The sequence below is a fragment of the Streptantibioticus rubrisoli genome, from assembly GCF_024436055.1.
Taxonomy (GTDB): domain Bacteria; phylum Actinomycetota; class Actinomycetes; order Streptomycetales; family Streptomycetaceae; genus Streptantibioticus_A; species Streptantibioticus_A rubrisoli.
Window position 1 is genome coordinate 1 of record NZ_JANFNH010000049.1, and the last position, 56,315, is coordinate 56,315.

At 71.1% G+C, this 56,315-nt stretch carries 62 protein-coding genes and 1 pseudogene; 42 read left to right on the forward strand and 21 right to left on the reverse strand.

Annotated elements, in window-relative coordinates; genetic code table 11:
• Positions 1–582, forward strand: a 582-nt coding sequence (locus tag NON19_RS28125; protein WP_255931930.1) for a RapZ C-terminal domain-containing protein, incomplete at its 5' end; no start/stop codon positions are given.
• A 123-nt stretch (positions 583–705) separates the two neighbouring features.
• Here the strand turns inward: NON19_RS28125 and NON19_RS28130 are convergent.
• Entirely contained in the window at positions 706–1,059 is a 354-nt protein-coding gene (locus NON19_RS28130) for a hypothetical protein (RefSeq protein ID WP_255931931.1), read from the reverse strand.
• Between the two features lie 163 nt (positions 1,060–1,222).
• Positions 1,223–1,345 carry a hypothetical protein gene (locus NON19_RS28135; RefSeq protein WP_255931932.1) on the reverse strand — a complete coding sequence of 41 codons (123 nt, stop codon included), beginning with the start codon at positions 1,343–1,345 and terminating at the stop codon, positions 1,223–1,225.
• 135 nt (positions 1,346–1,480) lie between these two features.
• Between NON19_RS28135 and NON19_RS28140 the strand changes: the two genes are divergently transcribed.
• Together NON19_RS28140 and NON19_RS28145 are read left to right on the forward strand one after the other, a co-directional pair.
• Entirely contained in the window at positions 1,481–1,951 is a 471-nt protein-coding gene (locus NON19_RS28140; RefSeq protein ID WP_255931933.1) for a DUF6247 family protein, read from the forward strand.
• Positions 1,948–2,304, forward strand: coding sequence for a hypothetical protein (locus NON19_RS28145; RefSeq protein WP_255931934.1), 357 nt, complete (start codon positions 1,948–1,950; stop codon positions 2,302–2,304). Before NON19_RS28140 ends, NON19_RS28145 begins: the two co-directional genes overlap by 4 nt.
• A 177-nt stretch (positions 2,305–2,481) precedes the next feature.
• Here NON19_RS28145 and NON19_RS28150 read toward each other — a convergent pair whose 3' ends face one another.
• From NON19_RS28150 to NON19_RS28170, 5 genes are all read right to left on the reverse strand, one after another.
• Positions 2,482–2,856, reverse strand: coding sequence for a VOC family protein (locus tag NON19_RS28150; protein ID WP_255931935.1), 375 nt, complete (start codon positions 2,854–2,856; stop codon positions 2,482–2,484).
• Positions 2,857–2,871: 15 nt separating this feature from the next.
• Entirely contained in the window at positions 2,872–3,744 is an 873-nt protein-coding gene (locus NON19_RS28155) for a hypothetical protein (protein ID WP_255931936.1), read from the reverse strand.
• The gene (locus NON19_RS28160; RefSeq protein WP_255931937.1) at positions 3,741–5,228 is read right to left on the reverse strand and encodes an MBL fold metallo-hydrolase; all 1,488 of its coding nucleotides are present in this window, start codon (positions 5,226–5,228) and stop codon (positions 3,741–3,743) included. The genes NON19_RS28155 and NON19_RS28160 overlap by 4 nt, the downstream gene beginning before the upstream one ends.
• Before the next feature lie 74 nt (positions 5,229–5,302).
• Complete coding sequence (locus tag NON19_RS28165; RefSeq protein ID WP_255931938.1) at positions 5,303–5,443, reverse strand: hypothetical protein; 141 nt, start codon at positions 5,441–5,443, stop codon at positions 5,303–5,305.
• Between the two features lie 120 nt (positions 5,444–5,563).
• The gene (locus NON19_RS28170) at positions 5,564–6,013 is read right to left on the reverse strand and encodes a hypothetical protein (protein WP_255931939.1); all 450 of its coding nucleotides are present in this window, start codon (positions 6,011–6,013) and stop codon (positions 5,564–5,566) included.
• Between the two features lie 145 nt (positions 6,014–6,158).
• Here NON19_RS28170 and NON19_RS28175 point away from each other — a divergent pair, with 145 nt between their 5' ends.
• Entirely contained in the window at positions 6,159–7,532 is a 1,374-nt protein-coding gene (locus NON19_RS28175; RefSeq protein WP_504979621.1) for an NsdA family TPR-like regulatory protein, read from the forward strand.
• Positions 7,529–8,098 (forward strand): GNAT family N-acetyltransferase, encoded by a 570-nt coding sequence (locus NON19_RS28180; protein ID WP_255931941.1) that lies wholly within the window; start codon positions 7,529–7,531, stop codon positions 8,096–8,098. The genes NON19_RS28175 and NON19_RS28180 overlap by 4 nt, the downstream gene beginning before the upstream one ends.
• Before the next feature lie 101 nt (positions 8,099–8,199).
• Here NON19_RS28180 and NON19_RS28185 read toward each other — a convergent pair whose 3' ends face one another.
• Positions 8,200–8,901 carry a restriction endonuclease gene (locus NON19_RS28185; protein WP_255931942.1) on the reverse strand — a complete coding sequence of 234 codons (702 nt, stop codon included), beginning with the start codon at positions 8,899–8,901 and terminating at the stop codon, positions 8,200–8,202.
• A 323-nt stretch (positions 8,902–9,224) separates the two neighbouring features.
• Positions 9,225–10,193, reverse strand: a complete 969-nt coding sequence (locus tag NON19_RS28190) for a hypothetical protein (RefSeq protein WP_255931943.1) — start codon at positions 10,191–10,193, stop codon at positions 9,225–9,227.
• Positions 10,194–10,405: 212 nt separating this feature from the next.
• Between NON19_RS28190 and NON19_RS28195 the strand changes: the two genes are divergently transcribed.
• From NON19_RS28195 to NON19_RS28245, 11 genes are all read left to right on the forward strand, one after another.
• A complete protein-coding gene (locus NON19_RS28195) occupies positions 10,406–10,642 on the forward strand; it encodes a hypothetical protein (protein WP_255931944.1) in 237 nt (78 codons plus the stop codon).
• Between the two features lie 476 nt (positions 10,643–11,118).
• Positions 11,119–11,364, forward strand: a complete 246-nt coding sequence (locus tag NON19_RS28200; RefSeq protein ID WP_255931945.1) for a hypothetical protein — start codon at positions 11,119–11,121, stop codon at positions 11,362–11,364.
• A gap of 359 nt (positions 11,365–11,723) precedes the next feature.
• On the forward strand, positions 11,724–13,892 hold the full coding sequence (locus tag NON19_RS28205) for a zinc finger domain-containing protein (RefSeq protein WP_255931946.1): 2,169 nt from the start codon (positions 11,724–11,726) through the stop codon (positions 13,890–13,892).
• A gap of 192 nt (positions 13,893–14,084) precedes the next feature.
• Positions 14,085–15,293, forward strand: a complete 1,209-nt coding sequence (locus NON19_RS28210; RefSeq protein WP_255931947.1) for a hypothetical protein — start codon at positions 14,085–14,087, stop codon at positions 15,291–15,293.
• 80 nt (positions 15,294–15,373) lie between these two features.
• Positions 15,374–15,733, forward strand: a complete 360-nt coding sequence (locus NON19_RS28215; RefSeq protein WP_255931948.1) for a hypothetical protein — start codon at positions 15,374–15,376, stop codon at positions 15,731–15,733.
• Entirely contained in the window at positions 15,726–16,463 is a 738-nt protein-coding gene (locus NON19_RS28220; protein WP_255931949.1) for a DUF8842 C-terminal domain-containing protein, read from the forward strand. The genes NON19_RS28215 and NON19_RS28220 overlap by 8 nt, the downstream gene beginning before the upstream one ends.
• 1,202 nt (positions 16,464–17,665) lie before the next feature.
• A complete protein-coding gene (locus NON19_RS28225; RefSeq protein ID WP_255931950.1) occupies positions 17,666–18,856 on the forward strand; it encodes a DUF6884 domain-containing protein in 1,191 nt (396 codons plus the stop codon).
• 95 nt (positions 18,857–18,951) lie between these two features.
• A complete protein-coding gene (locus NON19_RS28230) occupies positions 18,952–20,082 on the forward strand; it encodes a hypothetical protein (protein WP_255931951.1) in 1,131 nt (376 codons plus the stop codon).
• Between the two features lie 3 nt (positions 20,083–20,085).
• The gene (locus NON19_RS28235; RefSeq protein WP_255931952.1) at positions 20,086–20,469 is read left to right on the forward strand and encodes a hypothetical protein; all 384 of its coding nucleotides are present in this window, start codon (positions 20,086–20,088) and stop codon (positions 20,467–20,469) included.
• On the forward strand, positions 20,466–21,392 hold the full coding sequence (locus NON19_RS28240; protein WP_255931953.1) for a hypothetical protein: 927 nt from the start codon (positions 20,466–20,468) through the stop codon (positions 21,390–21,392). The genes NON19_RS28235 and NON19_RS28240 overlap by 4 nt, the downstream gene beginning before the upstream one ends.
• A gap of 71 nt (positions 21,393–21,463) precedes the next feature.
• Positions 21,464–22,207, forward strand: coding sequence for a nuclease-related domain-containing protein (locus NON19_RS28245; protein WP_255931954.1), 744 nt, complete (start codon positions 21,464–21,466; stop codon positions 22,205–22,207).
• A 74-nt stretch (positions 22,208–22,281) separates the two neighbouring features.
• Here NON19_RS28245 and NON19_RS28250 read toward each other — a convergent pair whose 3' ends face one another.
• Positions 22,282–23,001, reverse strand: coding sequence for a hypothetical protein (locus NON19_RS28250; protein ID WP_255931955.1), 720 nt, complete (start codon positions 22,999–23,001; stop codon positions 22,282–22,284).
• 235 nt (positions 23,002–23,236) lie between these two features.
• Here NON19_RS28250 and NON19_RS28255 point away from each other — a divergent pair, with 235 nt between their 5' ends.
• From NON19_RS28255 to NON19_RS28290, 8 genes are all read left to right on the forward strand, one after another.
• Positions 23,237–23,860, forward strand: a complete 624-nt coding sequence (locus NON19_RS28255; RefSeq protein ID WP_255931956.1) for a hypothetical protein — start codon at positions 23,237–23,239, stop codon at positions 23,858–23,860.
• On the forward strand, positions 23,857–24,171 hold the full coding sequence (locus NON19_RS28260; RefSeq protein ID WP_255931957.1) for a hypothetical protein: 315 nt from the start codon (positions 23,857–23,859) through the stop codon (positions 24,169–24,171). The genes NON19_RS28255 and NON19_RS28260 overlap by 4 nt, the downstream gene beginning before the upstream one ends.
• Positions 24,171–24,743, forward strand: coding sequence for a hypothetical protein (locus tag NON19_RS28265; protein ID WP_255931958.1), 573 nt, complete (start codon positions 24,171–24,173; stop codon positions 24,741–24,743). Before NON19_RS28260 ends, NON19_RS28265 begins: the two co-directional genes overlap by 1 nt.
• On the forward strand, positions 24,740–25,357 hold the full coding sequence (locus NON19_RS28270) for an HNH endonuclease (protein ID WP_255931959.1): 618 nt from the start codon (positions 24,740–24,742) through the stop codon (positions 25,355–25,357). The genes NON19_RS28265 and NON19_RS28270 overlap by 4 nt, the downstream gene beginning before the upstream one ends.
• Positions 25,358–26,276: 919 nt before the next feature.
• Positions 26,277–31,139: a MobF family relaxase gene (gene mobF / locus NON19_RS28275; RefSeq protein WP_255931960.1), complete on the forward strand. Its 4,863-nt coding sequence runs from the start codon at positions 26,277–26,279 to the stop codon at positions 31,137–31,139.
• Between the two features lie 68 nt (positions 31,140–31,207).
• Positions 31,208–31,666 carry a hypothetical protein gene (locus tag NON19_RS28280; protein ID WP_255931961.1) on the forward strand — a complete coding sequence of 153 codons (459 nt, stop codon included), beginning with the start codon at positions 31,208–31,210 and terminating at the stop codon, positions 31,664–31,666.
• A 129-nt stretch (positions 31,667–31,795) separates the two neighbouring features.
• Positions 31,796–32,473 (forward strand): plasmid partition protein, encoded by a 678-nt coding sequence (locus tag NON19_RS28285; protein WP_255931962.1) that lies wholly within the window; start codon positions 31,796–31,798, stop codon positions 32,471–32,473.
• Positions 32,470–33,573, forward strand: a complete 1,104-nt coding sequence (locus NON19_RS28290) for a hypothetical protein (protein ID WP_255931963.1) — start codon at positions 32,470–32,472, stop codon at positions 33,571–33,573. Before NON19_RS28285 ends, NON19_RS28290 begins: the two co-directional genes overlap by 4 nt.
• A 70-nt stretch (positions 33,574–33,643) precedes the next feature.
• On the opposite strand, the gene NON19_RS28295 is transcribed toward NON19_RS28290, so the two are convergent.
• From NON19_RS28295 to NON19_RS28310, 4 genes are all read right to left on the reverse strand, one after another.
• Positions 33,644–34,291: a hypothetical protein gene (locus tag NON19_RS28295; protein ID WP_255931964.1), complete on the reverse strand. Its 648-nt coding sequence runs from the start codon at positions 34,289–34,291 to the stop codon at positions 33,644–33,646.
• Positions 34,292–36,661 carry a type IV secretory system conjugative DNA transfer family protein gene (locus NON19_RS28300; RefSeq protein ID WP_255931965.1) on the reverse strand — a complete coding sequence of 790 codons (2,370 nt, stop codon included), beginning with the start codon at positions 36,659–36,661 and terminating at the stop codon, positions 34,292–34,294. It lies immediately after the preceding gene.
• Positions 36,662–37,015: 354 nt separating this feature from the next.
• Positions 37,016–38,626, reverse strand: coding sequence for a DUF2637 domain-containing protein (locus NON19_RS28305; RefSeq protein ID WP_255931966.1), 1,611 nt, complete (start codon positions 38,624–38,626; stop codon positions 37,016–37,018).
• Positions 38,623–38,805: a hypothetical protein gene (locus tag NON19_RS28310; RefSeq protein WP_255931967.1), complete on the reverse strand. Its 183-nt coding sequence runs from the start codon at positions 38,803–38,805 to the stop codon at positions 38,623–38,625. The genes NON19_RS28305 and NON19_RS28310 overlap by 4 nt, the downstream gene beginning before the upstream one ends.
• A 321-nt stretch (positions 38,806–39,126) precedes the next feature.
• Here NON19_RS28310 and NON19_RS28315 point away from each other — a divergent pair, with 321 nt between their 5' ends.
• From NON19_RS28315 to NON19_RS28375, 13 genes are all read left to right on the forward strand, one after another.
• On the forward strand, positions 39,127–39,447 hold the full coding sequence (locus tag NON19_RS28315) for a hypothetical protein (protein WP_255931968.1): 321 nt from the start codon (positions 39,127–39,129) through the stop codon (positions 39,445–39,447).
• Between the two features lie 215 nt (positions 39,448–39,662).
• A complete protein-coding gene (locus NON19_RS28320) occupies positions 39,663–39,950 on the forward strand; it encodes a hypothetical protein (RefSeq protein ID WP_255931969.1) in 288 nt (95 codons plus the stop codon).
• A complete protein-coding gene (locus tag NON19_RS28325; RefSeq protein WP_255931970.1) occupies positions 39,947–40,228 on the forward strand; it encodes a hypothetical protein in 282 nt (93 codons plus the stop codon). Before NON19_RS28320 ends, NON19_RS28325 begins: the two co-directional genes overlap by 4 nt.
• A complete protein-coding gene (locus tag NON19_RS28330; protein WP_255931971.1) occupies positions 40,228–40,536 on the forward strand; it encodes a hypothetical protein in 309 nt (102 codons plus the stop codon). Before NON19_RS28325 ends, NON19_RS28330 begins: the two co-directional genes overlap by 1 nt.
• Positions 40,533–41,363 carry a DUF4326 domain-containing protein gene (locus tag NON19_RS33535; protein ID WP_308213752.1) on the forward strand — a complete coding sequence of 277 codons (831 nt, stop codon included), beginning with the start codon at positions 40,533–40,535 and terminating at the stop codon, positions 41,361–41,363. The genes NON19_RS28330 and NON19_RS33535 overlap by 4 nt, the downstream gene beginning before the upstream one ends.
• Positions 41,360–41,914, forward strand: a complete 555-nt coding sequence (locus NON19_RS28340; RefSeq protein ID WP_255931972.1) for a DUF1643 domain-containing protein — start codon at positions 41,360–41,362, stop codon at positions 41,912–41,914. Before NON19_RS33535 ends, NON19_RS28340 begins: the two co-directional genes overlap by 4 nt.
• Positions 41,911–42,993 (forward strand): DnaB-like helicase N-terminal domain-containing protein, encoded by a 1,083-nt coding sequence (locus NON19_RS28345; RefSeq protein WP_255931973.1) that lies wholly within the window; start codon positions 41,911–41,913, stop codon positions 42,991–42,993. Before NON19_RS28340 ends, NON19_RS28345 begins: the two co-directional genes overlap by 4 nt.
• Positions 42,990–43,754, forward strand: a complete 765-nt coding sequence (locus NON19_RS28350) for a hypothetical protein (protein ID WP_255931974.1) — start codon at positions 42,990–42,992, stop codon at positions 43,752–43,754. The genes NON19_RS28345 and NON19_RS28350 overlap by 4 nt, the downstream gene beginning before the upstream one ends.
• A gap of 26 nt (positions 43,755–43,780) precedes the next feature.
• Positions 43,781–44,077: a hypothetical protein gene (locus NON19_RS28355; protein ID WP_255931975.1), complete on the forward strand. Its 297-nt coding sequence runs from the start codon at positions 43,781–43,783 to the stop codon at positions 44,075–44,077.
• Complete coding sequence (locus NON19_RS28360) at positions 44,074–44,457, forward strand: hypothetical protein (protein WP_255931976.1); 384 nt, start codon at positions 44,074–44,076, stop codon at positions 44,455–44,457. Before NON19_RS28355 ends, NON19_RS28360 begins: the two co-directional genes overlap by 4 nt.
• Positions 44,454–45,008 carry a hypothetical protein gene (locus tag NON19_RS28365; protein ID WP_255931977.1) on the forward strand — a complete coding sequence of 185 codons (555 nt, stop codon included), beginning with the start codon at positions 44,454–44,456 and terminating at the stop codon, positions 45,006–45,008. The genes NON19_RS28360 and NON19_RS28365 overlap by 4 nt, the downstream gene beginning before the upstream one ends.
• A gap of 179 nt (positions 45,009–45,187) precedes the next feature.
• The gene (locus NON19_RS28370) at positions 45,188–46,543 is read left to right on the forward strand and encodes a hypothetical protein (protein WP_255931991.1); all 1,356 of its coding nucleotides are present in this window, start codon (positions 45,188–45,190) and stop codon (positions 46,541–46,543) included.
• A 10-nt stretch (positions 46,544–46,553) separates the two neighbouring features.
• Complete coding sequence (locus NON19_RS28375) at positions 46,554–46,838, forward strand: hypothetical protein (RefSeq protein ID WP_255931978.1); 285 nt, start codon at positions 46,554–46,556, stop codon at positions 46,836–46,838.
• Positions 46,839–47,158: 320 nt separating this feature from the next.
• On the opposite strand, the gene NON19_RS28380 is transcribed toward NON19_RS28375, so the two are convergent.
• The 5 genes from NON19_RS28380 to NON19_RS28400 form a co-directional block, all read right to left on the reverse strand.
• A complete protein-coding gene (locus NON19_RS28380; RefSeq protein WP_255931979.1) occupies positions 47,159–47,296 on the reverse strand; it encodes a hypothetical protein in 138 nt (45 codons plus the stop codon).
• A 93-nt stretch (positions 47,297–47,389) separates the two neighbouring features.
• Positions 47,390–47,662: a hypothetical protein gene (locus NON19_RS28385; protein WP_255931980.1), complete on the reverse strand. Its 273-nt coding sequence runs from the start codon at positions 47,660–47,662 to the stop codon at positions 47,390–47,392.
• Complete coding sequence (locus NON19_RS33540) at positions 47,662–49,275, reverse strand: 3'-5' exonuclease (protein ID WP_308213753.1); 1,614 nt, start codon at positions 49,273–49,275, stop codon at positions 47,662–47,664. The genes NON19_RS28385 and NON19_RS33540 overlap by 1 nt, the downstream gene beginning before the upstream one ends.
• Before the next feature lie 181 nt (positions 49,276–49,456).
• A complete protein-coding gene (locus NON19_RS28395) occupies positions 49,457–50,089 on the reverse strand; it encodes a hypothetical protein (protein ID WP_255931981.1) in 633 nt (210 codons plus the stop codon).
• A 121-nt stretch (positions 50,090–50,210) separates the two neighbouring features.
• Positions 50,211–51,134, reverse strand: coding sequence for a hypothetical protein (locus NON19_RS28400; RefSeq protein ID WP_255931982.1), 924 nt, complete (start codon positions 51,132–51,134; stop codon positions 50,211–50,213).
• Between the two features lie 139 nt (positions 51,135–51,273).
• Here NON19_RS28400 and NON19_RS28405 point away from each other — a divergent pair, with 139 nt between their 5' ends.
• Entirely contained in the window at positions 51,274–51,933 is a 660-nt protein-coding gene (locus NON19_RS28405; RefSeq protein WP_255931983.1) for a hypothetical protein, read from the forward strand.
• Positions 51,934–52,068: 135 nt separating this feature from the next.
• Complete coding sequence (locus NON19_RS28410) at positions 52,069–52,341, forward strand: hypothetical protein (protein WP_255931984.1); 273 nt, start codon at positions 52,069–52,071, stop codon at positions 52,339–52,341.
• Between the two features lie 273 nt (positions 52,342–52,614).
• On the opposite strand, the gene NON19_RS28415 is transcribed toward NON19_RS28410, so the two are convergent.
• Positions 52,615–52,893 (reverse strand): hypothetical protein, encoded by a 279-nt coding sequence (locus tag NON19_RS28415; RefSeq protein ID WP_255931985.1) that lies wholly within the window; start codon positions 52,891–52,893, stop codon positions 52,615–52,617.
• A gap of 225 nt (positions 52,894–53,118) precedes the next feature.
• Between NON19_RS28415 and NON19_RS28420 the strand changes: the two genes are divergently transcribed.
• Entirely contained in the window at positions 53,119–54,213 is a 1,095-nt protein-coding gene (locus NON19_RS28420) for a site-specific integrase (protein WP_255931986.1), read from the forward strand.
• A gap of 108 nt (positions 54,214–54,321) precedes the next feature.
• Here the strand turns inward: NON19_RS28420 and NON19_RS28425 are convergent, their stop codons facing one another.
• Positions 54,322–54,828 (reverse strand): hypothetical protein, encoded by a 507-nt coding sequence (locus NON19_RS28425; RefSeq protein ID WP_255931987.1) that lies wholly within the window; start codon positions 54,826–54,828, stop codon positions 54,322–54,324.
• Between the two features lie 230 nt (positions 54,829–55,058).
• On the opposite strand from NON19_RS28425, the gene NON19_RS28430 reads away from it, so the two are divergent.
• Complete coding sequence (locus NON19_RS28430; protein ID WP_255931988.1) at positions 55,059–55,862, forward strand: hypothetical protein; 804 nt, start codon at positions 55,059–55,061, stop codon at positions 55,860–55,862.
• Positions 55,859–56,315 (forward strand): annotated as a pseudogene (locus tag NON19_RS28435) (zinc ribbon domain-containing protein); the annotation flags it as partial. The gene NON19_RS28430 and the pseudogene NON19_RS28435, both read left to right, overlap by 4 nt.

The window sequence follows — 56,315 nt, forward strand, 5'->3', positions numbered from 1 at the left end:
GACCGCGGCCCCCGCGAGCAGTGGCCGACGTGGCAGATCACCGTGCGCGGCAAGGACGGCCAGGTTCGCGAGCACTGCACCGGCTGGGACCCACGCAAGGACCGCATCGTCGACCAGGCCCCCGCCGACGTGACGATCGTGTCCGTCGGCCGCCTGCACGACGACGGCGAGGGCGAGTACGCCGACGTCCTGCAGCGCGCCACCATCGCGCTCGACCTGCGCCACCACTTCCGCGACCCGCACGTCCGCGCCGACCTGCGCCAGCTCACCGCCCACGACCGGGTCGTGCGCGATACCGTCATGGACACCCCGGGCGTCCGCCAGGTCCTCGCCGCGACCGCGCTGCAGGTCCAGGGCTACCTCGCCGGGCCCACGGCCGCGCCGCTCACCGTGGTCACCCAGTGCGCCGGCGGGCGCCACCGAGCCGCGGCAACGGCTATGGCCCTGTGCGCCGTCCTCACCGGGGACGTCGAGCAGGCCGCCACGTACGGGCTGGCCGACGCTGCCAAGGAGTTCACCGACCGGCGCCTGAGCGTCGACCTGGTCCACCGCGACCTCGACAAGGACGTCGTCGACCGCTGACCGTCCGGCAGCACCACAACGGGCGCCCGCAGCCATTCGAGCTGGCTGCGGGCGCCCTTTCGACTGTACCGGCCCCGATCCGTACGGCGGGTGGGGTGCCGCACGGTCAGAATCGCGAGGACATCAGCCCAGCACCCGCCAGGGCTCCCGGCCGTCCTTGTCGGGACCGGCCTGTGCCCACATCTCACGGTTGAACTGCTCGTACGCCGCCTGCAGGTATTCGGGCGACAGGTGGGAGCCATTGGCCAGGGTCTCGAAGGTCTCCCCTTCGGCGAGCGCCTTTTCGACTGCTTCGTGCAAGCTGATCTGAGTCCGGCGGCTGGCTTCGGCCAGGTCGGCGACGAGGTCCGCCCAGCGGCCCTCGCGCAGGCTCTTCGCAGCGTTGTCGGCTATCAGGTCAGCGGCCATGGCCAGACCCGCATCCATCGTCTGCAGGTCCTCGGACAGTTCCTTGGTCTTCTTGCCGGGAATCCTCATGGCGGCACAGTAGAACCCTCTGGCCCTCGCCCGCCGGGGGTCCGCCAGCACTGTCATGCGGACACTGGCCCGGGGCAGGGCGAAGTCCGCGCGCGAGCGGCAGCAGCTGGTGGCGAGGCCGAGCGGCTGCGCTGACCAGGACGGAGGCAGGCGGCGCGGTCTGTCAGGCGGACTGAGTCTCCGGGGCGAATCGCTTCTGCCAGGCCCCGCACTTCTTGCAGGCGCCCCAGCGGTCCTTCTCCTCGATGCGGGCGCCGCAGTTCGGGCACGCGTCCTTCACCGGCATCGTCGGCCCTCCCGTCCTCGTACGGCCGATGGCAGCAGGCTCCCAGCCCGTGGACTCGATCTCAAGCGTCCGCCGGACAGGCGGGCGCCCGTGCTCCCCGCGCATCCGGCAGACTTGTCAACTAAGCTTCAAGTCATGAGCGTGTTGGAGACGAACCTGTCGGAGCTGCTGAACAAGCCCAAGGCGACGCTGGCCGCGCTGCGCGGCAGTCGGCGGATACTGCTGCGGCGACGGGACGACGAGGACCTGGTGCTGACCACGGCCGCCCGCGCCGAGCAGGACCAGGAGGTCATGGGCGCGACCAGCCGCCTGTTCGTGGAGATGATGCGCACCCCCCAGGGCCGCACCCTGGTGCTGGACGTGCTGCCCGCGACCTTCCCGTGGGTGCGCTACCTGCCCGCCCACGACGTGCGGGAATTCTCCGTGGAACTGGTCGACGCACTGAGCGCCGCCGTCGAGATGGACAACACCGCCGCCGTCGCCCAGCTGATCACCGAGTGGCGGCACACCGCCGAGGTCCACGCCGACCCCGAGCTGTACGCCGCGCTGACCACCGACTCCGGCGAGGACTTCGGCCCCGTGCCCGAGCCGGGAACCGCCGCGTGAGCCCCAAGCGCGGAGACCGCGCGGCCCCGCCGCCGGGCTCCGGCGAGTGGGACGTCCGCTTCGCCAACGGCGACGCCGCCAAGGGCTGGGACGAGCTGTGCGCCCAGGCACCGACGAACACCCGCTCAGCCTGGCAGCTGATGCGCACCGACCCGGCCCCCGCCACCCGGACCGAACGCCACCACCGCCTCAAGGGCGAACTCGCCCACGGCACCCACCGCGGCCAGACCCTCGACCGCTGGCAGATCGAGGTCACCGCTGGCGGACGCATCTGGTACCTGGTCGACCCCGACCGCCGCACCATCTGGATCGACCGGGCATCCACCCGCCACCCCAGGCAGACCGACCGCTAGCGAGGACGCTCGCAGCAGGAAGCCTCCGGCTTCCCCTTCGAGATCGACCCCGCCGGGCTCGTCCGCCAGTAAACGCACCGAGCAGCACACGGCGCCCCCGACAAGGCAGATGTCGGGGGCGCCGTGCTGTCCGCACCTACGCCCCGGGCCGGGGCCGACCCGGGCGCCCCGCACGCCTTACGCGGGTGTTGATCCGGGTCCGTCGATGCCGATGATGGTTCCGAAGGGGTCCGTCAACTGGCAGATTTTTCGGCCCGGTTCGGCTTCGATGGGGCCGCGGTGGTGGGTGCACCCGGCGTCCAACAGACGTTGGCGGACCGCGTCGACGTCGTCAACGGCCCAGTACACGACGGGGCTACCCCCGCGAGGGTTGCGTGCGTCGTCGGCCGGGTGGAAGCCGAGTTCGACCCCGTCGACGTCCAGCCAGGCGTACACCCGGCCGTTCTCCACTTCCAGGTGGATCTCTTCCGCCTCCAAGACATCCGCCCACCAGCGAGCGGACTTCTCGGGATCGTCGGCGAAGACCATGACGGTGCGGATGCCCTGGAACACGTACGTACTTCTCCTTCATGTGGTGGCGCCGTGAAGGGAGTGCAGGCCGGTGGCCTGTGCGAACGCTTCCAGCGCGCGCACGAGGCTTGCGTCGGTCCACGTGGCGCCGAGCTGGTTGCAGTGCTGACGATAGACCTGGCGGATCCAGCCCGGGGGCATGTCCGGGTGATCCCTCGCCAGGTAGGCGAGGGTGATCAAGTCGGGTAGCCCGGTGAGGTCGGGCCGTAGTGTCTCGGCGTCGATGAGGACCAGGTGTCCGTTGTCCCTGCGGCAGTGATCGGGTTTCAGGTCGAGGTGGCCCAGCGGGACGTGCCCGGTGCCGTGCGCGTCGGCGGTCAGCTGGAGCAGCAGCCGCCAGGCCGGCGGGTCGCGGATCCACGCTGGTGTGGAGGCTTCAAGGAGTTGGTCGAGTCGCCATTGGCTCATGGCGTCGGCGGTGTGGGCTGGCCAGCGGGTGGGGGCGGTGTGGACGGCCGCCACTGTGGCGACCAGGTCCTCCCACGCTTTCGGCCCGTCCAGTGGGGCGGGCTGGTCGAGGTAGTCGACAACCAGCGTGAGCGCGGTGTCGCTGCAACCGTGTAGGGCTGGCAGCGCTGCTTCGTGCTGCAGCAGCTGGTAGGCGAGGACCTCACCGAGGTACGCGGCTTCGGCCGCGTGCCGCTTGAGCAGTTGCTGGGGCGGGTCGCCGAGGGTGAACGTCGCGGTGCGGTAGCGGGCGGTCAGGCAGCGGACCGGGCCGGGAGCGGCCGGGTGGTGGCGGGGCAGCAGGGCGCGGGCCTGGGCCTCGGCGTGGGCGATGCTGGTGGTCAGCGGAGTGTCCAGCCAGCCGTCAGGCCGCAGACGGGCAGCGCCGTCCAACGGCCCGACGGGAGCGGTGCGGTGGCTCACGATGCTGCCGGGGTGATGCCGAGGCGGGCCAGGCTGTAGGCGTAGCAGCGGGCCGCCAGGTCCGGCCGCTGGTGCTCGCCGTAGACCGCGAACAGCGCGAAGACCGGTGAATCCAGCGGTTCGCCGATGTGCCATCCCTGGTAGGAGCCGCCGATCACGTCCCAGATCTGGGCGCGGCCGTCGAACAGGGCCACGAAGTCCTGGAAGTAGACCTCGATCCCGAACGGGTAGACGGCCATGGTCTCTTCACGGCTGACGGTCGGTACCGGCTCCCAGCGCGGTCCGGTGATGTCCCACGCGTAGCTGTCGACGCCGCCGGGCTGGCCGGGCGGATCGAGCAGCCGGAGCACCAGGCGGTGAGCGCCGAGCGGACCAGCTAGGTAGTCGTGGATGCTCCCGGCCAGCGTGCCGGTGCGGGTGGCGATCAACTCACGGGCCAGGCGCGGCAGTTCCCGGGCCACGGTCTCGCGGGCGGTGTCCCACTCGTCTTCCGGCAACGGTGAGGTGATCGGCGTCGGGGTGACCTGGCGCGGCTGGTCGAGGAAGGCCGCCAGCGCGGCGCAAGCGCGCTTTTCTTCAGCGGTGTCGATGGTCACCCACGGGGCCCGGCTGGAGGTGATCGCCGTCCGGTCGCCGGGCAGGGTGAGCTGGTCGCCGGGGCGTGGGCCGTGGACGCGGAACAGGTGCTGGAGCGTGTTGGCGGCCTGGGCGAGCGCGGCATGGTCGGCGTAGAGGAACGGGCCGTGTGGGCTGCGCGGCGCGGTGAACCCGTTGCCGCACAGCGCCACGTCGGCAACACCGTCCAACGGGCGTAGGTAGTCGATCAGTAGACCGTTCAGCACTTGGACGCCGGTCTTGCGATGGCGCGGGCCGTCCAGGCCCGGCAGCAGGTTGGTGTCCGCGCCGAGCGCACCGTAGGGGACGCTTTGGCTGTTGTTGGACACCACCGCGAGCCGCGGCGGTACTACGGCTCCGTCCGTCAGCTGCTCGACGTACAGGTCGGAGACGTCGGCGTCCACGCCGACGAACACGTCTGCGTCGCTGGTGCCCGCCAGCCGTACCAGCGGCTGTACGACCCGTTTCTCCCAGAACAGAGTGCGGGCGCCGGCCGGGTAGAGGGTGATCTCGATGTCGCCAACCCGGATCGGCTGGGTGTGGTCGACACGGTGCACGCCGAAGCCCAGTAAGGCGATGGCGTCGGTCACGGCGGCTGGAGTGGTCATCCCCGTGTAGACGGGCGTCGAGCGGTCGAGCAGGTGCAGTGAGGGCAGGTGGAAGTGGTCAAGGTGTTCATGGGTGAGCACGATGGCGTCCGGCGCGGGCATTGCCGCTACGTCCACCTGGCGGGGCGGCCAGATCTCGAATCGCAGATCTCCCGCGCCGAAGGCGGTGTCGAGGATGGGATCCAGCAGCACGACGGTGTGCCCATCGCTGATGTGCCACGTTTGGTGTCCCAGGAACGTCAGGTGCAGGTCAGCGGACATGGCCTCTCCGAATGGGGCGTGAGTGGATGTCAGGAGCGGGGAGGGGCTTGCGAGCGCCCCTCCCCGCGTTGCGCCTACCGGTGGTAGTACGTCGGCGCGTGGCTGGTCGCGCCGGTCGCCGCGAACGCGGCCACGCGACGTTGCAGCGTCCGGACAGCCGCCGCGGACACCACCGCCTTCGTGGCCGTGATCTCCCGCTTACTGGACTTCGTCATGCTGCTCACCTCCTCTCGGGGTTGGCTGGCAGGGGTGCGGCGCCACGCCTCGGGGGATGGGCGAAGGGCGCCGCGGCCCGGCCGGTCCGTGCCCCTTGCTATGCGGACCGGCCGGGAGCTTCACGCACCGCCGACGACGGAGCGGATGACCGCGTGGAGCAGTACGGCGTGAGCCAGGCGCCCGTCAGGGTGGGGCGGGCTGAGCCAGTGCGGCCCCGGACCAGTGGTCCGTGCGGCGTGCACGACTGTGACCCACCCGCCAGTGCTGCGGCAGACCACGCCGGGGAAGTCCCAGTGGGTCGTGGCGCCGGGCCGCACCAACCAGTAGTGCCACCCGGCGTAGGGATCGAGGATCACCGGCCCGGCCTCGCCATGCGTCGCATCGCGCATGCGTTCATAGACCGTGGGGCCGATCGTCGGGTCGAGCCGCACCGCGTCCCAATCCCGGCCCGCCCGCCGCAAGCTGGCCTTGCCCGGCAGAGCGCTCACCCAACCGCCGGACGGTACCGAGTGCAGCGGTGAGGCGGACTCCACAGCATCGCGGGACTGGCGCGGTACGGACGCGGTCATTCGACGAACTCCGGGTGGTGAGGTACCGCCGGCTCACTCCGCGCCGACGGCCATGGGCGGGTAGCCCGACCCATTGGGGGCGCTCGCTCCTGGGCCGAGCTTCGTTGTGTCCAGACAACCGCCGCGCCCGCACCGCGCGGCGGACATGTCCCCGGACGTATCGCCGGACTTTTCCGCGTCCGACCGGACTTTCGGAACACTGGGCACCGCTACCGTCGGTTCAGCAGCTGCACCGGGGGTTCAGGTGACCGACGACGTGACACCGTTTCAACGGGCATGTGTCGCCCGCGGTTGGGACCAGCCCGCCGCATTCCTGCAGGCGTTCGATGCCACGGCCCGGCTGCTCGGCGAGCCGGTCACCGTCACCGAGCGCCAGCAACGGCGATGGAGACAGCCGGACCCGCCCCAGCCTCGGGCTCGTGCCTGGGCTGTGCTGCAGGCGATGTTCGGAACGGACCCCTCCGCCTTGGGGTTTCGACCCCGGACGACCGGTGAGACGATCACGCCGACGCGGAAGGAGGCGCGGGTGGAACGGCGGGCATTTGTGGCCGACGCGGTGAGCTTGGCCGCTTGCGCGGCGCTCCCGCGAGGAGGCCATGAGGTCGGCTCCGCCCACGTCCTGGAGCTGCGCGAGGGACTGCGGTCTCTGTATGCCCTCGACGACGCGTACGGCGGTGCCGATGTCCTTTCGCTGGCCGTGCGCCATCTACACCGCGTCCGTCGGGTACTGAACACCGCGGCCGTGGCCGAGCCGATCGCCCGCCAGCTGCAGCTGCTCGTCGGCGAGACCGCGGAACAAGTGGCGTGGCTCGCCTACGATGCCGACGACCAGGACGCCGCCCGCCGCTACTGGGGCGAGGCGCTGACCACCGCCACGGTGATGGGCGACACCGGACTGGAGGTCCTGGTCCTGGCAGCGTTGAGCATGCAGGCCATCCACGAGGACCGCCCCCGCGACGGCTACGACCTCGCCCGCACCGCCCGCAGCAAGGCCGAAGGACTCGGCTCCCCCACCCTGCTCTCGCTCATCACCACACGGGAAGCACGTGCACTGGCCCGGATGCGCGACGCCACCGCAGCCAGCCGCCAACTCGCCACCGCCATGCGCATGCTGGAGCGCACCGACCGCGGCCGACCCGCACCACCGTGGGCCGCGTTCCACGGCCCGGCCGAACTCGACTTCGCCCAAGGGCTGCTGTACGCCGACACCGGCCGGCCCCGCGCCGCCGTCCCCTTCCTGCGCGCCGCCGTGACGCGGCAGGCCGCCGCATACGGCCGCAACCGCGCGCTGTACCGGCTCACCCTCGCTCGCGCCCTGGTGAACGCCGGAGAAGCCGACGAAGCCGCCGGCGAGGCGACCGCCGCGCTCGACGACCTCGCCGAGGTCGACTCCGGTCGCGTCATCCGCCGCCTCGCCCAGGTCCGCGGCCAGCTGCAGCGCACCGACGCCCGCAGCGCCCGCGAGGCGGTCGAGGCCATCACCCCGTACCTGACCACGACATCCGGAGGCCACCGATGACCGCACGCCCCGCCCTGCAGGTCCTCGACGGCCCCGCCGCCCTCGACCAGCTCGACGCGTTCCTGCCTGCCTACGTCGAGGTGTACGTCGAGCCCCCGTACAGCGAAGGCCCTAAGGACGTGAAGGAGTTCACCGAGCGGTTCGCCCGCCAGGCCGCGACCCGCCCGCACTTCCGCCTGGTCCTCGCACGCGACGACGAGGGCCAGGTCATCGGCTTCACCTACGGCTACTGCCTGCCCGCCGACACCCGTTGGTGGTCTGGCCTGCAGCAGCCACCGGCCGACCCCGGTTTCACCCGCGAGACCGGCGAGCGCACCTTCGCGGTCATCGAGCTGGCCGTCCGCCGGCCGTGGCGCCGTTCCGGCGTCGCCACCGCTCTGCACACCGCGCTGCTGGCCGGCATGCCCGCCGAGCGGGTCACCCTCACCGTGCGCCCCGAGCCGGAAGCAGCCCCAGCACGGCAGGCGTACAACCGCTGGGGATACCGCTCCCTGGGTCCCAGCCGCCCGTGGGACGACGCCCCGCTGTACACGGCGATGATCCGCACCTTCGACGGTCAACCGTGAGCACCGCCCGCTGACCAGCGCGGGTCAGCTGCCGTACCGCTGCCTGGCACGACGAAGGGGACCGCCGAGGCGGCCCCCTTTTCCTGTTCCTTCCCGAACCGCTACGACAGCGGCGTGGTTTTGCGTGGTGCGGGCAGCCGCGGCAGCAACTCCCACAGCGGGCGGGACCCCGTCGCCCATGTGCCCAGCAGCCGCCGGTCCACCAGGTGGAGTTTTTGGGACTTCGCCAGCGGGGCGCACGGCTGGGTGAAGCGGCCGTTGGTCACCAGGACCACCACGTCGGCGCCGTGCAACTGCCGAGCGGTGCCGTTGAGTACGTGGAGGTCTGGGGTTCCCACCGGTGATCCAGCGTCCCCGTTGCGGCGGTGCTTGCACTGGATCACCCAGCGTCGACCGAGCGGATCGGTGGCTTTGACGTCCGCGCCGTTGTCCCCGGCCCCGCCGACCTGGACCGCGTCCGCACAGCCGTCCCGCTGCATCAGGTCGCGTATCGCGTGCTCGAACTCGCGGTGATGGAGTGCGTCGAGCTGCGCCAGCCCGTAGCGCAGGCCGTTGATGCGCACCCGCTCCCACTGCGCCCGCTGCTGCACCCGGTACAGCCAGACCCCGCCAGCACCGGCGGCGATGACCGCCAGGACGACGAGGATCCACCAGTTCGCCAGCAGCCACTCGATCACGGCGAGCGCGATACCGAGCGCCACCAGGCCCACGACCCACTCGCCGCCACCACCACGGCGCCGGGTGCGCCGTCGGGCCGGAGCCCGCCGGGCGGGACGGCGCCGGGCCGGTGGCCGGCGGCTCACCGCCCACCCCCCGGATGCGCCGGAGCCGTCACCTGCGTGCGCACTGCGGGCGCGTCCGGTGTCTTGACCGTCACGTGCACGTGCCCGGCTGTCAGCGCCCAAGCGGCTAAGACCACCCCGGCCAGGATGGATAACTCCCGCTTCGCCCCCGGTGCCGAGCGTGAATGCGCCCGCACCTGGGTTCCGTCCTTGCGCGTGTAGCTGTCTATGAACGGCACCGCTGCCCCTCCCCAAAGCTGTTCGACGTACCCCCGTGCCAACCAACCAGTGCAGCAGATGCCACTGACAACCAGTCAGAAAATCGAAGAGGTGTTCTGCCAGCGTTAGGCGGCGAGCGCGGCCCGTAGCCCTTCGTGAGCGGGGATAGGCACTCCAATCGCGTCGAGCCCGGCCCGCAAGACCATGGGCAGACCGCCACCGTTGGGCAGTTGGCGGCAGACCAGCGCCCACACCGAGCTGAACAGGGCCACCAGCTGAGCCAACATCGCGTGCTGGCCGGGATCCACGCCCATCCCGTCTGGGACGATGGCCGCAGCGACCGAGCGGAACTCCTCGCGGGCTCGGGTCATCTCCTCGGTGGTCGCCGCCGCCTCGCCATTGAGCAACTGCTGCACGGCCAGGTCGACCAGCCCATGGCCCGATGTGCCGGTCAGCTCCATCAGCCCGCGGCCGAACAGCCACCCGAGTCCGGCCATCACGGCCATCTCGTCCGGTGACTCGGAGGTCAGCCCCAAGGCGATTCCCCACATATGGGCCGTTTCATCGTCGGGTGGCTCCGCGAAGGCGGACCACATGCGGATCAGCATCTCGTTCAGCGGATTGTCCGGGACCTCACACCCGGCAGCCCGCAGCCGAGTCCGCATCCGCTGCGTTACGCGCCGACCAGAGTTCCGCTGTCCTTCGACGATCCGCGCCATCGCCTCGGCCTGCTCGTAGGCCGGATCCAGCCGCAGATCCTCCGGTACCGGGCTCGCGGCCATCTCCTGCTCCAGCTCCGCGTGCACGGTCTCCAACAACGTGCGCGTGCTGTGCCGCACGGAGCGGGCCAACACTGAGGGCTTCACCGGTGCCCCGTCCATCCACGCCAGCACGGCCAAGTCTGCCCAGCCCCGGCCACGCCGCGCCCGCCGACCCAGGGCGGTCGCCAACTCCACACTGCCCTCTGGCAGCGAGCACGTGCTGCCGTACTTGCCCTGCCACGTCCGCGTCGCCCTCGGCAGCAGGCCCCACCGCCGCCACCGCTCCAGCTGGGCGGCGCTCACCGTCACCCCGGCCGCGCTGACCGCGGCCATTAACTCCTGATCCGCCTTACTCGGCGTGCTCCTCGGCATAACAAACGACGGTACGACCGGCCACTGACACTCGGGGCGCCCACAACGCGGGGGTGCAACTTCCGCCGTGCACCCCCGCGTTGTGGGCCCCTCATCCGCGAATCCCCACTCCCTACCGTCGAGAGCACGGTCAACTGACCGCCTTCCACGATCGAGTGAAACGGAGACTTCGCATGCCTCACGTCCGTGGCCACTACCGCGCCGGCACCTACGTCCGCCCCCACTACCGAGGCGGCTCCTACGCCGGTTCGGGAGGCGGCGCCACAGCCGCAGCCGCAGGAGGAGGCGGATTCGCGGCCTTCTTGCTGATCCTGGCGCTGCTCGGCTCCCATCCCCAGCAAAAGGCCGCACCAACTCACCACCCCACACCCGCGATCAGCCACGTACACGCCATATCCGCGACCCCGTGAACCGCACCACGACGGGTGCGGCAACCGCCCGCGCTCCACCCGCAGGCCCCACGTGGTGCCTCCCAACGGACGGGAGGCACCACGCCGTCGTTGCTGGTCCTCCGTGGTTGCGCTCGCTTCGCGCGTCGGCGCCGCCGTTGTCTGCAGACCGTAGGCAGCACTTCCGGCGCGGAGTCTCGGGTGGTGACGACCGTGACGATCAAGCAAACAGGGAGTGGCTGAGGCCCGTTGGGGTGCAGGTGGCATACGCGCGCCTGCTCGGGCGGCTGACCGCATCGTCGTGGCTGACTGGCCGTGGCTGAGGCCGAAAACAGGGTAATTATGGATCTTGTCGCATCATTTGGACCGCAGTGACGTTCCCTCAAACCACATTCGCCTCAAAGAAGTACGGCGACACGCCGACATTCCGTAGTGATTACGTCGGCATCTATGGAAAGATCGACAGCATGGCAGGACGAGCTGGAGCATCAGGACCCGTGCGTGGACGAGCGCAAGGTGGCCGTCGTGTCTCCTACGACCCGTCATCTGGCGAGAATTGGCGGACCGGCATCGTGGTGGTGCCCGACGTGGCCGTTAAGGCCATCCGGGCAGCAGAGCGCACCGGGCTGTCATTCGCGGGACTCGTCAACGAGTTGGTACGGCGGATGGAAGTCGACGAGAACGGCCGCCCAGTATGGGCGGACGAACACGACGACCAAGAAGCCCTACCGATGACCGGATAGTCCCCCAACGTCCGGACGCGCCAAAAAGCCCCGGCTACCCACCGGGGCGGCGCCCATCCGAACAAGGACTCAGCTCACCACCAAATACCAGCGGCTGAATCCCGAAACACAGCAACACCCACCACGGCTGACCGGCCAGTCAGCCACCCGCACAAATCGCGGGACCCGGGTTACCAGCCCGGAGTCCTGCAGAGCCAGGAGGTGCAGCACTCCCCAAGACCACACAGACCGTTTGGTGATTTGTGACCCCATAAGGAACGTCAGGCCCTCCACGAGGAGGGTCCGGCCGCCCTGTTGGTTTATGTGACCCCATAAGGAGTGCCCCCATCGTAGCGGACAGCTGCGATGTCGGTCAGCCCATGCCTGCCGCCGGTGTGTCATCGGACGCGGGCGTGCACAGCCCGTCATCTGCCCGAATCCCCCACCCCCGTACCGGTGTTCTCCCTGTTTTCGATGCCGCGCGCGTCGACCTGCAGGAGCTGTTTCTGCGGCTGTCCCCGCGCCTTTCCCTCCGGGTCGACACCCGTTCTACCGATGGCAAATGGCTGCACAAGTACGTGGAGCGGTCCCTGCCGCGGACCGCTCCCACGCGCCCGTACGCCGTCTACCTGTCGTCTTGCTGGGGCCGCTACCGCTGGCTGTGCTTCGACTTGGACGACAAGCGCGGCGACGTGGGCCCTGATCTGGCGACCTTGCTGCGCTGGCTGGAGGAGGCCGGTATCACCTATGTGGTGGCCGCCTCCGGGTCCGCCGGCGGACGGCACGTGTGGGTCGCCGCGGAGACGCTGCTGGACTCCGTCCTGGTCGCCTCGATCGCTGTGGCCGCCGCCAAGCGCCTGCCGACCCTCGACTACGGCCTGCTCAAGAACCGCAAGGGCGCGGCCCGCCCCATCGGTGCCCCGCACCGCAACGGTGGCCGCAGCCAGCTGATGTTCCCGCAGGACTCGCGCACGGCTGCTGCCTTGCTCACTCCCGCCACGTGCGGCAACAGCTCCGAGGCGTTCACTCGCCTGCTGCTCATCATCGACGCCGTCCCGGCCCGGGTGGAGATCCGCCCACGCATCATCGGCAAGGACCAATTCACCGAGATCATCGATGACGAGCTGGGGCCGCGTCTGGCCGGGACTCCCAACACCGTGCTGGACCGCGAGACGCTGGCCCAGCTCACCCGTCGACCGCCCGAGGACCGCGTCAGTGAGGTCTGCGGCTCGGTGCTGACCAAGCTGGCGCTGCGCCGTTGGACGTTTCCGATGGTCGAACGCCTGCTCCGGGAGCGGGCGTACCGCGAGGGCGGGCTGCTGCACCTGTGCACGAGCCCCGGGAACGGCACGCTGCGTGTGGTCCTGGACGCTGACGACGTCACGGAGAAGCTGGAGCGCCAGTGGGCGCGCTGTGTGGCGTACGCGGCCACCCTGCCGCTCACCGAGGAATCCCTGGCCTGGACCGAGACCATCGGCGACGTCGTCGCCCTGGTCGAGCAGGTACAGGCCGCCGCCGACGCGTGCCCCAAGCGCTGGGCGAAGAAGTCGGGCCCCGCCGACCGCGCCGCGCTGGATCTGCGCTGCCTGCTCGCGCTGCGCTCCGGCACCACGGTGCTCGACCTCGACGTCCGCCGCGCCGCCCTCGCCGTCGGCAGCAGCAGCTCCGCCATGCACCGCGCCCAGCACCGTCTCAGCCTCGACGGCTGGCTCGCCGCCCGCACCTCCGACGGCCCGGCCGCCACCCACGAACTGCTCCCCGTCACCGCTTCGCACCCTGGATTCAACCTCGCTGCCCAAGGTGGGACACAAGGAAACCCGCCCCCCGCAGGGGAAAGCCGAGGGACCTGGATCTCCCGGCTTCAACGGCGTCTTGCTGCAGGTCAGTCCGACGTTTTCGCCTACGGGCGACCTAACCAGAGCCATGCCGGGGGGCTCGGCCACCACGCGGGCAGGGTCTACCAGTTGCTGGTCGAGCACGCTGAACGCCCGCTGAGCCTCTCCGAGATGTGCGAAAAGTCCGGGTACGCTCCGCGTACCGTCACCAAGCACCTCGCCCGCATGCGGGACCTGATGGTCGCCACCCGGGCAGTGATGACCGTCCACCACGAGTGCCCCACCTGCCAGGTCGCGCCCGGCGAGCGCTGCCGTACGGGCACGGGCAGCGTCCTGCGCCGCCGAGGAGCCGACCAGCACGCTGCCCGCGGCACCCTCGCCGCCGAACGCTCCAGCACCCCGCACTACCGCCCCAGGCCCGGCTCGCTGGTCGCCGCGGCGAAGGCCCTGGGCACCCACGGGCGCTTGGCCACCCGCGCTCGCTGGTACGCCGTCGAGATCGAGCTGTACCGCTGGTGGCGGCAGGAGGAGGCGTGGATGCGCGCCCCCAAGGCCGGCATCCGCACCGGGGTCCAGACCCACGACGAGCAAGCCGCCCTGGTGCTCACCACGCTCCCTCGCCAGCCCCGCCGCCGCTACCCCCGCGGAGCCGACGGCCGAGGCGACCACGCCGCCGCCAGGGCCCGCATCGAGCGCCGTATCGCCACCGCCTGACGTCACGGCAGGCAGGCCGTGACCTCTTCCGGCTGCTGCCGCGCTCTTTCCGATCTTCGGGTGACCCCCCACCGCAGGGCTTGTTATTGGCCCTGGTTGGGTTCCAGCCAATCTCTGTCAACTGGTTGACGCTGACTTGAGACACCGTCAACCTGTTGACGTCAGACCGCACTCAGCGACGAGGAGAACTGGATGAGCAGCAACGAGGCCGTGTCCGTCCCGCAGATCGAGGTGGCCACCTACCGGGCGCCGAGGGTCACCGTCACACCCGTCACGGAGGTGATCCCGTCGGAGCCCGTCGCCGGTGCCCACGCGCCCGGCGCCTACCAGAACGTCCTGCTCAACACCCGCACCGGCGAGCTGTCCTTCCACGAGAGCACCGAGCACCGGGAGCCCTGGAACCCCCAGTGGAAGGCCATCAACGACGTCCCCCGGGAGACCTGGAAGCGCTGGCACCCGGGCAAGCTGTTCCTGCCCGGGGCGGGTCCGCACATGTGGTTCGAGCCGGTCCCCGAACTGCTGAACTGGACCGTCGACTCCGGCTTCACCGGGCACCCCTACCTCGACGTCGAGGCCGCCAACGCCCTGCTGGAGCTGGTCGCGCCGTACGCCCAAGAGCTGCTGGACGGCTTCTTCGAGGCCGGGGGCGAGCTGGACTGGTCCGCCGCCTCCGCCCGCGCCGGCCGCCAGCTGTGCCGCCTGACCTCCCGTCACCGTGAGGCCGCCCTGCCCGAGGTCGACGCTGACCTGGTCGACTTCGCCGAGGTCGTCGCGCACTTCCCCCAGGTCTACCGGCCCGAGATGCTGCGGCTGTCCCTGGACAAGCTGGCGCACGAGTGCGAGGTGCAGACCCGGTACATCGGCGCGAACGAGCACTGGCACGAGGAGGTGAAGAAGGTGTTCGGCACCCCGCACCGCGACGGCACCGGCGTGCACCTGCAGGTGACCGGCGTGCGTTCCTGGTACCGGACCGTGCTGCTGGACGGAGACCCCCGGGAGCCGCGCGACTTCGCCGACTGGGACGCCGCGCACGGCAGCCTCAACGGCAGCGGCATCACCTCGGAGTCCACCGACGCGGACCTGGACGCCTGGATCGAGCGCGAGGAACTGCGCGCCGCGCAGGCGGGGCTGCGCCTGTTCGGCACCCGCGAGGCCGCCTACAGCCACCGGGCCCGGCTGCGCGAGCAGGACTGGGACCGCCTCGCCGTGGTCGGCGCCGAGTGCACCCGGCTGGAGAAGTACCGCACCGAGCGCCTGCAACTGGTCAACCGGGCGATCTCGTGGGGCTACAGCGACTCCGACATCGCCGGGCGGGCCCGCGTGTCACGGCAGGCCGTGCACAAGCTCAGCAAGAAGACCGAGGACGGCTCCGGGCAGGCCGACGACCCCGAGCTGGCATGAGGCACCACCTGCCCACCGCCGCGGCCGGAGCCATTCGAGCTGGCTCCGGCCGCCGCCAACTCCCCTTCCGAAAGGACCCGATGAGCACCACCGACCCCTTCGCCCTGCTGCGCGCGACCGCCGCCGTCCAGCGCCTGGACGAGGAGCTGACCGTCCGCCCCGGCGACCGCCGACGCGAGCGCGCGTACCTGGTGCACCGCGCCGCCCTCGCCGACCGCGCCGTGCCCGCCCTCGCCGAGGTCGAGGACCCGGCGACCAGCGAGCAGGACGCCGAGGACACCGCCCGCCGCCTGCTGGAGCACGACCGCGCCCACGCCACCGGCCGCGGCCCCGTGCCGGCCGCCGACACCCGATGGGACACCGACGCCCGCGGCTACGCCCGCCAGGAGCACGCCGCCGCCGTCCTCGACGAGCACGACCAGGAGCACGCCCGTGGTTGAGCTGCAGATGAGCGAGGAGGTCCGCGCGCTGCTCGGTCCCGAGGGCCTCGCCCGCGCCGCCGAGGTGTCCCTGGCCGACGGCCGGTGCGTCGCCTGCAGCCGGCCGCTGGACGGCACGGTGCACATGGTGGTGCGCACGAACGGGTCCTTCACCCACGTCGTCTACGTCCACGCCGGATGCGGCCCCTCCGAGGTCATCCAGATGGGCCCCGACTTCGCCCCGGCCACGCCCGCCGACGGCTACGACATGACGATGACCGCCGCCGTCCTCGACCACGGCGGCGCCGACCTGCCGGTCCTGGTCGCCGAGACCGTCGGCAAGGCGTACATCGTCAACGACGGCCCCGGCGAGCTGACCAACGTGGTCGCCAGCCACCTACTGGGCCAGGGCTTCCACCTGGTCAACCGGCTACGCCAGGCCCCGCCGCAGGTCGCCGAGTGGGTCGGCGTGCTGCTGCTCGGTCACGGCCCGGCCGGCGAGGACGGGCTGCTGGTCCTCGACCCCGACGGCGGGCAGTTCTACACCGGGGCCGTAGACCTCCCCGACGGCTGGCTCACCCAGGCCGCCCGCTACGGCTGGGCCGTGCTCTACGTCGGCAACGCCGGTGGACTCCACCCCCGCGCCCACGACGCCAAGGCCACCGCCAGGGCACTGCGCACCGCCGCCCAGGCCGGGCAGCTGGTCGGCGCCCGCATCGCCGTCGGCACCCCCGGGCCCGCCCAGGCATAGCCGCTTCCCGCCCCGCCGCCAGTGCGCCGAGACCACCCCGGTCCCGGCGCACTGTGCTGCTGTCCGCCGGGGTTTTGGGACTTTTGAGACCGCCCGACTCGCCCGCGCGCGAAGCAGCCCCGCGGCACCGGGTCCGCCCCCCCGGTCCGGTGCCCCACGAGGCACGCTCCCCTTCCGCGCCAACTTGCTCGCCGCCGCGCGGCAGGACCGCCAGTCACCCAAATTTGGGTGACTGGCAGCAGCCGCCGCGGGCCACCGCCAACGAACGCCGGGCGCCTCAGCCGCGGTCGGATTTATGAAACCGGCCCAGGTCAGCACCCCCGCACCGGCCCGGCGACGGCCGCCCGGCACGGGCCCGGGTCACAGAGAACGCCTCCGGCAGGCCCTCGCTCCGAGGGGGCGGAGAGAACGCCGTCGGCCGCGGCCCGGTGGGGAGCTGGGGTCAAGGTTGGGTCGCGGCGCGCTCCCTCGACGACCGGGCCCCGGAGGGTGCCACAGGAACCCCGTCCACTGCGAGGACGCCGCCGGCGCCGCAAGCGGTCGCGCGAGCGCGATCCCCTCCGCTCCCGGGAACCCTGCGGCAGCGCTGCGCGCGCCCGACCGACGAGGGAGCACCCCGCTCCGGCCCGAGGCATGGCGCGGGCCCCGGGGAGGGCCGCCCAGGGTCCGTAATCCTCCGTGGCCCGCAGCGTGCGCGGCTGCAGGTGCTTCGGGCTGGAAAAGACGGCCAGCGGCGGAGGGAGGGGGGTCGGTGGCGGACCGATCGCCGCCTGCCCGGCCGGAGCGGGGCCGCCCGCCGTACTCCCGCCGTCGCGCATGACGGGCGCGCGAGGAGACCGCACCGCCCGGCCGTGGCCGACGGGGAGCAGCTGCTGCCGCGCAGTGGTGACCGGCCGGTGAGGTCGCTCCGCGTCGGCCCGGGTCTCGCTGTGGCCGAGGAGCGTGTCGTCAGTGGTCGGCCCGGCCCGTCGAGGACCCACCGCCCAAGGCCCGTGCCACCAAGAGCCCCGCCCGCAGCGCCCGGGGCGAGGACGTGACACCCCAAGCGGTCGCCACGACCGGCGATCGTACGGCCGCGATCATGCCGACACCCCTAAAACATTGCGTTTCATTGCATCACTCTGTAATGAAATGCATTGACGAAATGCAATGCAATGCATTAGACTGGAATCCTGAACAACTCACCACGAAGGGGGCACAGGATGGGACTGCGGGACGAGAGCCAGCACCTCCGGCGCAGCGACGGCACCACCGCCCGCCGGCCGCTCCAGGACACCGGCTGGGGACCGGAGCGCGCCGCCCGCTACGCCGCTCGATGCGAGCGCTACGTCGACATCGAGCGGCTGCAGCTGCGTGCGCACGGCCGCGCCGCGGTCCGCCTGGACTTCCCCTACGCCACCGGCCGCGGTCCGCAGCGCGCCGAGGCCGCCCACACCGTCGGCGTCCGCTTCGGCGTTGAGGTCCGCAGGCTCGACCGAGCCGGGCGAGCGCTGCGGGTCACCGGCCCCGCCGAGGAAGTGGCCCGCTACGCCGCCGCACTCCCCCGCGTCCTGGACCACGCCGAGCAGCTGGCCAGCTGGGCCGCCCGCATGTACGGCGAGTGCGCCCGCCGGCCCCAGCACGCCGACTACTTCGAGGCCCTGGGCACAGCTGGGCGCCGGGCCGCCGCCGCTTACTTCCGTGCCGTCGCCTTCCGCCGGATTGTCGAGGTCCTGGCCGGGCCGCAGGACGTCGTCGTGCCCGAGGTCGACCCCGCTCTGCCCCTGTGGGAGCAGGCCGAGACCCTCGCCGGAGTTCTCGGCGAGTACGGGTGGGTCGAGATCCGCGACGCCTACGACCCAGCCGCCGCCCTGCAGCTGCTCGACGCCGCCGAGCGGATCGAGGCCCCGGCCGCGCGCTGGCCGGTCGCCGCCGCGCACGGCGAGCAGCTGGCCCTGTTCGACGGCACCTCCCCCGCCGCGGCCGGGCCGGTCGTCGTCATCCCCTGCTCCGGCCCGAAGTTGGACCACGCGGCCCCGGCCGGGAAGCTGTACGTCGGCAGGCTGCACACGCACGCCCGCCGGACCGCCGACGCCCTCACCGCCCGCGGCGGCACCGTCCTGGTGCTCAGTGCGCTGCACGGTTTCCTGCCGTTGGACCAGGTCATCGAGCCGTACGACCACACATGGGAAGACGTCGGCAGCGTCACCGTGGAGGAACTGCGCGCCCAGGCCGCCGAGCTGGGGCTGACCGACGCCGAGGTCGTGCTGCTCACCCCTGAGAAGTACACCCAGCGCGCCGCCGCGGTCTGGCCGCACGCCCGCACCCCGCTGGCCCACCTGGGCATCGGTCGGCAGCGCGGCAGGCTGACCGCCATGCGGGAGAGCGCCGACCAGTACACCACCGCCGCGTGAGCCGTCGTCCGGCACACGCACCCGTCCCCGGATACGGCACGCTGTCGACCGCAGCGTGCCGTACCGACCGCACCGCCCCGTAGGAGTTCTTCCAGATGAGCGAGCAGCCGACCGAGCAGACCGTCGAGGCAGAGAAGGCGCCCCAGTGCCGGTTCCCGGGGTGCACCGAGCGGCCGGTCCCCAAGGACCCCACGGTGACCGGCCCCGCGCCGAAGTACTGCGCCAACCCAGACCACACCCCGATGAGCGCGTACCGGGCCAAGCAGCAGAAGAAGACCGGCGACACCGCGCCCGCACCCGTGAAGGAGCAGGCCAGCGACCAGATCGTGAGCGACGCAGCCCGGACCGCCGGAATCGTCCAGGGCACGGTGCTGGAGAAGGTCGAACAGCTGCAGCTGGAGCTGGCGCGGTACCTGGAGCTGCTGAAGACCGTCACGGACCCGGATGCCGCCGAGGCCCAGGTCGCCGCAGCCGAGGCCCGCGCGGACGCCCGGGTCGCCGAGTTCCGCGAGGCAGCGACCGCCGAGCGCGGCCGGCGGGAGACAGCCGAGCGGCTGGCCGCGGCTGCCGAGGAGGCGAAGGAAGCCGCCGAAGAGGCCGCGGACCAGGCCATCACAGAACTGGAGGAGGCCAAGGCCAAGTTCGAGGCGGAGACCGAGCGCATCCACACGGAAGCCGACGAACAGATCACTGCGGCCCAGGCCGAGGCCCGGCAAACCCGCACGGACGCCGAGGCAGCCATCGAGCAGGCCCAGGCCGAAGCCGAGCAGAAGGCCACCGCCGCCCAGGCCGAGGCGGACAAGCGCGTCCGGGAGGCCCAGGAGGCAGCCGGGAAGGCCGAGGTGGAAGCCCGGCGCAAGGTCGAGGCGATGGAGAAGACCGTCACCCAGGCCGAGGCCGCCGCCGAGCAGGCAAAGACGGAGGCCGCCCAGGCGCAGGCCGCAGCCGACAAGCGGGCCCAGAACGCCGAGGAGGCAGCCAACAAGGCCAAGGTCGAGGCTGCGGCCCAGGTCGACGCCGCCGACAAGCTGGTCGGCGAGCTGCGCGACGCCCTGGAGCGGATCCGCGAGGACGCCAAGGGCTACCGCGAGCGTGCCACCGAGCTGGAGACCCGGCTCGACCAGGTGCGTACCGAGCTGGACACCGCCCTCACCGAGAAGCGGGCCGCCCAAGACGAGGCCCGCGACGCCCGCCAGCAGCTGCAAGACCAAGGCCGGAGGAAGTAGCCCGTGCCCGCCGCCTTACTCGCCGCCGCAATCTGCGCGGCCCTGCTCGCTGCGGTGCTGGCGACTTGCCGCCGCATACGCCACCACCGCGCCGAGCGCGCCCGGCGCACCGCCGCTGAGCACCGCCACCGCCAGTTGGTCAACGCCGCCGACCAGGCCATCAGCACGGCCGTCCGCGCCAGCCTCGCCGAGCTGGCCGCCGCCCCGGCCGCCGAGCCGCCCCTGCGCGTCAACGTCGCCGACGTCCTAGACCGCGCCCGCTCCGACTTCAACCTGCAGATCACCCGGGCCGAGGCCGCCACCATGCTGCGGCACCGGCTGGAGTTCCGCGGCCACGCCACCTTCGGCGCGGTCGTCACCGACGCCTACGAGGAGCCGCAGCAGTGAAGTTCCGCCTTCCCTTCCGCCACCGCACCGCCCCGGCCGCCGCCGACACCGGCCCCGCGTGGGAGCAGCCCGGCCACTTCAAATCCGGCGACACCGTCCACATGCCGCCCGACTCGGTCCGCGAAACCGTTGTGTGGGTCGAGGGAGACCTGGTCGGCGTCGAATTCCATCCCCGTTTCGGCCCCTCCAGCGTCGGGACGTCCGATGTCCGCCACCTGGAGGGCTGCGAGCCCTGCATGGTCGACGCCCGCCGCCAGGGCGAGGAGGAGCAGGCCCGCGAGGAGACCTACTGGGCACAGTGGCCCGATGAAGACCGGGACCTGTACGACCGTGTGATGGAAGGCAGGGTCGTCGTCGGCGACCGCCCCCGCCGCTACCGCTTCGGCGACCGCACCCCGGTACGTGAGTGGATGCGCACCGAGCTGGACGGTCACCTGCTCGACGACGAGATGCCCAGCCTGACCATGGGGCGGATCTGGGACCCGGTGGACTGGCCGCGTCTCGAACGGGAGTACGGCGACGACGGGCTGACCATCATTAACCCGTGGGAGACCGTCCTGTGGCCGACGATCAGGTCCGCCTTCGTCGTCCTGCAGCAGGCGGGCTACTCCCCGGCCCTTGACGCCAGCGTGGAGATGGACCGGCTCGACGACGGCACGATCGGCGCCGAGGTCATCGTCTCCGCCCTCATGGTGGACGGCCCCATCGACGCCGACACCTACGGCCAGGCCGTCGCCCTGCTCGGCGACGCCACCGAGTTCCCCCACACCTGGCTGCGCTACGAGTCCTATCCGGACCGGCCTGGCCGCGACCTCAGCCAGCCCTACCAACCCGACGAACGCAATGTCACCGGGTGGAACTGGTCCGGTGGCGACTGGATGGGCACCTTCAACCCGCCCGCTCAGGAGACGACCTCGCACTGATGCCGTGTCAGTGCACGGCGCTACGGTCCCACCACAGGCCGTAACAGCCATACCAGGAGGGGGAGTTCACCATGACCACCACACCAGGCCGCCGAGCCGGAGCCGGAGCCAGCGCCCAGCGGATCGCCGACGTCATGCGGACCGCCGAGCGCACCGAACAGCACCGCCGCGCCAAGACCGTCTTACCCGTCACCGCCGCAGCCGCCGCCGTCCTCGGCTACGCCGCAGCCGTGGCCACCACGCTGTGGCCCGCCGGAGTCGTCGTCGGCCTGGGCGTCGTCGCCTACGGGCTGCGCCGGGTCTACCGGCGCAGCGCGAACTCCTGGGCGACCGGCGCGGCCGGCGAAGTGCGCACCGCCCACCTGCTCGCCCCGCTGTCCCGCCGCGGCTACATCGTGCTGCACGACCGGGCCGTACCGTCGAGCCGGGCAAACTTAGATCATCTGGTCGCGGGCCCGGCGGGCGTGTTCTACATCGACACCAAGAACTGGCGCTCGAAGACCGCCCGCGTCACGGTCACCGGCGGTCTGCTGCGCTACGGCCGCTACGACAAGACCCGCGAGCTGCAGACCGTGGTGTGGGAGGCCGAGCAGGCAGCCCGCGCCCTGAGCGTGCCGGTTCGGCCGATCATCGCCGTCCACGGCGCCAAGGTCCCGGCCCCACGAGGCCGCTTAGAACTGCACGGGGTGACCGTCGTCGAGGCCAGGCGACTGCGCGGTCTGATCCAGAGTCTGCCGCCGCAGCCCGGTTGGGACGCCGACCGCATCACCGCCGTGCAGCAGCTGGCCGAGCGGACGCTGCCGCCCGCCCGCTGACCCACCGTCCGCACAGCAAAGGGCCCGGCATCCGCCGGGCCCTTGCTCATTCGACGCGCTCGACCAGGCCGCGGTCAGTCCGCGTGGCCGAGGTCGAGCAGGTCCCACAAGTCCTCGCCCGCCGCCCACCGCTGCAGCAGGACACGGTCGACCAGGCGCACGCTGTTCCTCGCCGCCCAGACAACCCGCTCCCGAGGGAACGTGCCGGAGCAGACGATCAGCAGTAACGGCGCAGGCCCGCCCTCGCGTTCCGGCGGATCATCCGGCGCCGCGCTCACCGGCCGCAGCACCGCCGCCCCGCCGTGTCCGGCATCGTCGGCCCCGCGCTCGAACGCGCAGCCCATGCGCCGGGCGGCGCGTTCGCCGACCAGGTGCACCGCTCCCGCGTCGTTGACCCGTACCCCCTTGGCCGTCCAGCCGTCGCGGACCAGGAGCCGGCCGACGATGTTGCGGAATCGCCGGTCGTCGGCCGCGTCGATGTCGGCGAGCGTGAAGCGCACCGCCGCCCGTTTCTTGCGGGCAGCCGCTTGACTGCGGCGCAGTACCAGGGCCCGCACGCCGTAGCCCAGCGCTGTGGCGGCCAGTAGCGCCGCCCACCAGCCGACCCGCGACCACAGCCAGACCAGCACGCACACGGGCAGCCCGATCGAGACGAGGACCACGGCGACCGCGGGGGCGACCTCCCACCACTCCGGGCCGTACTGCCCGGCCATGCGCAGCCGCAGGTCCTCACGTCGTCGCCAGGCGCGTCGTGTCCCCACCGGAGACCGGCGCAGCGGCCACACCTCGCTCACCCCCACCACCACCCTTGCCCTGCCATGCGTGTGACCTCATGTCATATCTGCCCGCCCGCGAGCGCGTACAGCGGCACCGCCGCAGACCGGACAGCGGGCTAATAACAAGCCCTACGGGGTGCCGGTCACCCAAATTTGGGTGACTCGCCAGCAGTCCGGTACGGAGCCGGAACTGGCCGTGCTGACAATCTGAGTTCCCCTGACAATCCGAGTTCACGTCAACTACAGTTGTCGCATGGAGCGAGTAGAGGAACCGCCGGGCTTCTGGGAGCACTTCATGCGTCCCCGAGACCCGGCATTCACCGATCCGACCGACGACCAGAGCGCCGACCTGCGCGACCGCCTGCTCGACGCGGTCGCCGAGCTGGCCGCCCAGATCTCCACGCGCGAGCAGGAGCTGACCGCCACGGGCCAGACGCCCACCCAGTTCGTTCGCGAGCACGCGCTGATGACCCCCGACTGGCACCTGTCGGTGCTGCGGGCCCTGCGCGAGGGCCGCGACGTCATCGAGCAGCTGGCCGACACCTCCGCCCGTAGCGCCGGGGCCGCTGGCGCGAACTACCCGCAGCTGGGGGCTGCCTGGGGCATCAGCCGCCAGGCTGCCCGCAAGCGCTGGCTCGGCGCGGTGAGCGCCGCCAACGAGACCGCGAACAAGGAGCCCGTCGAGATCCGCGCGTTCGGTGGCGAAGCCCGCGTCGCCTTTCACGTCGACGAGGGCGGCTGGTGGTGGATCGGTCACGGCGCCGACGGCACCCCCGGCGACGCCGGAGACGACGTCACGTACGACACCAAGGAGGAGGCCGCCGCCCACGCTGGCGCCTTCCTGCAACAGCACGCCGTGAAGGAGACGCACGCATGACGAACCCGCACCTGCCGCCCGGTGCCCTGCTCGCCGCCGCGCTCCAGCAGCTGGTCGACGACTACCCCACCGACGACGCGGTGAGCGTCGTTCTCACCGTCACCGACCTCGACGAGCCGGGCCGGGGTGAGCCCATCGACATCAAGTTGCAGCCCGGCCAAGCCGCGTGGCTGACCTCCCTGGTCATGGACGAGGGCGCGACCTGCCGCAACGCGCACCCGGGCGGGAACGACCAGTGCGGGCACTGCCGGGGCACCGGGCGGGTACGCGGCGCCGACGAGCCGCCCGCCGACGACGGGAGTCGCCCGTGATGTCCGTCACACCGCCGTGCCCGCACTGCTCGACCGCGACGGAGCCGATCGAGGCCGAGGGCGAGGAGATGTGGCACTGCCCGGCGTGCGGGCGGCGTACCTACGGCACCGGCGACCCGGACGACGACGTCGACCTCCCGCCGTACAGCGAGGTCGACGAGGCGGGGGCCGTTCTCCTCTACTACGGCGACGGCACTCTCGACGAGGAGGCAACCGCCGAGTACGCCCCCCAAGAGGGCCCCGACGACGAGGACGACCAGGACGAGGAGGAGCCGGCCGAGCTGGGCCCGGCGCCCGCCGGGTGGGAGGCGCAGGTGTACGAGGTCCGCGTGAAGGACCTCGCCGCGGTGCTCACCGGCGCGTGGGTGTGGATCTACGGCGACCCGGGGTGGCGGTTCTGCACCAGCGCCGAGTACGACCCGGACCGTGGGGACACCATGGTGAAGCTCACGTACGGTGACGGCGAAGTGGTGAAGGAGGAGCCGTGGCCGCAGGCCCGGCTCGTGTACGCCGGGCCCGACAGCATCCCCACCGCGACCCGACCCGGACCGGCTCAGTTGGTGAAGCGGTGAGCATCACCAACCCGGCGGAGCCGCGCCGTCACCAGTCCGAGCTTCACCAGCCCGCTGGTGACGTCCCCCTGTTCGGTGGTGAAGTCGGCGAGGCCGACGGCGCCGCGCCGACTTCACCAGTCGACTGGGGACGGCTGCTGGCCGATGGTGAGACCGTCGCCCGCTACTGGAGCCACGTACTGCGGCGCGGCCCGGACGAGTGCTGGTGGTGGACCGGCGGGCTCATCCCCACCGCGCACGGGACGTTCCGCGCCGGGTCCCACACCACCGGCACGAGCCGCGTCGTGCCCGCCCATTTGTTCGGTTACCGGCTTGCTCACGGCGCCGACTCGATCCCGGCCGGGCAGGTCTGCCGGCACACCTGCGACGAACCGCCGTGCCAGAACCCGGCGCACTGGATCCTGGGCACGCGAGGTGACAACAACCGCGACGCCGCAGCTAGACGGCGACTTGCCGGTCATGCGCTGGCCGACGTGCGCGGCCCGATCGGGCGGGCGCGGGCAGTCCAGGCCGCCATCGCCGCCGCCCCCGGCCCCGAGCACCTCGACGCGGCCATCGCCGCGGCGCTCGCCGCGGGCAACCCCAGCAGCGCCCACCAGGACAGCCTGTTCTGACCGTCTGCTCACCCGCCGGCCCCGGACCCTCGGTCCGGGGCCGGACGCGTTGGTGAACCTCACCGGGGAAGATCGCGTGCGACTCGCGGCAGCACTTCACCGCCGCCGCTTCACCACGACCTGGTGAAGCGGCGCGCTGCTCGATTGGTGAAGCAGCGCCGTTGGTGACGCTCGCCAGGTGGTGAGCTTCACCAGCCCGCCGCCGACTTCACCACGGCGTTGCTTCACCACTTCACCAACGTCGGTGGTGAACCTTCTGCGTCACCACGCCGTGGTGACGTTCGCGCCGCCGGTGCTTCACCACAGCCATCGGGCCGGTGAACGTCACCACCCGGCGAGCGCGCGGGTTGGTGACGAGGCCGCGCACGGTAACGCACCGTGGCTGCATCGAGCGGGCTGGTGGGGAAGCACCGGCCGCCGCGCGAGCGCGCCGGCCGGTCGGCGGGGGCGGTGCGCGGGCGTCCTCACCGCCCCTTGGTAACAGTCGACCCCCGCACCGGAGTCCGGGCGGGGGCCTATGTCGTCGGTGCCGACCGTAGCGCACCCCTGCGGGCGGTGGCCACAACCGCCTCCCGATCGGGGCGACGGAACCCCGGTGGCCGCTCTCGCAGCGCGCCGCCCGCGGCGGTGCAGGCCGCCGACCGCCGACCGGCGCATATCGGGCAACCGAGCGCGCCGCGCCACCCATCCGCCCCAAGCGCAGTAGCCCGACTTTCCCTTGATGGCCCCTCACGAGGCAGACTCAAATGGGACATTCTGACCCTCTACAGTCCCAGGCCGCAGCCACCCGAGCAGCCCCCGACTCACCCAGGTACCTCACAGCCCGTCAATCCTCATGCCTACTACAACAATCCTCCACACCTATGCATCACGATCCGATGGCTACTGTTGATCTTGAAAGTTCGCTACCTTGTGTGACGTGCTTTCGATCTCTACAGGTAGCGATCCTGGCTACCTGACCAAGGAAGTTGGTCAGGGCCGGGAGCACTACTACCTGCGGTCGATCGACGAGGCAGGCGAGCCGCCCGGCTACTGGACCGGCGACGGCGCGGCCGAGCTGGGGCTGTCGGGTGAGGTCAGCAACGACGTGATGACCGACCTGTACACGGACTTCATCGACCCGCGGAAGCGCGACGAGATGTACGCCAAGCTGGCCGAGATCACTGCTGACCCGGAGTCGGAGGAGTACAAGCAGGCCGAGGCGAAGATCCGCAAGGAAGCCCGGCTGGGCACCGCCCCGAAGACCTACGAGAAGGCGTTTGAGAAGCGGTTCGCTGCTGCGGTCGAGAAGGCCCAGGAGCGGGCCGCTGGCGACCTGACCCCGGAGCAGATCAAGAGCATCGAGCTGAGCGTGCGCAAGGAAGCCCCGAGCGCGACGCTGTACTACGACCTCACGTTCAGCGCACCGAAGTCGTGGTCGGTGTACCACGCCAGCTTGCAGGTGAAGGCGGCGCAGGCTCGCGAGGCGGGCGATGTGGAGGCGGCGGAGAAGTTCGCCAAGCAGGCCGAGCAGGTGTGGGATTGCTGGAAGACCGGCGTGCAGGCCGGGATCGAGCACATGCAGGAGGAGGCGGGCTACTCCCGCGCCGGGCACCACGGCGCGAAGGTCGGCGGGCGTACCTCCGGCCGGTTTGTCGAGGCTCCCGAGTTCACCGCCGCAGCATTCGCCCAGCACACGAGCCGCAACGACGACCCGCAGCTGCACGTCCACGTCGCGGTGCTCAACAAGGTCAAGACCGTGGACATCGACCCGGTGACCGGTCAGGAACGCGTCGTGTGGCGGGCGCTGGACGGGCAGGGACTGTTCCGGCATAAGCAGGCCGCCGGCCACCTCGCGGAGCGCGTGGCCGAGCAGGAGCTGGAGCGGACGCTGGGTGTACGGGTGCAGATGCGCCCGGACGGCAAGGCCCGCGAGATCGTCGGTATCAGCCCCGAGTTGCGCGACGAGTTCTCCAGCCGTCGGACGGCCATCAAGGAGACGGTCGCGGAGCTGGCGAAGGCGTACGAGGAGCGCCACGGCGTGGCACCGACCCCGTACGTGTTGGCCCGTATGTCGGAGGACGTGACCCTCGACCAGCGCCAGGCCAAGAAGCACGATGCTCTCTCCCGCGAGAGGCTGCTGGACCGGTGGGAGGCATCGAGCAAGAGCCGACTGCGCGAGTCGCTGGCGGACGTGCCCGAGCAGGTCGCCTTGGAGTCCGCGCTGCACGAGCGGTACCGGCCAGCCGGGGAGTTCGACCCGGCCCGCATCCAGCGGCGGGCCATCGCTGCCGTCCAGGAGCAGAAGGCGACCTGGACCCGGCCCGACCTGATCGTGGAACTGAACCGGCAGCTGCCCGACACGCTGGGCGGGCTGGACCGGCACCAGGTCCGCGACCTGCTCAACACCCTTGCCGACGAAGCCCTGAACCCGACAACTGACAACGGCGTGGTGCGCACCACCGCGCCGCACATCGTGGAGATTCCCGCCGAGCTGCAGCGCAAGGACGGCAGCTTCATCTACGAACCGGCACAGAACACCACCAACCGTTACGCCACTGAGGACCACCTGCGCGTGGAGGAGCGGCTGCGGGAGTTCGCCGGGCTGTCCGGTGCACCGGCTGTTCCCCGGCAGTTGGTCGAGGACGTCATCGAGCGCCGCGGACTCACCGGCAAGCAGGCCGAGTTCGTGCGCCAGGCCGCGACCTCCGGCCGCCAGGTCGACCTGCTCATCGGCCCCGCTGGTGCGGGCAAGAGCTACACCCTGGCCGCGCTGTGTGAGGTGTGGGAGCAGCACAACAACGGCCAGGTGCTGGGCCTGGCCAGCGGCCAACGCGCCGCAGACGTGCTGGCCGAGGAAGGGATCTCGAACGTTGCCAACATCAGCAAGCTGCTGAAGGCCAACGCGGCGATGGCAGCCGGCAGGGAGGTCGACGACGCCGAGCTGTACCGGATCAGGCCCGGTCAGCTGGTCATTGTCGACGAAGCCGGCATGACCAACACCCCGGACATGAAGCGGGTTGCGGACCTGGTCGAGGCCAGCGGCGCCAAGATGATCATGAGTGGTGACCACGGCCAGCTCTCGGCCGTCGGCGCGGGCGGGATGTTCGCCCAACTCGCCGAGGATCTCCCCGGCGTGCACACCCTCGAAGAAGTCCGCCGGTTCCGGGACACCGACGCGTGGGGCAACAAGACCGTGCGGCAGTGGGAGGCCGACGCCTCCCTGCAGCTGCGCCAGGGCGACTCCGAAGCGCTGGCTGCCTACCAGGCGCACGGCCGTCTGCGCGGCGGCTCTGCCGAGGCCATGACCGAGCGCGCGTACCAGGGATGGATCGCCGACCACCTTGCGGGCCGCAACCCGCTGCTGATCGCGAGCACCAACGAGCAGGCCGCCGATCTGTCGATGCGGGCCCGCGCCGACCTGGTCCGCGCCGGGCTGGTCGAGGAGGACGGCGTCGTGCTGCGCACCGGGGACCGCTACCAGGTCGAGACCAGGGCCGGTCGCGGCGACCTCATCCAGCTGCGGAAGAACGACCGCAACATCACCGGCGAGAACGACAGGTTCGCGGTCAACCGGCTCACGGCCAAGGTGACCGGGATCGGCGACGACGGCTCCCTGATGGTGCAGCTGGAGGACGGCGGCCGGATGTACCTGCCCGCCGCCTACGTGAAGACGAACGTGGAGCTGGCCTACTGCAGCACGGTGCATGGCGCGCAGGGCCGCACGGTTGGCGTGTGCCACAGCCTGGTCGACGAGCAGACCACCCGCGAGTCGCTCTACGTGGCGCTCACCCGCGGCGAGGGCGGGAACTACGCCTACGTGATCACGCACGGCAAGCCTGGCGACGGGATCAAGCCGGAGGAGGCGCCGCACCACCTCGCCTCCCTCGACCAGGCGCTGCAGCGCACCGAGCTGGAGCAGACCGCCACCCAGTCCGTCCGTGACGAGCTGGAGCGCCGCGAGCACCTGGCGGTCATGGAGCCGGTGTGGTCAGGAGTGAAGGACCAGCAGGCCGAGGCCCGATTCGGCAGCACCCTGCTGGACGCGCTCGGCCCGGAGGAGTACGAGCGGCTCAGCAGCGAGGAGGCGTACGCCAGCTTGATGCGGCTGGCCCGGCACGTGGAGGAGCAGGGCCACGACGCCGAGGACCTGCTGCGGCGCACCGCCACCTCCCGCGAGCTGGACTCCGCCGACAGCCACAGCAGCGTTCTGTACTGGCGGTTGGAACGCGCCTACAACCTCGCCGAACGGGACATCGTGCTCGCCGAGGAATCCGAGCAGCGCGCCGCCGTTGCCGAGCAGACCGAGCGCGTCGAGACCGTGCTCACCGCCGCGTACACCGCGCCGCTGCAGCCGGACCAGCCGGAGGCCGCACAGCACGCGATGGCCATGCAACTGGTCGATCTGGGCCAGGCGATGACCACGGAGGACCAGGACCAGGAAGTCGCCGAAGCTGTGGCCGAGGCGCACACCGCCCCGCCGGTCCACCCGCACCAGGAGGAGGCGCTGCAGCAGGCGATGGCGATGCAGTACCTGCCAGTGGCGCACGCCGGGCAGGACGTCGAGGTACGCCAGCGGCAGGCCGACGAGCGCGAGGCGCGGATGGAGGCGCTGGACTCGTACACCGCCCGCACCCCGGAGATCGACGGCGACCTGGGCCGGTTTATGGGCGAGTGGGCCCACGAGATGGACCAGCGTGTCGAGCGGCTGGGACAGCGGGTGGCCGAGCAGCAGCCGGAATGGGCGATGGATCGGCTGGGTCCGGTGCCCGAGGACCCGACCCAGCGCGCCGAGTGGGAAAGGTGCGCCGGCCGCATCGAGCGGTACCGGGAGGCGCACGGTTACGACAATGAGCATGACGCCATCGGGCAGGCCCCGCCGCAGGGTGCCGTCGAGGCCCGCGCCGACTGGGAACGAGCGCGGCGGGCGCTGGGCGTGCCCGAGCAACAGGCCGACATCACCCGCGCGTCCGACGAGAGTCTGCGGCAGTCCATCGAGCGGTACGAGCGCGAGGAGGAGTGGGCTCCGCAGTACGTGGCCGACGATCTGGAGAAGGCGTCGCTGGCCCACCGCGACTACGGCGACCAGGCCGTGCAGCTGGAGCTGCGCGCCAAGGAGATGGCCGAACAGGAGGCCGCCGAGCACGAGGAACGGGTGACCGACGCTGTTTACAACGCGCAGACCGCGCACGGCTACACCTATGAACAAGAGCACCTCAACCAGGTGATGGCGATGCAGCAGGCCCACACGCTGCAGGCCGAGATCGACCCCAGCGAGCGGCAGAAGGAGATCGAGGGCCGCGCCGAGACCTCGCGGGACATCGCGGAGACGATGCGGGAGCGGGCCGAGCAGCTGCACGAGATCCACGAGACGCGCGAGCAGTGGTACGCCGAGACCCAGCAGGCCCGCGAGGAATCCGAGTACGCGCGGATCGAGCTGGAGCGCCGGACCCCCGAGCCGCAGATCGAGGAGCCGGACGCGCCGGACTCGACTGCCACCACCCCGGCCGCGCAGGACCCGTACGAGTTGGAGCAGGCCATGGAGCAGGCCCGCCGGGCTCAGGAGATCCTCGCCGAGCGTGCCCGGGAACGCGAGCAGGCAGCCCAGCGGGAGCCGGAGCATGCCGAGGACGCCGACCGCGAGCGCCGTGACACCGCATACGAGGCGGAGTACGCGCGCATCGGCCACGACCTCGCCGCCGCCGAGCACGACGTCGAGCCCGCGGCCAGCAGCCCGGCACCGCCTGCTCCTGAGCCGGAGCCTGTCCCCGAGCCTGCGCCGGAGCCTGAGATCGAGATGTGAGGAACCGGCGGGTTCCTGCCCGCCGGTTCTTCCTGTCCCGTGTCGCACCCGCCCGCTACCGTGCAGGTATGGCCGAGACAAGGTGGAACCAGCCCGCCGGCAACCCGTCGACTCAACCGACCGGAGCCCAGCCCACACCGGCCGTTCCCCCGCCCCCGGCACAGCCGCCCACGGCGCTGACCATCGGGGTACGAAGCGCCGCCGAGGTCGGGCAGTTGGCCGCCGATGCTGCAGCGGCCAGCCCCCGGGTGGCGATGTTCTGCTCGGACGACGATGTGGCTGTCGAAGGGATCACCGCGACCGCGCGGTGGCTGCTCGGCCAGCGCAACACCTCCCCGATTTCCAACGAGGTTGACGATTTCCCGCGCACCGAGCAGGCCATCGGGCGGGAGACTGCCCGCGCCGATGACGCGATCTGGGGCCGCGGCCAGTTCGCCGACCTGCACGAGGACTACGCCGCCGGCGTACGGGAGACCCTCCGGTGGATCCAGGGGCGGGCTGACACCAAACGTCCCATCAGGGAATGAGCGTCAGTACTCCCGTTTTTCGTGCCGCCCGCGGCCTGCCCTCCATCCGGTGCAGGCCGCGCGTCATGTCGGGGGTGCGCTATGCGGGGCGGGTGTGTTGATCTCAGCAGGGGTCATAGGCTCAGCGCCATGCTCATCGCGAACGTTTCCCCCAGGACCATGGCCAAGACCACAGACACGGCGTGGTTGGCCCACGCCCTGGCGGAGGACGAGGAGCAGTACGAGGTCGAGGGGTTTGACGCCGATCACTCCAAGCAGTTCTACAACTGGGGCAAGGAGGAGAAGGGCGACTTCCAGTTCCCGGTGCATCTTGCGGCCAGCGCGCAGTTCCACAAGGAGGTCGTGCCACCGACGGGGAAGTCGATCGGGATGGTGGACTGCGGGCACGCCGAGAACCACCCGCACATCACGGACTCAGTGCTGCGCGTCGCCGATCTGGTGATTCTGCATATGTCTCCGACCGGCGCGGACTGGGAGCGGATCGTCGAGCCCCCGGACGCCACTCCCTTCATGGACATCCTCAAGCGAAGCGCCCCGCTTCGTGCCACGAAGAGGATGCCGACCACCTGGGTGCTGCTGAACCGCACCGTGGCCAACGCGTCTTCTACGGGCTACTACCGGGAGGAGATGGCCAAGGAGGGCTATGACGTCTTCACCACGGTCATCCCGCGCAGTGAGTTGTTCGGGCAGTCCCTGGGCTTTCCCATCCTGGATGCCAGGAAGACCGCGTTCGGGGCGCTGGTGACCGAGATGAAGATGAGGGGTCTGCTTCCCGTGACGAAGCAGAAGGAGCAGGAAGCCAAGTGAGCTACCGGCAGCAGATGCAGGAGCGGGCCCGCCAGCGCGACGCCAAGCGTGGGGGACGGGAGACTGAAGGCCAGCAGGCCGCCACAGCGGGCGCGCCAGCGCCGCGCGGCGAGGCGGACCCGGTCGAGCCCGAGCCCCCGGCTTCCGGCACCGGGGCGTACCGGCCCCAGCCGTTCACCCCGGACCTGATCCCCGAGCCCGAAGAACTCGACGCACAGGGCCCGCTGACCGACCAGGAGGTCGACGAACTCGCGCGCTGCGAAGCCGCCTACATCAACGCCAACCAGGCCGACTGGCTTAAGTGGAAGGCCGCGCACGCAGTCCGCAGCCGGAAGACCTACCGAGGTCCGGACGGCACCCGGACATGGCCGGAGTATTGCGATGAGGTGCTCGGCGAATCCGAGTCCGAGGTCAACCGTTCGATTCAGCAGTGGCCGCTGATGCGGGCTATCGCCCAGCAGTGGACGAAGCCGCTGGCGACGCCGGCCTCCCACGTCCAGGCGCTGCTGCCAGTGGTCGAGGGCTACGGCCTGGAGGAGACCGCACGCGACTACGCGACGCTGCGCACCTGGGCCGCAGAGAACAAGAAGAGGGTCACCGCGGCCGATCTGGAGACCTGGGTGCAGAAGGCCCAGGCCATAGAGCGGCCGGAGGAGAAGCCTGCGCTGACCGCCGAGAACTGGATGGCGGCGCGGGAGGAGCGCACCCAGAAGGCCAAGGAGGTGCCCAAGCCGCGCGCCGTCGAGAAGACTCCGCTCGCTGAACCGGGTGCCGCCGAGCAGCGGGAGCGGGAGAGCCAGCCCCCGGCCGAGGAAGAGAGTCACCCAAATTTGGGTGACTCCGCCTCCGAGCAGCCGGAGGCCGAGGAAGCCCCGGCCAGTGCCGCCCCCGGCACCGGCGAGGGGAAGCCCGGCGAGCCGGAAGCTGGCGGGGAGCTGGAGGACCGGGCTGTGCACGCCTGGAGCGTCCTGGACGGGTTGCGCGAGGAGCTGGTGGCCAGCGGTGTGCTGGAGGGCGCCCGTAGAGATACCGTCCGCGCCATCGAGGAGAGTGCCCGGTCAATCGCCGACGCCGCCGCGGCCATCCTCAAGGACCGGTAGAGGAAGCCGGATACGCAGATGGGCAGTCACCCAAATTTGGGTGACTGCCCATTGTGTCGATCAGCGTGGATCAGCTGTCTTTGGGTTTCTTCTTCTCCGCGGGTGGGCGCCGGGCGACGTGCGCCTCGATGTAGGAGTGCAGGCCGCCGTCCTCGAAGTCCGTCTCGACCAGGGTCACAGTGCCGTCCGGCCTAGGTGGCGGGATCGGGTGGAGCATGACGGCGTCCGGCCGTTCATAGCCGCAGTCGCGGAACTCCTCGACCATGAAGGACTTGACGGCGGGCCACCACCGCACGTGCCACTCAGCCGCGCGGGTCGGGGGCACGGTCTTTTTCTCGTACGACCAGTGCCAGTACGCGCACAGCCAGGTGAGCTGGACCCGCAGTTGCGGGTGCTCGTACCAGCAGGGCCGCCAGATCGACTCGGCGTACATCGGGCGCAGGACGTCCCGGCACCACAGCGTCAGCCAGTGCCACAGCTCCCGGGCCTCTTCCTGGTTGACCTTGGTCCAGTCCGGCGCGCTGCCCGGCCCGCTGGGTTCCTCCTCTTCTTGCTGGGCCTGCAGCTGCTCGACAGCCTCGATGATGTCGCCCAGCGTGATCTTGATGCCTTCAATGCCCTGGACCAGGTCCTGCTCCTCCAGGGCCTCGACACGGCGCCGGACGTCGGCCACGTCGCCGGCCAGCGCGGTGAGCATCTTCTCCGGGGAGATCGCCATTTAGAACGCCCCCAGGTTCCGGGTGCGGCGCGGCGGGATGGCGTCCTGCACGTCGTCGTCCTGCTTCTCCTCGACTGGGGCGGGCGGCTGCGGGATCTTCTCCAGGTGGACGGTCGGCTCGAACGCGGGCTTCTCCGGGACCGGTGCGGGCTGCGGCTGCAGGTCGACGACCTCACCGGGCACGACCCTCAAGTGGTCGCGCGGGCCAGGGAAGCCGCCACTGGCTGCCCAGCCGCTGGCCGCCGGGTCAACGGTCCACGGGCTGTGGGATGCGGCCGGGGCCGGGGGCGCCCACGGCTCCTCGAACGCGGCCGGGGCCTGCTCCCAGGCAGTCGCCGCCGGGGCCGCCGAAGCGGGACCCCACGGGCTGGCCTGCGGCATGGCGGGCGGGGCGTCCCACAGGTCCGCCGGGTTCGGCGCCGCAACCGTCTTGCGCTTGCGGGCCTTGAGCGCGGCGCGGGCTGCCTTCTTGTCCGCCTTGTCCAGCTGCTTGATGTCCTTGCGGGCCCACACCATTTCGTACTTGGCGACCAGCACGCCGATGTGACGGCGGATCACCAGGACCTGGCCCGGCTCCAGGCCCATGATGTCGCTGACCGACATTGTCGGTTCCTTCACCATGCGCCACGAGGTGGTGGCCGTCGTCCCGTTCGGGCCGGGGCCCTTGCTGCCGGTCTCCTCCCGCACCCGCTTCTGCCCGGTCAGCTTGGAGAGCGATTCCAGGTGGTCGTCGTTCTTCAGGCCGCCGAGGATCAGAGCGGTGCAGTTGTCCCAGATGGTGTCCGCACCGTTGCGGCCCCACCGGTCGCGGATCTGGCCCCGGGACTGGAACGCGCAGTGCACGGTGATGCCCAGGCCGCGGCTGTCGGCGGTCCACCGCTCCAGCGGCACCGGGCAGATCAGCGCCGCTTCGTCCAACACGATCGTCAGTGGCGGGTCGTTGCGCTCCCCCGGCTGCGCGGGGGCACGCCGGCGGGCTGCTTCGTAGATCTCACCGGTCAGTGTCGTGAACAGCGGGCCGATGCCGCCGGTACCGGTGTCCTCGCCGAGGATGTACACGGTGTCGCTGCCCGACGTGATGAACGACTCGACATCGAACTGGGGGACGTCCTCGCGGTGCGCGTCCACGATCGACTGTGCGATCTCCGGCAGGGACAGGCACTCGAACGTGGTCGACAGCGTCAAGAAGACGTTGTCCAAGGTGGTGGTCTTCGAGCGGCTGTCCTTCTGAGCGGGCGCCTGGGTCTGCTGCAGGTCGTCCGCCCAGCCCAGCGGCGCGACGTCCGCGAACTCCTCGAAGATGGCGGTGGCGGGCGTCTCCAGCGGCTTCTTAGCCCAGCGCGCCACGTCCAGCAGCGTCAGCCCCTTCATGTCGGCCGCCCACAGGAAGCTTTTCAGGACCTTGAACGACTGGGAGTTCCAGAAGTCCCTGTTCTCCAGCCCGCTAGTGATGTCCGAGCCATCGAGCAGGTACTTGGCCCGGCGCAGGGCCACCTTCGGGTCGCGGCAGCCGATGACCGGGTCCCACAGCAACGTCGAGCTGAACTTTCCGTCGCCCAGATCCTGCGGGTTGAAGGTCCAGATGCGCCCGCCCAGCCGAGCACGCAGCGGCGCGGTCAGGCGGACGATGTCGACCTTTGTGCTGGTGGCCAGCACCGAACCCGGGGCGTCCACCACGAAGTTGCCGATCAGGCCGGTCTTGCCCGCGCCCATGGGCGCGATGACCGCCGTGCTGTCCTCGATCGGCGACCAGACGTCGATATGGGTCTTACGGTCCTTGCCGAGCCGCACCGCCACCTCGCTGGTGTCCACCTGCCGGGCGGGCACGTCAGCGAGCGAGGGCCGCAGGGTCCCGCGCTGCTTGACCACGGCCCGTCGGCTGACGCGCTTGCGGATCTTGCGCGCCGTAGCGAAGCCGTCAGTCTCCCGGCCGCCAATGCCGATGCCACCGAGGAGAGTGTCTTCCTTGAGCTTCAAGTAGCCCGCGCCGAGACCGGCGACCACGATCGCCGACACCAGGAGCGGCTGCTGGGCGAAGAGGTGGCCAGCGATGTGGGCGATGCTGCCCAGCACCTTGCCGAAGCTGGGGGTGTTGAGGCCGGTCTGATCGGCCGCCAGGAACGTGGCGGGCACCGCGCCGAGCGCGGCGTACCGGGCCGTCGGCCGCCCGAGCAACTGGCGCTCGATACGCGACAGCGGGGCGGAGGTCACGGCCGGGTCCCACACCCACCGCGCGCCACCAGGCGTCGGGGTGGCCAGCGCGTTGTCGTTGACCTCCTGCCGGGCGCTGGTCGTCAGCACCGCGGCGTCGTCGAAGAGGTGGTCTGCTGTCGTCGGGTTCGTCTCGCTGCCCTTACTGTTGTCGTTCACGAAGGTTCCCTTCGTCGGGGCCCCGGTGCTGTAGCCGCCAAGCTCAGAAAGCACCGGGGCCACTCCTGTTGGTATACGTCGTTGCACTGACAAGCGCCGCATGTTTGTTGCTGCCCATCGTTGTTGACCTGCTGCGCGCGGTTGCGCAGGCTCCCGTCAGGCGGGATGGCATGGGCAGATTGCCCGCCAGACCGGACACCTCCGGCGCGTGCGTGCCCAGCACGCGAGCGCCATCAGCCCCGGTACCGGAGCCACCCCTCGCGGGATGCACGGCCATGCTCTGGGCTCCGGCCTGTGGACAAAGTCCGCGGATTTCCGGGCCTGCGACTGACCCCTGTGGACAAGATTTCGCGGTCACCGCTCGGCGTCCGACAGCTCATCCGCGCGCTGGCCGGGCAGTTGCTGTGACACGGCCTGTGCGTCTTCTTCGGCGATGACCTTCAGATGACCGCGCACCGCGTCCTCCTTAAGCCCCAACTGCGGCGCGAGCACACGGGCCACGGCCCGCCGGGACACCAGCGGCTCCAACTCCTCCGGCCGCATCGTGGCCATCAGCTCCCGCAACCTCCTGCGCTTTTCCTGGGCATCGCCCCGGCCGGAGCGCGCGGGCGCAGCCGCGCTCTGGTCGTCCTCGACCTTGGCCTGCACCCGGTTGGGGCGCGTGCTGCGGGCCGGGGCCGCTGGCGAGGCGCCCGCCGCAGCCAGCTGCTCGGTGTTGGGGAACGTGTCGTGCTCGCCGACGTCGTGGCCGTACTGGGCGAATTGCGCCTCGACATCGGGCTGTTGGGCTTCCGGCACCTCGACCGGCACGACGGGCGCGGCCGTCTGCTCGGTCGTGCTGTACGGCGCGGGCGCCGCGTACCGCTCGACGTCCTGCTGCCCTTGGCCGTTCCCGTAGCCGTAGGCGTGCAGCTGCTGTTCGACCTGCTCGGCGAACATCGGCTCGGCAGGCGGGACTACTGCTTCCGGCTGCTCGTAGCCGCCGTACACCGCCGCAGGGGCGGGATCAGGTTCGGGAGTCGTAACCGGCTCGATCTCCTGGTGTTCCGGTACCGGGGTGTCGTCCGGCTCGTCCTCGACCAGGTCGACAACGTCCCCGCGGTCGTTGTCCTCGCTGCCTGTGGGCAGTTCGCGCATCACCTGCAGGTCGAACTCGATTCCCGCAGCCGCCAGCCCGGCCGGGCCAGTCTCCGCCAGCGGCACTCCGTACCGCGCGAGGCGCAGCGGCATCAGGGACTCGACCGGGGCCTTACGCCGCCAGCCCCGCCCAAATCGCGACCGTAGACGCGCCTGATAGACGAGCCGCTCCTGCTCCAGCTTGATGACCTGGTCGTAGGAGCGCAGCTCCCACAGCTTCATCCGCCGCCACAGCAGGAACGTCGGGACCGGCGCCAGCAGCCAGCGCGTGATGCGCACGCCTTCCATGTGCTTGTCGGCGGTGATGTCGGCGGTCCGCCCGATCGCGTGCCGGGCCGCCTCGACGGAGACGACGAACAGCACCGGAATGACGGCGTGCATGCCGACGCCGAGCGGGTCTGGCCAGGCGCTCGCCCCGTTGAAAGCAATGGTGGCCGCGGTCAGCAGCCATGCCGTCTGGCGCAGCAGGGGGAACGGGATGCGAAACCAGGTCAGCAGCAGGTCCAGCGCGAGCAGGACCACGATCCCAGCGTCGATACCGATGGGGAAAACATTGGCGAACCAGCCGAACCCCTTGTGCAGGGCCAGGTCACGCACCGCCGCGTAGGAACCAGCGAAGCCGATGGAGGCGATCACGACGGTGCCCGCGACGATGACACCGACGAGCGTGCGGGCCGCTCCCTTGTCCTTGAGCCGTTCCCATGGCTGCCGCTCCTGGGGCTGCCCGGTGGCGGGTTCGGCTGCTGACCCGGGCGGGCCGGTAGCCGTTCCCTGGGCGTGGAGCATGTAGGTCAACTCCCAATCTGTGTCGTGTTCTTGGCTCGTCACGCGTTGTGGCGTGTGAGGTAGTCGTCCAAAGCCGCGTCCACCAAGTCCTGCAGGTTGACGTCGTGCTCGGCCGCGTAGAGCCGGGCGCGCCTGCGGACGGAAACCCGCACTCGCGCGGAGAAGTTGACGCGCTCCTCGCCCTCTTCTTCGGGGGTCTGAGGCTGCGACTGCTTCGGCACTTTGGCTCCTGTTGTGGGTGGTTCCAGTGTTCCGAGCACCCTAGGCCCTTCCGTTGGCTTCATGGCTTCCTTGCTTGCCCGTCAACTGTACTGCCAACATCCATGCTTGCCAACATTCAAGGAATCGTGATTCCAGGAATGTTGACAAGCTGGCTCAGGGGGAGGTTAATGGAAGTGCGAGAGGGCCGGGCTTGCCCGCCCGGCCCTCTCCGACCGGGGCTTGCCCGCCCCGGCCTTCACCCCGGACAGGCGCAGCGAACGCCTCCCGGGTTGGGACACCCCTGACTTGGAGGGATATCCGTGAACCAGTCTCTCAGCCTCATGCCCGCCACTGAAATCAAGGTGGACGACAAGGCCGCACTGCGCTTGTCGCCCGAGGGGATGCCCGCGCTGGCGCTGATCGTCGGCCCCCGGCTCGCCGTCTCCGGTCTGATCGGCCCGCGCTGCCGTGACTGCCGCGACTTCCAGACCGTGGTCACCAAGGCCGGCACCGTCTCCTGCCACTGCCTCACGCGGGGCGAGGTCGACCGGCCCCCGCTGCCGGTCCGCCCGGAGCCCCACGAGCGTGACGGCCGGCAGTCCGCGCCCGCCGAGCCCGCCCGCGGCCCGCACGCGCGCCACCTCGCCCTGCTGGCCGGGTGACCGCTGTGGCGTGCATCCAGGACCCCGCCGCCGCTGACGCCCTGCGCCGCGCCCAGGAAGCTGCCGAGGCCGCCCAACGTGCCCAGGCCCAGCGTGAGTCCGCCGGGTCTCAGAGCACCGGCCGCTGACCTGCACATCTGCCGCTCCGGGCGGTTGAGGGATACCCCGCTCGGAGCGCGCACCCCCTTCTCTTCTTCTCCTTTGTGGAGGCTGCTGTGCGTTCCACCTCGAAGGTCAGCGAGTTGCTGGCCGCTCTCCTGTTCGTCTCCCACGCCCCCGTCGCCGCGTTCGCGACGGACCCGGACGCTGCCCTGGCCCTGATCCACAAGACATCCGAAGCCCTCGGGCCGTTCGCGGCGAAGACCGCGCTGGCCGCCCTCGCCTACGAGTACGGCGCCCACCCGGAGACCGCCGTACCGCGGATGCAGGCATGCGTCGAAGCGGTCAAGGCCGTCCGCATCGAGCTGCCCGTGCCCGCGCCCCGTCAGGCGGTCGCCCGATGACCATCACCCGCGAACACAAAGTGGCATGGCTCGCCACGCTGCTGGCCGTGCTGGTCGCCGTGATCGCCCTGCACTCCGGCGCTGGACTCGGCGACATCATCGGCGCCGCCCTGATCACCTACACCGGGACCGTGGTCGGCATCGCCTGGAAGCTGCGGCTGCAGCTGCACCTGGGCAAGGTCATCACCGCCACCGGACGGGGCGCGATCATCACCGCCGTCGTCATCGTCTTGCTGCTGACCGGCGCGTGGCGCTCCATCGCAGGGGCGATGGGCTGATGAGCGTCCACCTCACCGTCGATCGCGACCTCGCCAAGAAGGTCACCGCGTTGGCCAAGGACGCCGCCGATGCCCGCGACCTGCTGCTCGTGCTCGGCCTGCTCGCCGAGGACCCCGAGCCCCAGTTGGACGTTGAGCCGGGCAGCACCTACGTTCCGCCCGCCCAGCGGTTGAAGGAGTGGACGCGGCAGGCGGGCGAGATGAGCGCCGCGGGCCGCAGCACCGCCGAGATCGCCGTCGCCCTCGCCATCGACGAGGACACCGCCGCCGAGCTGGTGGGCAACTGGTGGGCGGGGGTCGGCCGATGACTCCCCGCCGGATCGTCTGCGACCCCGAGAACATGGCCACCGGCGAGCAGCTGGGCCTGTTCGTCGCGGCCCCGGAGTCGGTCGCCGTGCCGGAGCCCGCCGTGATGGCGGGCCCGGCCCGGCCGGCGGCTCCGGTTGCCCCGCTGGTGATGAGCCCCAGCGAGGCCGCGTGGGTGATCGAGCACGTCATCGCCGACTACCACCTCGCCAACGAGCACACCTGGGGCGACCCGGACCAGAACTGGGAACCGCGCTGCCGCTGCCAGATGCCGTGCGCGCTGTGCCGCGACGGGCAGCACGCCCGCTGCCGTGAACTGCGCGAGGCCACCCGGGACGCCGAGCATGGACCGTTTGCCCCGGGGCCGGAGACGCACCTGCGCGCCCCGGCCCCGTACCGGCTGCAGCGCACCCGGCCGCTGTACGTCGCGGTGTGGCTCGCCGACCGCCAGTGCCGGGCGCTGTACGACTGCCCGCAGTGCGCCACCGAGGCCGCACAGCAGCCGGGCCGGACCACGGTGGTGTGCCTCAAGGGCCGCCGCGACGACCCGGCGATCGACGCCGTGGTCTACGTCGGCCGCCCGATGTACCAGGGCGGCTGGCGCCTGCACGGCCACCCGTTGGCCAACCCGTACCGGGTCGGTCGTCACGGCACGGCCGAGGAGTGCGTCGCCAAGTACCGGGTCTGGCTGGAGGAGCACCGGCAGCTGCTGGAGCGCGAGCTGCCCAAGCTCAAGGGCCAAGCGCTGGGCTGCTGGTGCGCCGAGGGCGAGCCGTGCCATGCCCGGGTGCTTGCCGAGTTGGCCGACTCCACGGGGGTGGCGTCGTGACGCTGACCGAGCAGATCGCGAGCTGGGCCGCAGCCTGCGGCCTGACGCACCAGCAGGGAACGGCCGGCACTGCGGTGTTCGGCCCCGAAGCCGTCCACCGCTACGCGCTCACCCGCACCTGGGACCCGGCCGGTTCGCACGCCGTGTTCGTGCTGCTTAACCCGTCGATGGCCACCGCGCACCAGGACGACCCGACCGTGCGCAGGCTGGCCGGGTTCGCCCGGCGAGAGGGCCATGGCGGGCTGGTGCTGGCGAACCTGTTCGCCGTGCGGTGCACCCACCCGACCGGGCTGCCCAGCTGCCCGGAGCCGGTCGGCGAGCACAACGACGCGCTGCTCGCGCTGCTCGCCGAGGCCGCTCGGGAGATCACCGTCGGGTGGGGCACGTGGGGATCGCTGCGGCGGGCCGACGAGGTGCTGGCCCTGCTGCGCGGGCACGGCGCCCGCTTGTACGCGCTCGGCGTGACCCAGGCCGGATACCCGCGCCACCCGCTCTACCTCGCCAAATCCGCGCCGCTGCTGCCCTACGAGCCGCAGGGGGTGAGGCAGTGAGCCGCTTAACGCGCAAGGTCGAGGAGGCGCTGCTGGGCGCCGCCCTGTTCAACCCGGCGGCGCTGCCGTCGATGCGTCGGTGGCTCCCGTCGGCGGTGTTCTCCCGAGCGGACCACCAAGCCCTGTGGCAGGTGCTGCACGCCATCGACTTCACCACGGTGCCCAGCTCCCAGATACCGGCCACGGTCAGCGCGGCCATTGCGGAGCAGATCGCGGAGCCTGGACTGCGCGCTTGCCTGAGTCCAGCCCGGCTCGCCCAGCTGGCCAACGCCTGCCCGACCCCGGGCAGTGCGCCGTTGTACGGCGGGATGGTGTTGGAGGCCGCGGTCCACCGCTCCGTCGAGCGGGCCGGGGAGGAGCTGCGGCAGACCGCCCGGGAGGCCGAGGTCGACCAGGCCGCGCAGGCGCTGGCCCGCGTTGAGGGCACCGGCCAGCGGCTGGCCGCTTTGGGCGCCGCCTGGCAGGCCGCCCCGGAGACCGTGCGCAACCTGCTGGACACCGCGCCCGAGCAGCCGGTCACCCTCGCCCCGCGCACCGAGCGGTCCCGGGTCGACCTGCGGGCCGAGGCGGAGACCGTCGCCTCCCTGCTCTACCAGCCCGCCCAACTCGACGAGGTCCGCTGGCTGCAACGCGGCGACTTCGCCGATCCCCAACTGGCTGCGGTGTACCAGGCGATGGCGACGCTGCACGAGCGGCACGCGCCCATCGACCCGCTGACCGTCGCCTGGCAGGCCCAGCGCCAGAGCGGCGCACAGCCCAGCGAGCAGGTCCTGGACGAACTCGACCGCGGCGGGACGCCGGGCACCGCCGTGCACACCGGCGAGCAAGTCCTGGCGACCGCCGCACTCGACCGGCTCGACGGAGCAGGCCACCAGCTGCGCAACCTCGCCCGCCATCCCGCGCTCGCCCCGGCCTCACTGGTCGGCCACTCCGACCACGCGCTGCAGCCCGTTGCCGCCGACCGCGAGCGCATCCGCCAGGCCGAGCGCGAACTGGCACCCGCCGACCAGGAGCCCGCCCCAGCCGAGCCAGCCACCCAACCCGCCACCGCCGCACCCGAGATGGAGATGGACCTGTGAACACCCCTGAGCGGTTCGACCCCGCCCTGTACCTCGCCGCCACCCAGCAGCAGGTCACCACGCCGACCGCCCCGGCCGTCGCGCCGCTGCCCGTGCCGCGCACCGGCTGGCGCTGGCTGTGGGACCACGCCGGGCGGATCGCCCCGGGCCTGCTCCCCACCATCGCCGCCGCCCTGGCGACCACCTGGCACCAGCAGCTGCCCGCCAACTCCACCGAACCGCTGTGGCTCATGGGCACGCTCACCACGCTGGCCGGAGGCGCCGGGATCATCGCCGCCGCCAAGCAGCACGGCGACAAGGCGGTGATGGGCACCGCGTTCGCCGCCGCTGGCACGTGCGCCACGGTCGGAGTGGCCGCGTGGACCCCGCACTGGCCCGTGGCCGTCTTGATGTGGCTGGCCAACGTCGCCGCCGCCTACGCGCTGTGCGCTCCGCACTGGCGGTCCGACCGGCGTGACCGCGCCCAGCACGAGCGCGCCGTCGAAATGGAGCACGTCCGCGGCTACCACCAATGGCGCGACACCGCGACCAGGGCCGCCGCCGCCGTCGAGACCGCCCACTCCCTGCGCGCTGCCGAGACCGAGCGGGTACGGGCCATCGTCGCCGCATCCGATGCGCGCACCCGTGACGCCCTGCTCGCCCGCGAGCAGCGCACCCTCGCCCCCGGCGAGGAGCTGAACGTCGCGGCCCTGCTGCAGGCCGCTGGCCACGACGCCCCGCGAGAGCTGACGGCCGCCGAGCGCGAGGAACAGTGGCGGTGAAACCGACTCAGCCCCAAGGACGGCTCGTGCGGCACTGGCAAGGGCACGTGGTCGAGGTCTCCGAGCGGGGACTGGCGATCGACGGCCGCACCGTCGACCCGGCCCCGCTCACCGAGCGGGACGCGGTCCGCCCGAGCGAAGACCCCCGCCAGCACCCCGCGCTGCAGTTCCTGCCCGGCGGCGCCGTGGTCTACCGCGGCCACGTCCAGGCCGAGGTACAGCCCGACCGCGTCACCGTGCACGGACCCGCCGGCCAGCTCTGGCCGCCCCAGCGGGAACAGGCCGCCGAAGTCGACTACGACGACGAGGAGTTCGAGCTGTGACCGAGCACGCCCAGAGCGACCCGGCCGACGAGGAACGGCAGCGCGCCACCGCCGCCGTACTGCCCGTCCTCGCCAGCCTCGACCAACAGGCCGCCGCGCTGCAGCAGGCCACTGACAGGGGTGAACAGATCAACCGCAGCGCCGTCGTGGCGTACGAGCTGCACGCGCAGCACGCCAAACACCTGCTCGGCGCCCATGCACTGAGCGCGAGCGACATCAAGGCCGCCGCCCACGAACACCGGGGCGCTGGCCCCCACGGATTCGCCGACCGCGCCCTGGACCACGCCACCCACCCCCGGCACTACGAGCCGACACCACCCCACCAGCCGCAATCAGACGTCGACCAGGACGCCGAGAAGGAACAGGAGATCGACCTGTGAACAACGACCCCCAGCGCACCGTCGACCCGTGGAACAGCGCCCCGCCCGCGCCCACCGAGCCGACGTTCGAACAGCAGATGACCGACTACGACCGCACCCTGGACGCGGCCGGTTACGGTAGCCAGCAGCGCGAGCAGTACATCGCGGACTCCGCCGAAGACCCCGAATACGCCGCGTGCCAGTGGGACGAGATGATCGTGACCGCCGCCGAGGCCGCCGGGGAAATCCCCGCCCGGCCAGTCGAGCCATCCAGCCCCGTCGAGCAGGCCCAGGACGCGGCCCGCCAGCACGCGATGACCGAATACTGGCACCAGCACCCCGTCGAGCAGGGCGGATGGGACCCGTTCAGCAACGACCCGGAGAAGGAACAGCACTTCACCGCGTTCGTCTCGGCGCGGAGCACGCAGATTCTGCAGGACATCGGCGTCGAGCTGGCCGACCGGATCGAGACCGCCGGCACCTGGGGCGAGAACACCGTCGCCGAGGTCTACCAGGCCACCACCGCACCCGAGATCGAGGCCGCAGGCGGCGACCTCGACATCGACATCTGAATCACTTCTGTGAAATCTGTGGCCCCGGGGGTATCCCGGGGCCACATGCATGTGAGTACGGTGCATCTATGCAGGTCAACGGGCTAAAACCGGCCAATCGGTATGACGAGCGCGGTCACGTACTGCTCATCGCCGGGGACGTGGCAGCCCGACGACGCACCGTGCAGATAGCCCCCAGCATGAATCTCGCAGCCCTGTCCATCGTCCCGGTACCAGTGCTGCTGAACAGCGACGTGCCCAGCGACACGACGTACCTCGACGGCATGCGCGACCAAAACGCCGTGCTGATGCGGCTGCGGACGGCCGCCGCGACCCCAGGCCCGCTGCTGGTCTACCTCTCCGGACGCCTCACGGTGGACAGCCGCAGCCATCAGCTCTACCTCGCGCTGGTCGGCACCAAGGCATCCACCGCCCGTTACACAGCGCTGCCATGGCAATGGCTCACAACAGAGTTGCGCTACCGCCCCGCAGGAACCACCACCGTGCTGGTCGACCTCGCCGCCGACAAAGCCGCCTGGCCCCAACTCCAGACCTACGGCACGCTGCCCGCCGGTCCGGCCGAGGTGTACGGCATCGTCGCTCCGCCCGGCTGGCCCGGCACCGACAGCGTCAGCGCCTACACCCGCAGCGTCATTGACGTCTTGCGCCAGTACCCGCAGCGCCTCGCCCACGCCCGAGTCCACGCGCTGGCTGTCGCCGCCGCCGACCTCCCGCCCGGCACCCTCGTCCTGCCCGCCGCCGCGCAGATCGCAACGTCCCGGCCGCATGACGAGCCAGCTCCCCGGCCAGTGAGCAACCTGCAGCGCCTACTCGCCGGAGACCTCGACGTTCTCCCCAACCGCCGTCGGCTCACCCAACGCGCCCTAAACCCCGACCAGTTGCCACCCTCCCCCGTCGAGCAGCCGGAAGAAACGTGGCGCCAGCCGCCGCCACCTCGTCAGCCGGCGCCTCCCGCGCCACAGCCGACCACGCCCCAGCCCACACGGGGCCCACACCCAGAAACCTCCCCCGCCCCGCCGCAGACCCCAGCGCCCCGTCAGCCCGCCTCGCCCGCACCGCAGCCACAGCAGCCGACGTACGCACCGCAGCCCGTCATCCCGCACCCGCAGGACCCAAGGCCGATCATCTGGCAGACGGCACAGGCGGGACGGCACAACGAAGCCGCCGAGATGGCCGCAGCCTGGGAACAGTACGCACTGCAGCAGTTCGGGGCCGACTCTCCCCAGGCCACCCAGTGGGCCGAGATTCGCGCCGATCTCGCCCGCATGGCCGGCCGGTGGGCCTACGCCACCCAGTTGTGGATCGCCGCCGCCCGCACCCGGCTCGCCCATCAGGCCCCAGACGTCCCCGAAGTCCTCAACGCGGCGACGTCCGCGCACTACTGCTGGACACAAGTCACCGACCCCACCGAGGCCCGCGCCTGCGGCCCCGAACTGGTCAACCTCTTACGACAGCTGCCCGCGCTCGATCCACGGCACCTATCGACCGCTCAGCGGCGGCTGCAGGACCTGCAGCACACGCCGACCAGACCGTGAGAGGGGGATCATGAACGACGAGACCGACCAGCAATGGGACGGCAGCTGGGAGGAGCTGACCGTACCCGTGCCGCTGGCCGCCTCCATGCTCGGCATCAGCCCGTGCGCTGTCGTCCGCCTCGCCACCGCCGGGCACCTTGAGGACGACGTCCACCGCAGCTACCGGTTCATCACGTTGACCAGCCTGTTCGCCTACCGCCGCGTGCACTGGTCAGCTGCACGCGCCGCCCGGTACACCGTGGCGCTCGACGACGCCACGGCCCTCGACCACGCCGCTGACCAACTCGCTGGATAGCCCCCGCTGGCCTGTGCCCCCCACCAGGCCGGTTCAATGCCGTCCGGAGAACGCTTCGGACATCCCGAAGAGCAGGGCAAGGAGGATCATCCCGAAAATCCAGGCCCTAAGAACGTAGCGAGTCATGCGCTGTGTGAAGCGGTGTAAGGGACTGTTCCTCTTTCTCTCCGCGTTGCGGATCCCCTTCTCCACGGCGCGTGCAAGCCGACGCTCGTACATTGGCCCCTCCCCGGACATCCAGCGCTGGACGTGCGTCAGCGTAGTGTCGGCCCTGCCGCTCGCCGCCCCAACTCCCCGCCCTGGAATGGGAATCCGTACGATCAGCCGCCATGAGCACCCCGCGCCGACCACTCGGCCACGGTCCCCAGGCCCCCACCGGCCCCCAGCACGCTGCCCGCCACCTGCCCACTGCCGAGGATGTTCCGTTGCCGCTGTACCGCCCCGGCGATCTGGAGCACCTCGCTCAGCTCCGTGAACGTGGCGTACTGGCCCCCACCCCACCAGCAGGCTGACCAGCACGACTTCCTAAAAATCGACCGCGAATGCGGCGCTCACCGGCCCAGCCGACGCCCGCGCCCGGCCGCAAGCGCCCGCCGCTGGACCGGTCGCGGCTGGTCGTCACGCTCGACGGTGACCTCGACCCGGTCGACGACATCGGCCAGGACCTCGATATAGATGCGGCATCCGGAGCCACGCCGGTTCGGCACCGGGGCGGACACGTCCCCGACCCTCGTCTCGGGCCACGCCTTCAGCGCCCGTACGACCGCGTCGGCCGTGCGCTGCACATCGTCAGGGTCCGAGCCCAGGAGACGGATCTGTGGCATCAGGCGCTCACCTTCTGCGAACGGGCCCGCGCCCACGGCGGTGCCGTCGCCAGGTCCCTCAGCACGTCGAGGGCGCACTGCACGTCGCCCAGGGCCCGGTGACCGCCTCCCAGGGGCAGGAAGTCGTAACAGTCCTCCCAGCTGGAGCGCTCTTCCATCACGCAGCCCCAGCCCTTGCGCTTGGCCAGGTGCTCGGCGGAGAGACCCACCCGCCGGGAGTCCTTGACGATGACCTCCCAGTCGTAGTCCGCGTTGTACGCGAGCGGTGTCCGCCCGGCCGTGACGCGCAGCAGGTCCGGGAGTACCTGGTCCCAGGTCGGCGCGTCCGCGACCATCTCGTCACTGATCCCGTGCACGTCGAAAGCCCCGTCGGTCACCGGGGACTGCGGGTTCACGAGCGTCTCCAACAGGACTTCCCCGGTCGCGCAATCGATCGCCGCGACCTCCATGACCCTGCCCCACAGGGCGTGCGTCTCCGTATCGATCAAGACCCCGCCGCCGGGCTGCAGCATCCGCCGGGCCCAGTGCACCGTCTCGCCCACCGAGTCGAGCAGCCGCACCGTACCGGCGTACGGCGCCAGGCCCGGGTCGGCAGCGACCAACGCCGTCACGTCCTCGACCGCTGGCGTGCCGTCCTCGCGCGGCACCCAGTTGATGAACCACCGGTTCGACAGGTTGGCGTACCGGCTCCAGACCACCAGGCCGTGGTCGGCGCGCAGCCTCTCGACGAACGCGTGGACCGCCTCAGCACGCTTGGGAGCCTGCGACACGAACTTCCGCAGCGGAGAGGGCTGACGAGGCTTGAGCGTGCGGACCGTGTCCCAGTCGACGTCCTCGATCCGCAGCACCGCGTCCAGGTCACCCGCCCGGTACAGCGGCACGTCGACCGTCTTGTGGTAGCCGCGGCGCTCGCCGGACCACACCGTGCGCTTGATCTGGGAGACGGGGGAGATCCAGCCAGCCGCGACGACGTAGTCGAACTCCCGGCGCCTGACGCCCATGTGGTCGGCCGCTTCGTCCGGGCCCAGCATCCGCGCGGCAGCCACGTCCGGTTCCTTGACCCCGGCCAACCGCTCGATGCCGTCCAGCGGCCACCGCCCGAACTGGCCCGGCTTCAGGCCCGCCGCGCGGGCCGCGTTCTCGAACTCCAACTCACTCATGCCGCAGCGGCCGGCCGCCGCCTCCCGAGTGGCGCTCGACTGATACCAGGCCAGCCGCTGCTCGACGATCTCGCGCAGCGCTTCGGCGACCTCCGCCGAGGGCTCAGCGGCCACCCGAGGGTCGTACAGCGTGTAGTCCTTCCACTCCCCCGTCTCCTCGATGAGGCCGCGCGCGGCGAGCTGCTCGACATCCGCCGACCACAGCTCCAGCCCGGTGGCCTCCCGCAGGAGCTCGGCAGTGCGCTTGGCCCCGTAGCCTTGCCGGTCGCCGAGGACCTCGACGATCTGCCCCCGCCGCGCGGCGATGTCGTTGGCCTGCTCATCCGACCATCGCCCCGACGGCAGCCCCGGCTTCGGGACCAGGCCCTTCACCATCCCCCGATCGACCTGCCAGCGCGCCAGGCCCGCGTAGTCGGCCAGCTGCACCGGGCCGAACCCCTTCTGCTTCCCCACAGCCCGCCCATCTCCTTTCCGAACCGAATTCCTGTACCGCAATTGAATACCACAGCACGGGGCAGAATAAACGACATCACCCGGTTTCCACATGTGAATGAAGAAAACCGGGAAGGCCGCTATTTCCGCGCGCGCGAAGCCGGATGAAAGTAAACGACGTCGTTAAATTTCACCTCCGGCGTCACGCCGCGGGTGCCTCCTCCTGGGGGATGGGCCAATGGTCCTCGACGGCCTCCCGGGCGATCCGGCTCGACGGATACAGCAGCTCAGCGAGCCGTTCGCGCTCGGCGCGCGCCGCTTCGCTCAGGTCCCGCTGCGGGCCGATCAGGTTCTTCTCCTCCAGTTCCTTCAGGACCGGCTCAGAGATGCGCCAGGCTGCGGTGCGCAGCTTCAGCACCAGGTCCTCGTCGAGGGTGAACGCCCTTTCCGCAGTACCGTGTTTGCACCCGGAGAGGCAGGCCGGCCACCGCCCCGACAGCGACAGCCGGGTCAGTTCGGACCGGCTCAGCGGCAGCCACGGACCGGCCGTGTCCGGCAGCTGCAGCCGCGCCTCCAGTGCCTGCCCCATCAGCACGTCCAGAGCAGGCCACCGGGTGGGCCGCACCTGTGCCGCCTCTATCCGGGCCTGCCGGCGCAGCCGTGCAATGGCCCGCTCCCGGGCCACCGAGCCGACCGGTTCCGCCAAGCTTTCCGACCTGTGTTCCACCAATTCCCTGACGAACAGTGTCTCGGCTTCCCGATGCCGCTTTATCAGCAACCGCAGACGGCCCGCCTGCTGCACCGAGAGCTGCAAGGTGATGCGCTTCTTCGCCATGAAGCAAGTAAACGACGTCGTTAACTTCGGTCGCAAGGCGCCCCGCGAGCTAATAACAAGCCCTGCGGCCGGCGTCCGTCGGAAAGACCAGGTCGAGGCAGCAACAAGGACAAGGAGGGACTCAGACGGGTTCGGCCGCCTCGACGGTGACCGGCGGGGTCTCGGTGATGACCGCGCGGCGCAGCTGCTCCAGCTTCGGCGGCAGCAGGCCGGCGAGCCCGTACCGGCCGCGGCCCCGGCGGTAGCTGGTGATCAGCCCGTTCTCCTCCAACGGCATCCCCGGGGGCCGGTGCAGCGTGGCGCCCTCTTTCTCCGGGTTGCCGTCGTGGTTGTGCCACAGGGAGACCCACAACCGGCTGGTGCCGTGGGCACGTTGGGCCAGCTGAGCGCGCAGCGGCAGCCACCGCTCCAGCGCGGCCCGGCTCAGCGTCGACAGTTCGACCCAGTCGCCCTCGCCGTCCGGGTGGCCGCCGCCGCGCTGGGGGCGCCGCTCGACGTACACCGCGGCGTTGCCGTCGGCGAGGTGAGCCAGGCGCTGCTCGACCAGTTCGCCGGAGCGCGGGGCGGCGTCGAGGACCAGGGCGAGCACGGCCGTCAGCCGGATCTGCCCCGGGGACATGTGGCCGCCGAGGTCCTGGTCGAGCTGGCGGCGCAGGGCCGCGAGGTCGCCGAACCGCGGGGTGGGCTGCAGCGCCAGCGCGCCGCCGCCGAGCTGCAACACGGGCAGGCCGAGCGCGTCGCGCAGCACATCCACGCACTGCCGGCGGATCTCGTTGGTCGCCTCCGAGGTCCGCGGACGCTCCCCCTTCACCAGCCGGGTCCGCAGGGCACCGGACTCGGCGAGCCGCACGTACGGGGCGAGGGACTCTTCATCGAGGAGCCGCCGCAGGCTGCCCCGCGCGGCGACGGGCAGGGCACCTTGGTGCAGCGCCCGCCGCAACTCGCCGCGGACCATGCCCAGCTGGCGCCGCCGGGCCTCGCCGACGTCCAGGTCGTCGAGGAGCCTGTCCAGCGCGGTGATCGAGGAGAACTGCGGCGACGACACGCGTCGATGCTATCGACGGTTGACCGCGCCAGCCCCGGATGTCGGTGCGGTCAGCGAGACTGGACCAGCCCGGCGGCGCAAGAGTCATGCCGATGCTGCCGCCGCCGGGCACCCGTACACAGAGGAGGGGGAAACTCCCGTGGGCAGGTTCAAGGCCAACAAGCCGCGCCGCGAGCGCGGACGGTTGCACATCGACAATCAGCCCGTGGACGAAGCGGCCATCTTCGCGGAGGCGAACCGGATGGCCGAGCACGTCGACGACCACGGGCGCATCATGTTCTGGGACGACCCCGCGCTCCAACTGGGGGAGCTGGCCACCGGAGTGGACGTCACCACAGGCGCGATCACCACGGCGCCGGGCGAGAGCGGGCAGATGCCCGCCGCCCTCTTCGAGCCCGAGCGCGCCATGATGACGCGGCTACCAGGCCAGCCGCCGAAGGAAGGACAAGTCGAAGGCACCATCGCCCTGGGCTTTCGCCGCTTCCCCCGCGGATTCGCCGACATCCGTACAGCGCCCGGCTGGGAACTGCACCGTCTGCCCGACGACCAGCTCGAACTCCGCCCGCCCCACGGCGGGGTGTACTCCCGCATCCGCGTCCCGCTCGACCCCGCATGGGTCTCCGCCGCCCTCCACCACGGACACGTGCTGTGCCTGTACGGCCCGCAACTGGGCGTCCGCACCCCGCCCGGGACACCCGCAGCCAAGTACACGCCGCAGGCCCGGCTGGAAGAGTTCCGCCAGGGACGCGAACGCGGCTGGGTGGCCGGCGGCCTGGTGACGTACTTCAACAACCGCTGACAGCAGCTCACCGTCGAGGCCCGCACCACGGTGCGGGCCTCCCGCACGCCCAGGCCCGGCCATCAACGGCCACCCGATGTCGGACCCCGCCGCTACGGTGACCGGATCGCAGCGACAAACGAGGAAGGGGAGGCCATGGACCTGTTCCGCCGGAAGCTGAGGAAGGCCGGTCTGGACGCCGACCGGGCGCGTAAGGCCCTCATCGCGGCCAACGCGGTCATCCAGTCACACACCCCCACCGACGGCTCGTCCCACGAGGCCGAGTTCACGATGGCCGACGTCCGGAAGACCGCGAGAAAGATGTTCGGCATCCGCCTGTCGACGGCGGAATGCATCGCGGCGACCAAGACCCGACTGGAGGCCATGGGCGCCGTCCAGGACGAGGCGGCCGGGCCCGAGGAGCCCTGACCCGGCCGCAGACCCGGGTGAGACTTCCGCAGTTTCAGCCTCCCGACGTAGTCCTCTGCCCGCTCCGGGGCCGGGAGTTCCTGCGAGTAGCCCGCTCTCCGGGGGGCGTTCGACGGATCGCGGCGACGATCTGCGCGAGGGCGGACAGCACCTCCGCCGCCTTGTCGCGCGGCGCGCGCAGCAAAGCGACGACACCGAGGATCAGCACGGCGGTGCATAACGCCGTCACCGCCCAAGCTCCCTCGGCCATGACGCCCGGCAGCGCACCGGCGTTCACCAGTCCCTCCCCGCGGTGACGGCAGCCGCCACAGTGCGGGCGGTGCAGCGTTCGCCGAGCCGCTTGAGCTTGCGCCGGACCCGCTCTCCGTAGGCCGCGGGCAGGCCGGTGTCGAGGGCGGCACCCTCCCAGCTGGTGCCGCCGTCGGCCCACACCAGGGCCACGGCCTCCTCGGCGGGCGCCAGGCCGCGAAAGACCCGATCTAGCCGCGGGTCGCAGAACCGCGGGCGGTCCAGGTGCGGGCGGAGCTGGTTCAGGTGCGATGGCATCGACATGACGGGTCCTTGTGGGTTGCGGGAATCCTTGCGGTCCTAGGCGCGATTCGCGGGCCCGATCCGGCAAAGAATCTCGGGACAGAGCGTGTGATGTGCGCCACTGCGCCCCGGCCGGGGTGTCCGGCCCCGCGTGCCCCGCCACCTCGTAAGTCCCGGATAACCTCACATATGCGGGACAAAGACGCTACAAATAGCAGTACGAACAAAGGGGCGTGACGGGCCATCATGGAGCAGACCGAGACGAGCACGGACGTTCGCCACGTCGTGACCCCCTCGCTGGTGCTGCCGGCGTCGGCCGGTCCGGCGGGCACCACCGCGGCGACCACCGCCGCGGCGTTCACCCCTGACGTGCTCGCCAAGCTCCAGGAGCTGGAGGAGCGCAGCGCGCAGCACGAAAAGAACCTCCGCCCGGACAACACCACCGACTCCTACGCCGCCGACTGGAGGCAGTGGGAGCAGTTCTGTGCGCTGCTCGAACTGCCCGTCACCGCCATCACGCCCGGCTCGCTGACCGCGTTCGTCGAGTGGCTGTGGTGGCAGCCCGGTTGGAAGAAGGGCACCTACACCGCGCCCTCGACCATCGACCGCCGCCTGTCCGGCGTGGTCGTCACCGGCCGCACCGACCACCGCCTGGTCCTCGACAAGACCGTGGCCGCCCGCGCCCGCCGCGTGCTCAAGGCCAAGGTGAAGGAGATGGAGAAGACCAAGGAGACCCGGGGCCGGGGACCGGCGCCCGCCCTGCTCGCCGAGCACCTGCGCGCCACCGTGGTCGCAGCACCCGACACCCGGCTGGGCATCCGCGACCGCTCCATCGGGCTGACCTGCTTCGCCATCGCCGGACGCGAGCATGAGGTCGCCTTCCTGCGGGTGCGCGACTTCGTCGAGACCGAGCACGGCATGGAGGTCGACGTCCGGGTGTCGAAGATCAAGCCCCGCAGGGTGAAGGTGCCCTTCGGCTCCCGGCCGAGCAGCTGCCCGGTGCGCGCGTGGCGGGTCTGGAAGGCGGAGGCCAACCTGACCGACCCGGACGACTTCGCGTACAAGCCGCTGCACCCCCGCTGGCACACCGTCATGGACGGCGGACTCGACCCCGAGACCATCGGCGACGTCATCACCCGGCTGGGCAAGTGGGCCGAGCTGTCCTTCCGGCCCACCGGGCACTCCCCCCGGCGCGGACTGGCCACCAGCTCCAAGCGCGCCGGCAACGACCGCAAGGTCATCGCCAAGCAGGGCGGATGGGTCGAGAACTCCGCAGCCATGGAGGGGTATTTCGAGGAGGGCGACGGCTGGGAGGAGAACGCCCTGGTGAAGGTGCTGTAAGACGCCCCTGCGATTCCCAGGCGCCCCTGACCTGCGCGACCCCGGAGGCCTTCCGGGACGTCGAGGTCAGGGGCGCCTTCGGTTTGAAGGTGTCGTCTGCTTGGGCGGTTAGCCCTCGCGTTCGTAGCGGACGATGGCGTCGGCCACGTCCTGCTCCAGGTAGTTGACCCACTCCGGGCCGAAGAACGCCATCGGGTGCTGCTTGGAGTAGTGGACCGGCCCGACCGGGTCAGCGGCCATCGTCGTCAGGTACTGGCCCTTGTCGGTCCTGGGCTGGTCCAGGGTCACCGCGGCGAAGTGCACCGTCTTCCTGTCCCGGTCCGCAACGAGCAGCATGACCCGGGGATTGATGACCGACCCGCCTTCCAGGTCCCTGATGCGCCAGCACCACCACGACCCGGCCGGCTGGTAGGTGGTGCGGTTCTGCGGCCCGCGAACCGAGCGGTAGAAGTGCAAGGTCTCCCGGCAGTACGGCGCGAGCCGGGCGAGCGCTTCCGCCCCCAGCTTCCGCACCCGCTGCTGCGCCTCTGCCTCCCACTTCTCCTTGAGCCGCGCCTGTTCTTCCTGGCGGTCCCGTTCCTGTCTCGCCTTGCCGATCGCGTCGTCCAGCGCCATAGGACGACGGTAGCCAGGGGCACCGACACCCAGCCCCGATCCGGCCAACTCCCCTTCCAGCCCGGCGACGACGCGCCACCGCTGCCCGCGTGCCAGCGCTGGCCGGCTGCTGGTGGCGTTGTCCTGAGCCGGACCGGTTCCGGTCACCTGCACGGGTGGATCCGGCCGACCTCAACGCGTTTGTCAGCTTCAGACTGACAAAGTGAGTTTGTCAGCTCTAAGCTGACAACATGACCGACGAGACAACCCCGCCGCCGGCGGGACGGCACGACCCCCCGCACCCGTACACCGAGACCGGGCTCGCCCGCCTGATGCTCTCCCACGCTTACCAAGAGACCGCCGGGTCCGCGCTCGGCGGCATCTCGCCCGGCGCCGACTCCTACGCGCAGCCCGGCGAGTTTGTCGAGAACGCCCGGCGCCTGGCCCGCTACGCCGAGGACGTCCTGCGCTGGGCCGTCGTCTACGAGCGCGAGCGCGGCACGTCCTGGGACGACATCGGCGAGGCACTGGGGTCCATCACCCGCCAGTCCGCCCACAAGCGGTTCGCCGACCAGGTCGAGCAGTGGCGCGCGCCGCTCGACGAGCCCGAGACCGTCCGCCTGAACGGCACCGCCGAGGACCCCCGCATCCCCTACCCGGCCAGCGACCCCGAGGCCGCCGCCGGGCACCTCGATAGCTGGCTGCGCGACCACACCGCCCCGTACGACGCGTGGGCCCGCCGCGACCAGCCGGTCAGCGCCCACCTGGAGCGGCACACCACCACCTCCGCACTGATCATCACCGGCAAGTACACCGCCCGGCTGCTCAAGGACCAGATGGTCCCCGACCCGCACAAGCAGGCCGACGCCGCCGACTTCCACGCCGACCTGCTGGAGCGGCTCGCCCGCGAGGGCGACGCCCCGCCCGAGGTCACGGAGTGGATCGCCAAGGACCGGGCCCGCGCCCAGGCCCTGCGCGCTACCCCCGGCCACGGCGTCCCCTGGGACGCCATGACCAGCCCGAACGACGACACCGACAAGGAGACTTCCTCGTGACCTACCTCGACGACCTCGCCGCAGCCAAGCGCGCCCGCCGCGCGTGGGGTTGCCCGTGCGGCGCGGACAACCCTCCGCACTACGACGCCTGCCACGACTGCCAGCGCCCGTCCTGGACGTGCGCCAGCTGCGGCACCGTCAACTCCGACGCGTGGAGCCAGTGCCAGGAGTGCGACAACACCATCCCCGGCGAGGTCCTCGGCGACCGCGACGAGGGCTTCGAGATGACGTACGAGGAGTTCGTCGCCCTCCAGGTGGGCCCCCGCCGGGTCGGGGGCAGGTACGACCACGGGTACGCCGACAGCGAGTACGAGGTCCTCGCTATCGACCGCGGCCCCCGCGAGCAGTGGCCGACGTGGCAGATCACCGTGCGCGGCAAGGACGGCCAGGTTCGCGAGCACTGCACCGGCTGGGACCCACGCAAGGACCGCATCGTCGACCAGGCCCCCGCCG

Excerpts from the sequence above, each read along its gene's own strand:
- NON19_RS28130 (WP_255931931.1), bottom strand. The coding sequence starts at position 1,059 with ATGAGGATTCCCGGCAAGAAGACCAAGGAACTGTCCGAGGACCTGCAG.
- NON19_RS28135 (WP_255931932.1), bottom strand. The coding sequence starts at position 1,345 with ATGCCGGTGAAGGACGCGTGCCCGAACTGCGGCGCCCGCATCGAGGAG.
- NON19_RS28140 (WP_255931933.1), top strand. The coding sequence starts at position 1,481 with ATGAGCGTGTTGGAGACGAACCTGTCGGAGCTGCTGAACAAGCCCAAG.
- NON19_RS28160 (WP_255931937.1), bottom strand. The coding sequence starts at position 5,228 with ATGTCCGCTGACCTGCACCTGACGTTCCTGGGACACCAAACGTGGCAC.
- NON19_RS28165 (WP_255931938.1), bottom strand. The coding sequence starts at position 5,443 with ATGACGAAGTCCAGTAAGCGGGAGATCACGGCCACGAAGGCGGTGGTG.
- NON19_RS28170 (WP_255931939.1), bottom strand. The coding sequence starts at position 6,013 with ATGACCGCGTCCGTACCGCGCCAGTCCCGCGATGCTGTGGAGTCCGCC.
- NON19_RS28175 (WP_504979621.1), top strand. The coding sequence starts at position 6,159 with ATGTCCCCGGACGTATCGCCGGACTTTTCCGCGTCCGACCGGACTTTC.
- NON19_RS28180 (WP_255931941.1), top strand. The coding sequence starts at position 7,529 with ATGACCGCACGCCCCGCCCTGCAGGTCCTCGACGGCCCCGCCGCCCTC.
- NON19_RS28190 (WP_255931943.1), bottom strand. The coding sequence starts at position 10,193 with ATGGCCGCGGTCAGCGCGGCCGGGGTGACGGTGAGCGCCGCCCAGCTG.
- NON19_RS28195 (WP_255931944.1), top strand. The coding sequence starts at position 10,406 with ATGCCTCACGTCCGTGGCCACTACCGCGCCGGCACCTACGTCCGCCCC.
- NON19_RS28205 (WP_255931946.1), top strand. The coding sequence starts at position 11,724 with ATGCCTGCCGCCGGTGTGTCATCGGACGCGGGCGTGCACAGCCCGTCA.
- NON19_RS28210 (WP_255931947.1), top strand. The coding sequence starts at position 14,085 with ATGAGCAGCAACGAGGCCGTGTCCGTCCCGCAGATCGAGGTGGCCACC.
- NON19_RS28215 (WP_255931948.1), top strand. The coding sequence starts at position 15,374 with ATGAGCACCACCGACCCCTTCGCCCTGCTGCGCGCGACCGCCGCCGTC.
- NON19_RS28225 (WP_255931950.1), top strand. The coding sequence starts at position 17,666 with ATGGGACTGCGGGACGAGAGCCAGCACCTCCGGCGCAGCGACGGCACC.
- NON19_RS28230 (WP_255931951.1), top strand. The coding sequence starts at position 18,952 with ATGAGCGAGCAGCCGACCGAGCAGACCGTCGAGGCAGAGAAGGCGCCC.
- NON19_RS28245 (WP_255931954.1), top strand. The coding sequence starts at position 21,464 with ATGACCACCACACCAGGCCGCCGAGCCGGAGCCGGAGCCAGCGCCCAG.
- NON19_RS28255 (WP_255931956.1), top strand. The coding sequence starts at position 23,237 with ATGGAGCGAGTAGAGGAACCGCCGGGCTTCTGGGAGCACTTCATGCGT.
- NON19_RS28260 (WP_255931957.1), top strand. The coding sequence starts at position 23,857 with ATGACGAACCCGCACCTGCCGCCCGGTGCCCTGCTCGCCGCCGCGCTC.
- NON19_RS28265 (WP_255931958.1), top strand. The coding sequence starts at position 24,171 with ATGTCCGTCACACCGCCGTGCCCGCACTGCTCGACCGCGACGGAGCCG.
- NON19_RS28280 (WP_255931961.1), top strand. The coding sequence starts at position 31,208 with ATGGCCGAGACAAGGTGGAACCAGCCCGCCGGCAACCCGTCGACTCAA.
- NON19_RS28285 (WP_255931962.1), top strand. The coding sequence starts at position 31,796 with ATGCTCATCGCGAACGTTTCCCCCAGGACCATGGCCAAGACCACAGAC.
- NON19_RS28295 (WP_255931964.1), bottom strand. The coding sequence starts at position 34,291 with ATGGCGATCTCCCCGGAGAAGATGCTCACCGCGCTGGCCGGCGACGTG.
- NON19_RS28315 (WP_255931968.1), top strand. The coding sequence starts at position 39,127 with ATGCCCGCCACTGAAATCAAGGTGGACGACAAGGCCGCACTGCGCTTG.
- NON19_RS28325 (WP_255931970.1), top strand. The coding sequence starts at position 39,947 with ATGACCATCACCCGCGAACACAAAGTGGCATGGCTCGCCACGCTGCTG.
- NON19_RS28330 (WP_255931971.1), top strand. The coding sequence starts at position 40,228 with ATGAGCGTCCACCTCACCGTCGATCGCGACCTCGCCAAGAAGGTCACC.
- NON19_RS33535 (WP_308213752.1), top strand. The coding sequence starts at position 40,533 with ATGACTCCCCGCCGGATCGTCTGCGACCCCGAGAACATGGCCACCGGC.
- NON19_RS28370 (WP_255931991.1), top strand. The coding sequence starts at position 45,188 with ATGAATCTCGCAGCCCTGTCCATCGTCCCGGTACCAGTGCTGCTGAAC.
- NON19_RS28375 (WP_255931978.1), top strand. The coding sequence starts at position 46,554 with ATGAACGACGAGACCGACCAGCAATGGGACGGCAGCTGGGAGGAGCTG.
- NON19_RS28385 (WP_255931980.1), bottom strand. The coding sequence starts at position 47,662 with ATGCCACAGATCCGTCTCCTGGGCTCGGACCCTGACGATGTGCAGCGC.
- NON19_RS28395 (WP_255931981.1), bottom strand. The coding sequence starts at position 50,089 with ATGGCGAAGAAGCGCATCACCTTGCAGCTCTCGGTGCAGCAGGCGGGC.
- NON19_RS28410 (WP_255931984.1), top strand. The coding sequence starts at position 52,069 with ATGGACCTGTTCCGCCGGAAGCTGAGGAAGGCCGGTCTGGACGCCGAC.
- NON19_RS28415 (WP_255931985.1), bottom strand. The coding sequence starts at position 52,893 with ATGTCGATGCCATCGCACCTGAACCAGCTCCGCCCGCACCTGGACCGC.
- NON19_RS28420 (WP_255931986.1), top strand. The coding sequence starts at position 53,119 with ATGGAGCAGACCGAGACGAGCACGGACGTTCGCCACGTCGTGACCCCC.
- NON19_RS28425 (WP_255931987.1), bottom strand. The coding sequence starts at position 54,828 with ATGGCGCTGGACGACGCGATCGGCAAGGCGAGACAGGAACGGGACCGC.
- NON19_RS28430 (WP_255931988.1), top strand. The coding sequence starts at position 55,059 with ATGACCGACGAGACAACCCCGCCGCCGGCGGGACGGCACGACCCCCCG.